Raw genomic sequence first — 56,927 nt, 5'->3', positions numbered from 1 at the left:
CTACCCGCGCGCAATTGCTCTCCCTCATCCCGCGTCCGACCGTGGACGTGTCAGTGGCGTCCGATGCCGCCAGACTGCTGATCGATGAGGTGAGGGCAGACGGCGAAAGCGCCCTTCAACGTCACGCCGCACAGTTCGACGGTGTCGAGAATGTGCAGATCCGGGTCGAACCGGCCGCTGTCGCTGCCGCAGTCGACGCCCTCGACCCCGCCGTTCGCGAGGCCCTCGAGTCGGCCATCGACCGTGTGCGCGCGGCGACGAGCGCGCAGGTCCCCGTCCCGGTGACGACCACCCTCGCGCCGGGCGCCACCGTTCGGCAGCGCTGGCAGCCTGTGGACAGGGTCGGGCTCTATGTACCCGGTGGCAAAGCTGTCTACCCGTCCAGTGTCGTCATGAACGTCGTCGCCGCCCAGGTCGCCGGCGTCGCATCCATCGCCCTCGCCTCCCCGGCGCAACGCGAACACGGGGGAGCGGTGCACCCCACCATCCTTGCCGCCGCCGGGCTCCTCGGGGTTTCCGAGATCTACGCGATGGGTGGTGCAAGCGCTATCGGCGCTCTCGCCTACGGCGTCCCCGAGCTCGGGCTTGAACCGGTCGACGTGGTCACCGGCCCGGGAAACATCTACGTTGCAGCAGCCAAGCGACTCGTCCGCGGAGTGGTCGGCATCGATGCCGAGGCCGGGACGACCGAAATCCTTGTGATCGCGGACGCCCAGGCTGACCCTCGGCTCATCGCCGCCGACCTCATCAGCCAGGCGGAACACGACGAAGCGGCGGCGTCGCTGCTGGTCACCGACTCGGCAGACCTTGCGGATGCCGTGACATCCCACCTCCGCTCGCTGTCTGCAACCACCGAGCACTCCACCCGGGTCAGCGAGGCGCTAGGTGGCCCCCAGTCGGCCATCGTGCTCGTCGACAACCTTGCCGAAGCCGCCCGGTTCAGCAACGCGTACGGTCCCGAGCACCTCGAAATCCAGACTGCTGACAATGAGGCCGTTCTCGCCACCATCACGAGCGCCGGGGCGATCTTCCTCGGGCAGCACTCCCCGGTGAGCCTCGGCGACTACCTCGCGGGCTCCAACCACGTCCTGCCGACGGGCGGACAGTCACGGTTCGCCTCGGGGCTCGGGGCGTACACGTTCCTCCGCCCGCAGCAGGTTGTCGACTACGACCGTACAGCCCTGTCCGAGGTGGCGCAGCGGGTGGTCGCGCTGTCGCGCGCCGAAGCTCTTCCTGCCCACGGTGACGCGATTACGGCGCGGTTCCCCTCCGACTAGCGGCGCCGACTACCGGCAGCGCGGGTGTTTTTGCGGTGCGCGGGCGTAAATGCACCCGCGCCCGCCCGGAACACCCGCGCAGCGGCATCCGGTCGCGTGTGCCGGTCCGTGTGCGCACGTGGTGCTCGGTGGCCCTGTTCAGAGCCGCTTCCGCAGATAAAACCGGAGAATGCCCGGGAGCGCGGGTGTTTTTGCGGTGCGCGGGCGTAAATGCACCCGCGCCCGCCCGGAACACCCGCGCGAGCGCGGCGGGCCCGGGGCAGGCCGGGCAGGCCGAGGCAGTGGCGCCGGCCCTCGACTAGTCTTGACACATGTTCTGCCCGTTCTGCCGCCATCCCGATTCACGCGTCATCGACTCCCGCACCAGCGACGATGGGCTGTCGATCCGACGCCGCCGGCAGTGCCCCGAGTGCGGTCGGCGCTTCTCGACGACCGAAACCGCGAGCCTCAACGTGATCAAACGAAGCGGTGTCGTCGAACCGTTCAGCCGGGAAAAGGTCGTCTCCGGGGTCCGCAAGGCCTGCCAGGGCCGGCCGGTGACCGACTCCGACCTTGCGATCCTCGCTCAGAAGGTCGAGGAGTCCATCCGCCAGACCGGCACCAGCCAGATCGACGCCAACGAGATAGGGCTCGCCATCCTCACCCCGCTGCGCGAACTCGACGAGGTCGCCTACCTCCGCTTCGCCAGTGTCTACCAGGGGTTCGATTCGCTCGAGGACTTCGAAGACGCGATCACCATCCTCCGGGATGAACGCGAGACGTCGGATGCCGCAACGGAGGTAACCGAGGAGCCTGCGCAGGCGTGACAGCCGCCTCACGGTAGCCTTGCACAGGCATGTATCGCATTCTCTTCACCTCCGTTCTGTCCAGGCTCGATCCTGAACGCGCCCACCACCTCGCCTTCGACGTGATCCGGGCGCTGCCCGCCGTCGGGCTCGCAGGGATGACCAGGCGCTTCACCCGCCCGACGGTCGACCTCAGCGTCAAGACCCTCGGCCTGCATTTCGACACGCCGTTCGGCGTCGCTGCGGGCTTCGACAAGGACGGTGACGCGGTCATCGGCCTCGGTGCCCTGGGATTCGGCCACGTCGAGGTTGGCACGCTGACGGCCCATTCGCAGCCAGGAAACCCGAAACCGCGGCTGTTCAGACTCATCCCTGACCGTGCTGTGATCAACCGGATGGGCTTCAACAACGGCGGGGCGGCATCCGCTGCCCGTCGCCTTGCCCGGGTGCGGAACGTGCCAGGGCGGCCAGTGCTCGGCGTGAACATCGGCAAGAGCCGTGTGGTTGGCGTTGACGCCGCCGTCAACGACTACCTCACGAGCACGAAGCTGCTCGCGCCCGTCGCCGACTACCTCGTGGTTAACGTCAGCTCACCGAACACCCCTGGGTTGCGGGGCCTGCAGGAACTCGACAAGCTCGAGCCGCTCCTGACCGCGGTGAAGCAGGCAGCGGCCGCGACACCGCTCCTCGTGAAAATCGCGCCGGACCTCACCGACGACGAAGTCCGCCGGATCGCCGAACTGGCGGTCGGAGTCGGTCTCGACGGGATCGTCGCCACCAACACGACCATCGCCAGGACCGGGCTGTCGACGCCGGCCGGCGTAATCGAAGCCGCCGGGGCAGGCGGGTTGTCAGGGGCGCCCCTCGCGGAACGATCCCTCGAAGTGCTCCGTCTCATCCGCGCCACCGTCCCGGAGAGCCTCTGCGTCATCTCCGTTGGCGGAGTCGAGACCGGGGCTGACGTGGCCGAACGCCTCGCCGCCGGCGCTACGCTCGTCCAGGGTTACACGGCGTTCCTCTACCGCGGCCCACTGTGGGCGCGGCAGATCAACCGGGAACTCAGCCGACGGGCATCCGCGTCCTGACGCGCATGCCCGTCGGAAGCGCGATCAGGCGGGGCGCTGCCCGCGCTTGACCTGCGGCTTCGGCAGGCGCAGAACGCGCATCTGGAACGCACGCATGGCCGCGTACCAGCGGACGCCGCGCTCGACGGATGCCTCACCGAACTTCGCGCCGAGCTTCTTTTTCACCTGGATGCCGAGCCAGATCGCATCGAGCACGGCGACGCCGAAGAAAGCCCAGAGCAGCAGCATTGCGTAGACCTGGATCGTCGCCGGGAAGAGCGTGAGGATGATCACGAGGAACATGACCGGGATCAGGAACTCACCGATGTTGAAGCGGGAGTCGACGAAGTCGCGCACGAAGCGCTTCTGCACACCGCGGTCGCGAGCCGGGAGGTAGCGTTCTTCTCCCGCGGCAAGGCCAAGTCGAGCTTTCTCGCGGGCTTCGGCCGTCTTCGCCCGTGCTGCCTTCGCTGCTTCCTTGCGGTCGCCTGGAACGAGTGGGCGCTTGTTGAGCGCTTCACGTTCTTTCCTGGTCGGTGTTGGGCGGCCCTTGCCGGCGGCGACGCGGGCGGCCGTCTCCTGGGCGGTTTCGATCATGGGCTCGGAAGACGAGTCTGGGGTGTGCTTGGTCACGATAAGTCCTTGCGCTGGATATCTCTTAAGATTACCTGCATGACCGATACCGCCGAGCACGTTCCTTCAGTTCCCTCCGCCGTCGACGGAGCCATCAGGGAGGCTGTTGCGACCGGGCTCCCGTCGACGATCGCCGATCTGTCCAGACTGGTGCGGATTCCGAGTGTCTCGTGGGCGGCCTTCGACCCTGCGCACGTGCGGCAGAGCGCGGAAGCAGTCGCCGCGCTGGCCGAGGAAACGGGCGTGTTCGACACCGTCGAGATCCGGCAGGCACCGATCGGGCAGGGCAGCGAGCTCGGCCAGCCGGCCGTGCTCGCGACCCGTCGCGCGAGGAACGGGCGGCCCACCGTGATGCTGTACGCCCACCACGACGTCCAGCCTCCAGGCAAGGATGAGGACTGGGACTCCCAGCCCTTTGAACCGACCGTCCGCGGGGACCGCATCTACGGCCGAGGCGCCGCCGACGACAAAGCAGGGGTGATGGCGCACATCGCCTCGCTCCGTGCGCTCACCGAGACGGTCGGCGACGACCTCGACCTCGGCCTCGCGCTGTTCATCGAGGGGGAGGAGGAGTTCGGGTCCCGCTCGTTCGCCAACTTCCTGGCCGAGAACCGGGATGCCCTCGCCGCGGATGCCATCATCGTCGCGGATTCAAACAACTGGGATGAGAAAACCCCAGCCCTGACCATCGGACTGCGCGGCAATGTCACCTTCCGCCTGACGATCCGCACCCTGGAGCATGCTTCGCACTCGGGGATGTTCGGGGGAGCCATCCCCGATGCCATGCTCGCCGGCATCCGCTTGCTCGCGACCTTCTGGGATGACGCCGGGTCTGTCGCCGTGGACGGATTGACCCGGTACGAGGGGTCGACACCCGAGTACTCGGAAGAGCAGCTCCGTGCTGAAGCCGGCCTTCTTCCCGGCACCCAGCCGGTGGGTACCGGCTCGATCCTCAGCCGCATCTGGTCGCAGCCGTCGATCACGGTCACCGGCATCGACGCGCCGACCGTGGCGAATGCGTCGAACACGCTGTCCCCGGTCATCGCCGTCAAAGTGAGTGTCCGGGTGGCGCCCGGCCAGACGGCCAGGGCGGCCGCTGAGGCAATCGAAGCGCACCTGATGGCGAACACGCCGTTCGGCGCGACGATCGAGATCGACGAACTCGACCTCGGCGACCCGTTCCTGGTCGACACGAGCGGGCACGCGGTCGGCGAGGCGAAGCGTGCGATGGCGGATGCCTGGGGAGTGGAGCCGGTCGAGCTGGGGGTCGGTGGCTCGATTCCGTTCATCGCCGACCTCGTCCGTGAGTTCCCCGAGGCCGAGATCCTCGTCACCGGAGTGGAGGACCCCCACTCACGAGCTCACAGCCCGAACGAATCACTTCACCTCGGTGTTTTCCATCGTGCGATCCTCGCCGAGGCTTTGCTGCTCGGCCGTCTCAACGCACAAACGCGCTGACACGGCGCCCGGGAATTCTCGCAGGCCATCCCCGGTTGGGATGCGTAGAATGAATTTTCGCAACGGCGCAAGTACGACAGACCACGCAAGTACGACATACCAAGGAGAGTCATGAGCGACACGACGCTGACATCCGCCCCGCCCGCCCACGGAGTCGGGCTGAGCGACACGGCAGCAGCCAAGGTGAAGAGCCTGCTCGAGCAGGAAGGCCGTGACGACCTCCGGCTGCGCGTCGCGGTCCAGCCGGGCGGCTGCTCCGGGCTCATCTACCAGCTGTACTTCGACGAGCGCATCCTCGACGGTGACACGACCGTGGACTTCAACGGCGTCGAGGTCGTTGTCGACAAGATGAGTGTCCCGTATCTGGACGGCGCTTCGATCGACTTCGAGGACACCATCCAGAAGCAGGGTTTCACCATCGACAACCCGAACGCAGGCGGCAGTTGCGCTTGCGGAGACAGCTTCCACTAGGCGGATATTCAGCTTTTTGTGCAGGGGACGCGCCGGGAACGGCACGTCCCCTGCAGCGTTTAAGCCCGGCTGAGCCGCCGAATTCCGCCCCACTGCACCGAAATGGTCCAGAGCCGGCTGCGGTATCGGGCTAGACTGATGGCTGAAATAACACTGTCATCGAAAGGTCCCAGGTGCGCTCGAATCGTCGACTCCGATGGGCTGCTATACCGGTTGCCATCACGCTCGCCGTGGTATTGGCCGGCTGTACCCAGGCCGAACTACACGGCTATCTTCCAGGTTTTGTTGAGGGCGAACCGCCCGTCACCAACCACACCGAGCGGGTAGCCGGTCTGTGGGTCACCTCGTGGATCATCCTCCTTCTCGTGGGCCTGCTCACCTGGGGGCTCATCATCTGGGCCATCGTGGTCTACCGCCGCAGGAAGGGCCAGACCGGCCTTCCCGTCCAGATGCGCTACAACATGCCGATCGAGATCTTCTACACGATCGTGCCGCTGATCCTCGTCCTCGGTTTCTTCGCCTTCACGGCGCGGGACCAGGCCGCGATCGAGACGCAGTATGAGGACCCCGACGTCGAGATCTCGATCTTCGCGAAGCAGTGGGCCTGGGACTTCATCTACGAAGAAGCGGTGGACGGCGAGGATGTCTGGTTCGCAGGCGTCCAGGGTGAGCAGGAAGAAGGGGCCGCCGCAGGCACCATCGACCAGGAGAAGCTCCCGACGCTGTACCTGCCCGTCGGCGCCGACGTAAGAATCGCACTCGAATCGCGCGACGTCATCCACTCGTTCTGGGTCATCGACTTCCTCTACAAGAAGGACATGTTCCCCGGAAAGACCAACTACATGTCGTTCTCTCCTGAGCGTGAAGGCACCTACGCCGGCAAGTGCGCCGAGCTCTGCGGCGAGTATCACTCGCTGATGCTCTTCAACGTCGAGGTCGTTTCGCAGGCCGAGTACGACGACTACCTGCAGTCGCTGGCCGACCAGGGCAACATCGGAGAGTTCGGCGACGAATTTTCCCGCAACGCCACGCTTCCGGGTATCGACGCGCCGGAACGTCCCGAGGAGGGAAACTAGCCATGGCTACCACCATCGAGATTCCTGCTGGACAGGCCCGTGTGCTGAACCGGAATACGGTGCAGCGCAAGGGGAACGTCCTCGTCAACTGGATCACCTCCACCGACCACAAGACGATCGGGTACATGTACCTGATCTCCTCGTTCCTGTTCTTCTGCATCGGCGGCGTGATGGCCCTGATCATCCGTGCGCAGCTGTTCGAACCGGGCCTCAACCTGCTCGAAACGAAGGAACAGTACAACCAGCTGTTCACCATGCACGGCACGATCATGCTGCTCATGTTCGCGACGCCGCTGTTCGCCGGGTTCGCCAACGCGCTTATGCCCCTGCAGATCGGTGCCCCGGACGTCGCGTTCCCGCGACTGAACGCCTTCGCATTCTGGCTTTTCCTGTTCGGCAGTCTCCTGGCCGTGGGCGGGTTCCTCACCCCTCAGGGTGCAGCCTCCTTCGGCTGGTTCGCGTATGCACCGCTCTCAAGCACAACGTTCACGCCGGGCATCGGCGGTAACCTCTGGGTGCTCGGCCTGGCGCTGTCCGGGTTCGGAACAATCCTCGGTGGTGTGAACTTCATCACCACGATCATCACCATGCGCGCTCCCGGCATGACCATGTTCCGGATGCCGATCTTCACCTGGAACACGCTCGTCACGTCGCTGCTCGTCCTGATGGCCTTCCCGGTTCTCGCTGCGGCCCTCTTCGCGCTCGGCGCAGACCGAGTCTTCGACGCGCACATCTATGACGCCGAGAACGGCGGAGTGATTCTCTGGCAGCACCTGTTCTGGTTCTTCGGCCACCCCGAGGTCTACATCATCGCCCTGCCGTTCTTCGGCATCGTGAGTGAGGTCTTCCCGGTCTTCAGCCGTAAGCCGATCTTCGGATACAAGACGCTGGTCTACGCGACGATCGCGATCGCCGCCCTCTCCGTCACGGTGTGGGCACACCACATGTACGTGACCGGGTCGGTCCTGCTGCCGTTCTTCGCACTGATGACAATGCTCATCGCGGTTCCGACCGGCGTGAAGATCTTCAACTGGGTCGGCACGATGTGGCGGGGGTCCGTTACCTTCGAGACGCCCATGCTCTGGGCGATCGGCTTCCTCATCACCTTCACGTTCGGTGGACTCACCGGTGTCATCCTGGCGTCGCCGCCGCTCGACTTCCACGTCTCTGACACATACTTCGTCGTGGCGCACTTCCACTACGTCGTGTTCGGTACCGTCGTCTTCGCAATGTTCAGCGGGTTCTACTTCTGGTGGCCCAAGTGGACCGGCAAGATGCTCAACGAGAGGCTCGGCTACTGGCATTTCTGGCTGCTCTTCATCGGCTTCCACACGACGTTCCTCATCCAGCACTGGCTCGGGGTCGTCGGGATGCCGCGTCGTTACGCGACGTACTCGCCCGAGGATGGTTTCACCTGGATGAACCAGCTGTCGACGGTCGGCTCGATGATTCTCGCGCTGTCGATGCTTCCGTTCTTCCTGAACGTGTACATCACGGCCCGCAAGGCGCCGAAGGTGACCGTCAACGACCCGTGGGGTTACGGCGGATCGCTCGAATGGGCGACATCCTGCCCGCCACCTCGTCACAACTTCACGTCGATTCCGCGCATTCGTTCAGAGCGTCCGGCCTTCGATCTGAACCACCCCGAAGCCGGCATCCCCGTTGGCGTCGGCCCGGCGAAGGACGCCCCGGATGCCCCGACGTACGATCTCGCGGAAGGTGAAGTGAAGTAATGAAAGCGAACGTCAACCTTTTCTGGATCCTCGCGGGCTTCTTCGCGATCGCCGATGTGACGTACATCGTCTGGAGCCTCAACGATCCATCCCACGGCACCATTGAATGGGCCGGCGCGACAGCGCTCACACTGTCGGTGCTTTTGGCGCTGTTCCTCGGCTTCTACCTCAACCGGGTGCACCGTCACCAGGGTGGGGAGCTACCGGAGGACATCCTCAGCTCGAACATCGATGACGGCGACCCGGAGCTCGGCCACTTCGCTCCGTGGAGCTGGTGGCCCATCATCCTCGCCGGTGGTGGAGCGCTCATGATGCTCGGCTTGTCGGTCGGCTTCTGGATCTCGTTCATCGCGGTTCCGGTGCTGGTGGTCTCTGTCGTCGGCTGGACTTACGAGTTCTACCGCGGGTACCACGCCCACTGACACCGGCAACACCCGAAACGGCCAGGCACTGATGTGCCTGGCCGTTTCGGGTTTGGCGGGGTTTGCCGCGCTTCCATGCTTCAAATTCAGGAGGTTCGGTCCTTCGGATTCAGGCGGCTCCGGCCTTCAGGCCTTCAGAACCAGCAGATCCGGGCCGACTCGCCTTCCGGAGGGCGCGACACTCCGACGCTCAGGCAGGATCGCCTGAATTCGGGGTGCGACGGAGGGTGAGGACGGTGACGGATGCCGTGACGATACCAGGAGCATCCGGCGCGCGGTCCGTGGTGAGCGCATGATGGGCTGACGGGCCCATCCCCAGCAAGAGTTCGAGCGCTTCGCCGTCGAGCGTCATCTGGAACTCGACCTCGGTGCGTTCGACCTCATCGAACCAGGGCTCAGCTGTGCGCACCAGGTCGTCGGCCTTGCCCTCAGGGATGTCGAGGGCGAGACCGGCAGCGCGCGCTTCGTGGAGGTGGTTGCCGGTGGGCACGACGGCAACCAGGCATCCGTCGATATCGAGCACCCTGGCGAATTCAGGAAGATTTCTGGGGGCGAAGACGCTGAGCAGAATGTCCCGTGACGCATCGGCGAGGGGGAGTGGCTGCCAGACGTCGAGTACCAGTCCAACGGCTCCCGGGACGCTGTTCACAGCGGTTCGGACGGCGGCAGGCGACAGGTCAGCTGCGAGGATGTCTCCGGCGTCGACAGCGCTGCTGACCGCGTCGAGATAGTAGCCGGTGCCGCAGCCGATCTCAGCGATCCGGGCGCCGGCACCTGTAACGGCGTTCGAAGATGCCCCGGCTACCGCGTCAGCGATCGGCTGGTACGCCCCCGTCGCGAAGAACCGGGCGCGCGCGGCAAGCATCTCGGCGCTGTCCCCGACCACCCGGGTTTTCGGGGGCAGGAGGGACACGTAGCCGCGCTTGTTCACATCGAACCGGTGCCCGTTCGCACAACCGAGAACGAGCGTACCGGTAGGGGAGAGCGGAACAGTGCCGAAACCGGCTGAGAAACAGATCGGGCAGCGAAGCCCCCCTGCCAAACGGTGGAGGGTCAACGCTGCCCGATCGTGTTGAAGGAACTCGTCCTAGTGGTGGTTGGAGGATTCGATCTCGGCCCGTGTGATCGGGTCGATGCGGTCTTCGAAGAACCACCGTGAGAGGACCGCCCGTGCGCGCTGGGCCACGGTGATACGTCCGCGCGAGTCCGGGCGGATCATCAGCGGCTGGTAGGACTCGTGGCTGACGAGCTTCCAGCGCTCGAAGTCATCGACAGGTTCGTGCACCTCGATGTACTCGCCACCGGGCAGACGGACGATGCGGCCAGACTCGTAGCCGTGGAGCGCGATCGAGCGATCCTTCTTCTGCAGCGCGAGGCAGGTGCGCTTCGCGATGAAGTAGGCGATGACCGGTCCGAGGAACAGCAGCACCTGCAGGGTGTGGATGACACCCTCCATCGTGAGCTTGAAGTGAGTCGCGATGATGTCCGAGCTCGCAGCAGCCCACAGGACGGCGTAGAACGTGACGCCGGCTGCGCCGATCGCCGTGCGGGTCGCCGCGTTGCGGGGACGGTCGAGGATGTGGTGTTCCCGCTTGTCGCCGGTGATCCACGCCTCGATGAACGGGTAGAACAGCACGAGCATGATGAACACGCCGACCAGGGTGAGTGGAATCAGGATCCCGAACGAGAAGGTGTGGTCGAAGAGAACAACATCCAGGTGCGGGGGAGCCAGTCGCAGGACGCCGTCGGCGAAGCCGATGTACCAGTCAGGCTGGGTACCTGCGGAGACCGGGGACGGGTCGTACGGGCCGTAGTTCCAGACCGGGTTGATCGTGAACAGCGACGCGATGAGCATGACAACACCGAAGACGATGAAGAAGAACCCACCGGCCTTCGCTGCGTACACCGGGAGGATCGGGAATCCGACGACGTTCTGCTCGGTGCGTCCTGGGCCGGGGTACTGGGTGTGCTTGTGCACGACGACGAACAGCAGGTGCAGGGCGATGAGCACGAGGATGATCGCCGGAAGCAAAAGGATATGGAGGGAGTACAGGCGACCGACGATCGCTGTGCCGGGGAACTCGCCGCCGAAGAGGAGGAACGAGGTCCACGTGCCGATGAGCGGAATGCCCTTCACCATGCCGTCGATGATCCGCAGGCCGTTACCGGAGAGCAGGTCATCAGGTAGTGAGTAACCGGTGAAGCCTTCAGCCATGGCGAGGATGAAGAGGACGAAGCCGATCACCCAGTTGAGCTCACGCGGCTTGCGGAAGGCACCGGTGAAGAAGATGCGCAGCATGTGCAGGCCGATCGAGGCCACGAACAGCAGTGCTGCCCAGTGGTGGACCTGGCGCATGAGAAGGCCGCCACGGATGTCGAAGGAGATGTCGAGGGTGGATGCCATTGCCGCCGACATCTCGACGCCCTTAAGCGGCACGTACGAGCCGTCGTAGTGCACCTCGGCCATCGACGCATCGAAGAAGAACGTCAGGAACGTTCCCGAGAGAAGGATGATGACGAAGCTGTACAGCGCCACTTCACCGAGCAGGAACGACCAGTGGTCGGGGAAGATCTTGCGACCGAGTTCCTTGACGGCGGTCGAGATGCTCGTCCGCTCGTCAATGTAGTTCGACGCGGCTGCCGTGAAACCGCCGGACTTCTTCGCCGGTACGGCTGGTCTTGGTTCGGCCGGGGCCGTGACGGTGTTCAATGACGCTCCCAGAAACTCGGGCCAACAGGTTCGCGGAAGTCGCTCTGGGCGATGAGGTAGCCCTCGTCATCGATCGCGATCGGAAGCTGCGGAAGGGGACGTGCCGCGGGTCCGAAGATCACGGCGCAGTGGTTGGTGACATCGAACTGCGACTGGTGGCACGGGCAGAGCAGATGGTGGGTCTGCTGCTCGTACAACGCCACGGGGCATCCGACGTGGGTGCACACCTTCGAGTATGCGACGATTCCGTCGTACGACCAGTCCTTCTTGTCCTCGTCTTCGACGAGGTCTTCAGGCTTGAGCCGCATCAGCAGGACGATGGCCTTTGCCTTCTCCTCGAGGTAGCCCTCGGAGTGTCCGACGCTGGCCAGCTTTTCGGGGATGACGTGGAAGACCGACCCAATCGTGACATCGGATGCCTTGATCGGCAGTCCGGAGGGGTCGCGGGCAAGCTTGTCGCCGGCTTCCCACATCGTGTGCTTGAGCAGGTCGACCGGGTTCTCGTTCTCGGGGGCGAGCCCGCGGAACAGGACGATGGCCGGGAGCGGGAACGCGATGAGCGCACCGATCAGGCTGTTGCGGATCAGGGAACGACGACCGAAGCCGGACTCCCGGTTGGCCTCATCGAAGATCTCAACGGCGCGTGCCCTGGTGTCTTCCGAGCCGCGCACCGGGTGACGCATGTCGATGCCCTCTTGGTCGTGCATGAGGGCCTTACCCCAGTGCACGGCTCCGATGCCGATCGCCAGCAATGCCAGGGCGAGACCGAGACCGATCATGAGGTTGTTCATCCGGACGGAGCCGATGTCCTCCGGAATGATCGGGAACGCCATGTATGCCGCAATGGCCAACACGCTGCCGACGATGGAGAGGTAGAAGAGCGTGTAAACCGTACGCTCAGCGTTCTTCTCCTTCTTCGGGTCAAGGTCGGTGACCCGGGCGCGGTGAGGGGGGAATCCTGGGTTCTGGACCGCATCCCTGGCCACAACCGCCGTGCCGACGGCGTGTTCGGTGCCGTGGCCGGTGCTCGACGAGTCGGCAGCGGCGATGTCCGTGCCGCTGTTACCGTCCTGTGCCATGTTGCTCCTTCATAATTCTGCGCATTCTTCTAAAGCCTCGTGCCTAGTTCGACCGTGCTGTGATCCACACGGTAATCGCGACGATGGTGCCGAGACCGAAAATCCAGAGGAAGAGTCCCTCAGCGACCGGCCCGAGCGAACCGAGCTGGTTTCCGCCTGGTGAGGGGTTTTCTTCCATAAATTTGAGTGCCGAGATGACATCTCGCTTGTCTTCGGGGGTGAGGTTCGCGTCGTTGAAGACGGGCATGTTCTGCGGTCCGGTGACCATTGCCTCGTAGATGTGCGCGGGCTCGACGCCCGACAGGCTTGGTGCCCACTTGCCCTCGGTGAGGGCGCCTCCGGCACCGGCGACGTTGTGGCACATGGCGCAGTTGATGCGGAACAGTTCGGCACCGTTGGCGACGTCGCCCTCGCCGTCGAGGAGAGACTCGTCGGGGATAGCGGGGCCGGGGGCGATGGATGCAACGTACTGTGCCATCGACAGGATCTGCTCGTCGGTGAACTGGACGGGCTTGTCCGGGGCCTGCGGGCCGTGGGCCTGCATCGGCATCCGTCCCGTTCCGACCTGGAAGTCGACGGCAGCCGCGCCGACGCCGATCAGGCTCGGAGCGTTCTCCGTGCCCTCAAGCGCGAGGCCGTGGCAGGAGGCGCAGTTCGCCGCGAAGAGCTTCTCGCCCTCCTCAACACTCGCCGCGCTGACCACAGCGGGAACTTCGGCGCTTGCGGTGCTCGTCGAGAAGGCGGCGTAAGCGCCACCGGTGAAGAGAAGGCCGACGGCGAGAAGCGAAATCGTGGCGAGCGGGCCGCGGCGGCGTGCTTTCCGGCTCTTGGAGGCGGAGGGGGATGTTGTCCTGGGCATTGCTGTGCTTTCTCCGGTTGCTATTGAAGTACGTAGATGACGAAGAAGAGGCCGATCCAGACGACATCAACGAAGTGCCAGTAGTAGGAGACGACGATGGCGCTCGTCGCTTCCTTGTGACCGAACGACTTGACGGCGTACGCACGACCGATCACGAGGAGGAATGCGATGAGCCCTCCGGTGACGTGGAGGCCGTGGAAACCGGTAGTGAAGTAGAACGCGGAACCGTATGCGTTGGACGACAGCGACACGCCTTCGCTCACGAGGATGGCGTACTCGTAGATCTGGCCGGCTACGAAGATGGCGCCGAGAGCGTAGGTGAGGAAGAACCACTCGACCATTCCCCACTGGGAAGGCTTCCAGCCGACGGACCGGGGCTGCATCCGCTCAGCGGCGAAGACGCCGAACTGGCAGGTGAACGATGAGCTCACCAGGATGATCGTGTTGACCGTCGAGAACGGAACGTTCAGCAGGGCGGTCTCGCTGGCCCAGAGGTCCGGTGCTACCGACCGGAGGGTGAAATAGATCGCGAAAAGTCCCGCGAAGAACATGACCTCACTGCCGAGCCACACGATGGTGCCTACAGCGACAGTGTTTGGCCTGTTGATCTTCGGGGCTCTCGCCGCATAGTTCAATGAAGTGCTCGTCACTTCTCCATTATGGCCGATATCCCAGCCGGATTTTCGCATTCCCAGCCCCGGCGGCAAGTCTCGTAGGTTAGGCAACGCTCACAACGGGCAGGGAATCCGCCGTGAATGCGCCGTCAGTCGCTCGGTCGATACCATTTGAGCTATGTCTGATTCTCCAAGCTGGCCCTACGTCCTCACGACCCTCCTCGGGGGAGACGATCTCAGCGTTGCCGAAGCGACGTGGGCGATGGAGCAGGTCATCAGCGGTGAAGCGTCGTCGGCGCAGATCGCCGGCTTTCTCGTGGCGCTGCGGGCGAAGGGGGAGTCGGTCAACGAAATCGTCGGTTTCCGGGATGCGATCCTCGAGAAATCGGTGTCGCTACCGGTTGACTCCATGGCTCTGGACATCGTCGGAACAGGCGGCGACCGGTTCGGAACCGTGAACATCTCCACCATGGCCTGCCTTGTGGTCGCCGCAAGCGAGGTTCCCGTCATCAAACACGGGAACAAGGCGGTGAGCTCGACCTCCGGCGCCAGCGATGTGCTGTCTGAACTCGGAATCGACCTGACCCTGTCGCCGGAGGCGGTGGCATCCGCCCTCACCGAGACCGGCATCACTTTCGCTTTCGCATCCGCGTTCCACCCCGGTTTCCGGCACGCGGCCCCCGTGCGCGCCGAACTCGGGATTCCGACCGTCTTCAACTACCTCGGGCCGCTCTGCAACCCCGCGCGGCCCGAGGCGTCCGCCGTCGGCGTCGCCCAACTGGACCGGGTGCCCCTGTTCGTCGGTGTATTCCAGACGCGCGGCGCCACGGCGCTCGTGTTCCGCGGCGATGACGGACTCGACGAGCTCACAACCACCGGGCACTCGCACATCTGGGAGATCAGCCGCGGCCTCGTCACCGAGCACGACCTGGACCCGCGCGACCTCGGGATTCCGCGGTCGAAGATGAGCGATCTCGTCGGAGGGGGCCCTCGACACAATGCCGACGTCGTGCGCCGCGTCCTGGCGGGGGAGCAGGGCCCAGTGCGGGACATCGTCCTGCTGAACGCCGCAGCAGGGCTTGTGGCGTACCGCCTCGCCGAGGACCCGTCGCAGATGCAGGTCAGCATCCTGGACCGGTTCCAGGCGCAGCTCGGAATCGCGCGCGAGGCGGTCGATTCCGGCCGGGCGGCCGCGAAGCTGGAGGAATGGGTCCGCGCAACCCAAGGGCGGGCGTCGGCGTCCTGAACCCCTTACGCCTCGGCGGCACGGCAGCTAGGTTGTGGAGTGGCTGCCTCAGTCAGGGGCAGGTTCCGGTTCGCGAATAGCAGGAGAGTTCCAATGAAGAAGCTCATCAACGACCCCAAGAATGTCGTCCCCGAATCGGTCGAGGGTTTCGCCTCGGCGCACGCAGACATCGTACGGGCATCCACCGACCCGATCTTCATCGTCCGGTCGGATGCCCCGTCAGGCAAAGTGGGCATCGTTTCAGGGGGCGGCAGCGGACACGAACCGCTCCACGGGGGATTCGTCGGTTTCGGGATGCTCGACGCCGCCGTTCCTGGCGCTGTCTTCACATCGCCGACCCCGGATCCGATTGTCGCCGCTACAGCGGCGGTCGACGGGGGGCGTGGTGTGCTGCACATCGTCAAGAACTACACGGGGGATGTGCTCAACTTCGAAACGGCGGCCGACCTTGCCGCGGTTGACGGTATTGAGGTTCGCAGCGTGGTCGTCAATGACGACGTCGCCGTGCAGGACTCGCTCTACACTGCCGGGCGCAGGGGAGTGGCAGGCACGGTACTGGTCGAGAAAATCGCCGGCGCGTCCGCCCAACGAGGCGACTCGCTCGACGACGTCGCCGCTGTGGCCGAGAAGGTGATCGCGCAGGTGCGCTCCATGGGGGTGGCGCTGACGCCGTGTGTGGTTCCGCACGCCGGAGAGCCGAGCTTCGCCCTCGAGGACGATGAGATGGAGATCGGCATCGGAATCCACGGTGAGCCTGGCCGGGAGAAGATCAAGCTGCAGCCGGCCGACGCCATCGTCGACCGCCTCCTCGGCCCGATTATCGACGACATCCCGTTTGCGTCAGGAGACAAGGTCCTGCTGCTCGTCAACGGCATGGGCGGGACACCGCAAATCGAGCTCTACATCATCTACCGCCGGGCGGCACAGGTGCTCGCCGAGCGAGGGATCGAGGTCACTCGGTCTCTCGTGGGCAACTTCACAACATCCCTCGAGATGCAAGGCATGTCGCTTTCGGTGCTCAAGCTCGATGATGAGCTGACCGAGTTGTGGGACGCACCGGTGCAAACGGCCGCCCTCCGCTGGGGACGCTGAGAACGTGACGGAACGACGAAAGGACATTCGATGAGCCTGAATACCGACTGGGTTCTCAACTGGGTCAGGGCGAGCGCGGCCGTCATCGCGGAGAACCGGGTGGAGTTGATCAGGCTCGACCGGGAGATCGGTGACGGCGACCATGGCGAGAACATGGATCGGGGCTTCTCCGCGGTGCTTCCCAAACTCGACGACCTCGCCGACGATGCCCTTCCGGCCGATGTGCTCAAGCTCGTCGCAACGACCCTCATCTCGACAGTCGGCGGGGCATCCGGGCCGCTGTACGGGACCGCGTACCTCAAGGCTGCCGGGGCCGTGGCGGATCTCGGAGAGCTCGATGGAGCCGCTGTCACCGGGCTCCTGCGTGCCGCCCGCGACGGGATCGTGCTCCGCGGCAAGGCCGAGACCGGCGACAAAACGATGATCGACGCCTGGAGCCCGGCGGTCGACGCTGCTGACGCGGCCCTGGCAGGCGGATCGAGTCCAGCCCAGATCCTTCAGGCCGCGGCCGACGCTGCGGCTGCAGGAGCGGAGGCAACCGAGCCGCTTGTCGCCAGGAAGGGACGGGCTAGCTATCTGGGCGAACGGGCGATCGGTCATCGGGATCCAGGAGCCCAGTCCACGTCCCTCCTGCTGCGCGCCGCCGCGGATGTCGCCGGTACGGCGGCCACAGCATGAGCATTGGACTTGTCTTCGTATCGCACAGCGCACGGATCGCCGAAGGCCTCGTCGATCTTGCGCGGCAAATGGCGCCTGATGTGTCGCTCGAGGCCGCAGGCGGCACCGATGACGGCGGAATCGGCACGAGTTTCGATCGGATAACCGCGGCGATCGCCGCGGCGGACACCGGTGACGGGGCCGTTCTGCTCTGCGACCTCGGTTCAGCCATCCTCACCGCTGAGACCGCGCTGGAGTTCCTCGACGCTGAGCAGAGGTCACGCATCCTTCTCGTCGACGCACCGCTGGTCGAGGGAGGCGTCGCCGCTGCTGTTGCGGCGCAAACCGGTGAGGACCTGGCCGCCGTGGCTGCTGCGGCCCGAACGGCGTCGGGAGCGGCGGCGGGAGCGGCTCCGACGCCGGTGCCCGGGGAGCCCGATGCCGGTGCGGCCGGATACTCCCGGGTCGTCACCATCATCAACCGCGACGGGCTGCACGCAAGACCGGCCGCCGATTTCGTCAAACTGGCCAGCACATTCCCCGTCCGGGTGACCGTGAACGGCAAAGACGCGAAGAGCCTGCTGGCGATCATGGCGCTCGGCCTCGTTCGAGGCAGGGACGCCGAGATCTCGACGCAGGACCCGAACGGCGTTGAAGCGGTCGACGCCCTCGCCGACCTGGTGGCATCCGGCTTCGGCGAGGAATGAATCTCGAAACGAGTGCATACCAGTTCCGTGCCCTTTCGTCAAATCGGCGCTACCATGGCGTATGGTCCGATCAAAGAAGACGGAGACCACGGACGGTCGACTGGTTCGCTCGGCCGCGTGGATCGACCGAAAGTTGATGCCGGTGTTCGGCCCTCCGCCGATTACCGAAGGCACCGATGACGACGCTGACGGCGTCGGTCCTGCCTGCCCGGTATGCGGGCATCCGATGTCGGAGCACACCATCGATCACTCGACGCGCAACGCCGTTCTCGAGTGCCCGGCGCCCATCGACCACAATCTTGAGCACCCGAATCACTCACCGCTGGACGAATTTGGGATGCCGCTGCGCGGCCCGCGGCGGCCGGCCAAGAACTCTCAATGACGCGCCCGCAGACCCTGTCGCCCGCTGAAACCTCGGATGAGCTGCGGGGGAGTGCGTTCCGTCATGCGTCCGGGGCCCTCTCGGGATCGTTCCGCACACCCGATTTCGCGACGGGCGCCCGGCTCGTCGCTCTGGTCGCTGAGATCGCTGAGGCAATGAACCATCACCCGGACGTCACCCTGGGCTGGGGTTCGGTGACTTTCGCGCTGACGTCCCACGATGCCGGGGGAGTGACGGCGAGGGACCTGGAGCTGGCGCGGCGCATCAGCGCGGCTGCGAAGGAGCTTGGCATCGAGCCGGAGTCCTCCAGCGGCGGATGACCTGACGAAGCCGCGCGAATTGTGACGCGAAGCGGTGCGGGCATCCGTCGCGCCAGATAGCGCCGGTGGTGCGAGATATCCTCCCCCGATGTGGGGGAGAAGTAGGTAAACAAACGACGCTACGTTGAGCACATCGGAAACCCGAGCATTGCTCAGCGAATCTCTCTTCGGGCGCTCCGACTCCACCTGTAACCCCGACATGCAGGAGCATCGATGACGCCTCCCGAGACCCGACGCATGCGTCGCGCCTCATCACAGCCACAACTCCCATTTGACTGCTGTGTCGTCGGTGCAGGACCGGTCGGCCTGGCCTGTGCGCTCGAGGCGGCGGATGCCGGCATGTCGGTTCTTCTGGTCGACGCGGGATCGGCTCGGTCCGTCCGGAAGAACGTTCCCGAGCGGGCCGACGGGCCAGACATCATCGTCGACCCCGACCGGCATGCGCCGATCGAGCACGTGACCCGGAGCGGCATCGGCGGGACGTCGTGGCTGTGGGGCGGCCGCTGTGTTCCATTCGAACCCATCGACTTCGAATACCGCGATTTCGTGCCTGACTCTGGTTGGCCGATCACGATCGACGACATCAGGCCGTTCGAGGCCGCCGCCGTCGATTATCTCGACTGTGGTGAGGCCAATTTCCGGGCGGATGCTGCCGAATGGGCGGGTCTCGGTGATTTCACGATGTCGCAACTGGAGCGGTGGTCCAGGCAGCCCAGGCTTGGGGATCGCCTCGGCCGGCGTGTGCAGGAACATCCCGGCATCACGGTTCTCGGCGACTCGCCGGTCGTCGACATCGATTTCGCCCCCAACGGCGAGGCCTACACGCTCGTCGTGGAGTACCGGGGCCGACGCCGCCGCATCGCGGCGACGAACTACGTCCTCGCGATGGGTGGCCTGGAGACCACGCGGCTGCTGCTGACGCTCCAGCGTTCGCATCCCGCGATGTTCGGTGGCGTCGACGGGCCCCTCGGCCGCTATTACATGGGTCATGCAGCCGGCCACGTCGCCGACCTCGTCCTGGACGAACCCGAACGGGCCAGGGAACTGGACTTCCACCGAGGCGCGGAGGGAACGTACCAGCGGCGACGATTCACCCTGTCCGGGGCTGCCCAGCGCCGGGAGCGGATCCTCAACACCAGCTTCTACCTCGACAATCCGCCGTTCCACGACGTCAAGCACCGCAATGCCACGCTCTCGCTCGTGTACCTCGCGCTGGTGATCCCGTTCGTCGGGCGGCGCGTCCTCGCGGAGCGCATCCGGCTCCGGCACATCGGAGCGCCTCCTCGCCGGATCGGCGCCCACCTGACCAACGTGCTCCGGCGCCCGTGGCGCGCTGCGGCCGACGTGGGCGACATCCTCCGGTATCGCTATTTCTCCGCGGTCCGGAAACCCGGCTTCATCCTGCGGAATGAATCCGGTCGTTACGCGCTCCGGTACCACGCCGAGCAGATCCCGAATGCCGACAGCCGCATCGCCCTCGTCCCCGGCGGGGGATCGCGGCTGACCATCGATTACCGGTACACCGACCACGACATCGATTCCCTGCTGCGCTGCCACCAGTTGCTCGACGCGAGGCTGCGCGCGGCCGGGGTTGGGCGCCTCGAGTACGTCGCACCCACCGAGGAGGGCGTGCGAGAGTCGATCTGGGAGCAGGCCATCGGTGGCGTCCACAGCGTCGGGACGACGAGGATGAGTGTGGACCCCGACGACGGCGTCGTGGACGCGGACTGCAGGGTCCATGGGTCCGCGAACCTGTACATCGCTTCGAGCAGTGTCTTCCGCACGACGGGAGAGGCGAATCCGACGTTCCTCGCGACGTGCCTTGCCGTCCGCCTGGCGAACCACCTCGCCAGGAAGACGGTGGATGTGTCGACGGTGCATGCCGAGGACGTCACGGTCGCCGGCGGTGGTGCGGAGTCGGCTGCGGCCTGACCGGTTCACTCGTTCCGGATGCGGTCACCCGGCGCGCCAGGTGTATTTGTCCGGGGCAGGTGCGGAGGCGGCGTGCTGGGCGTGGGGAGGGGTCGAGGCGCTCCCACATCGCTTTGTTGACATAATGTGCATTATCGGCATCAAACGGGAAGGGGCCGGCTGGCAAGGGCGAATCCGGCGAACCCCTTCTGAATTGCTGCGGAGAGCATCCGCTGTGCGCCTCCTGCAGGACGGATGCCTCGCCGTTCGTGGGGCGCCGTCCGCCGGTCGCCGCTTGTGGCTCGCCGCTCATGACTCGTCGCTCAACTGGCGCAGATGTCGATTCTTCGTCGTAGAAAACGACGTGTGCGTCAGATGGCGCCACACTAGGCGCGCTGTGCGTCGCGTTCGCATGACGCTCATGTCTGGTTTCCGGCCCCAACGCCGACACGTGCGTCAGATGGGCGCAAGTGCCCAGGCGCCGTGCCACTCCCCACTTCGAGACAGTGCCGCTTGATTACTTGACATAATACGAGCGCTGCGTCCGCTACGCACCAACGTACGTCGCGAGATGCTCCCCGGTCACTGTGGTCCTCGCGGCGACCAGATCGACCGGTGTGCCTTCGAAGACGATCCGGCCCCCGTCGTGTCCAGCCCCAGGGCCAAGGTCGATGATCCAGTCGGCGTGGGCCATGACGGCCTGGTGATGCTCGACGACGATGACGGATTTGCCGGAGTCGACGAGGCGGTCTAGCAGGCCGAGCAGGTTCTCGACGTCGGCGAGGTGCAAGCCAATGGTGGGTTCGTCGAGCACGTAGATCCCGCCCTTCTCGGCCATCTGGGTGGCGAGCTTGAGCCGTTGCCGCTCCCCGCCGGACAGCGTCGTGAGCGGTTGACCGAGGCTGAGATAGCCGAGACCGACATCGGCCAGCCGGTCCAGGATGGCGTGCGCGGCAGGGGTGCGCGCCTCCCCCGCCCCGAAGAACTTCTCGGCCTCGGTGACCGACATGGCCAGCACTTCGCTGATGTCCTTGCCCCCGAGCTTGTACTCGAGGACTTCGGCCTGGAACCGCTTGCCCTCACACACCTCGCAAGGAGATTCGACCGTCGCCATCATGCCGAGGTCGGTGTAGATGACGCCGGCGCCGTTGCAGACCGGACACGCGCCCTCCGAGTTGGAGCTGAACAGGGCAGGCTTCACGCCGTTCGCTTTGGCGAACGCCTTGCGGATCGGCTCGAGCATCCCGGTGTATGTCGCCGGGTTGCTGCGGCGTGACCCGCGGATCGCGCCCTGGTCGATGGACACGACACCGGCGCTGGCGGGAATCGACCCGTGCACGAGCGAGCTCTTTCCTGAACCGGCGACACCGGTGACCACAACGAGCACACCGAGCGGGATGTCGACATCGACGTCCTGCAGATTGTGTTTCGACGCCCCTCGGATTTCGAGGGACCCCTTCGGCGTTCGCACCGTCTTCTTGAGGGCGACGCGGTCGTGGAGGTGACGCCCGGTCAGGGTGTCACTCCCCCGCAGCTCGTCGAGGGTGCCCTCGAAGCAGATGGTGCCGCCCGACGTACCTGCGCCAGGTCCCAGGTCGACGATGTGGTCGGCGATGGCGATCATTTCCGGCTTGTGCTCGACGACGAGCACCGTGTTGCCCTTGTCGCGCAGCTGCAGAAGCAGCTCGTTCATCCGCTCGATGTCGTGCGGGTGCAGGCCGATGGTGGGCTCGTCAAAGACGTAGGTCACATCGGTCAGCGACGACCCGAGATGCCGGATCATCTTCGTGCGTTGGGCTTCACCGCCGGAGAGCGTGCCTGCCGGGCGGTCGAGCGACAGGTAGCCGAGCCCGATCTCGACGAACGAGTCGAGTGTGTCCTGCAAGGCGACGAGGAGCGGCGCCACCGATGGCTCGTTGAGCTTGCGTACCCACGCGGCGAGGTCGCTGATCTGCATCGCGCATGCTTCGGCGATGTTGAGACCGGCCACCCGGGACGACCTGGCACCTTCGTTGAGGCGGGTCCCGTTGCAGTCGGGGCAGGTTGTGAAGGTGACTGCACGGTCCACGAAAGCGCGGATGTGCGGCTGCATCGCTTCACGGTCCTTGGAGAGGAACGACTTCTGGACCTTCGGGATCAGGCCCTCGTAGGTCATGTTGATGTCGCCGATCTTCACCTTCACCGGTTCGCGGTAGAGGAAGTCGTTCAGCTCTTTCTTGGTGTAGTCGCGGATCGGCTTGGCCGGGTCGAGGAACCCTGAGCCGGTGAAAATCTTCACCCCCCACCCGTCAGCCGTGTAGCCGGGGATCGTCATCGCGCCGTCGGCGAGGGATTTGGAGTCGTCGTACAGTTGGGAGAGGTCGATGTCGTTGACCGTGCCCATGCCTTCGCACCGCGGGCACATGCCGCCGGTGATCTCGAAGCTGCGCCGTTCTTTCAGCGTCTTTCCGCCGCGTTCGACGGTGACGGCCCCCGCGCCGCTGATCGAGGCGACGTTGAAGGAGAACGCCTGTGGCGACCCGACGTGGGGCTGGCCGAGGCGGCTGAAGATGATGCGGAGCATCGCGTTGACGTCGGTGGCCGTGCCGACCGTCGATCGGGAGTTCGCGCCCATGCGCTCCTGGTCGACGATGATGACGGTCGTCAGCCCTTCGAGGACGTCTACGTCCGGGCGAGCCAGCGAAGGCATGAACCCTTGAAGGAAGGCACTGTAGGTTTCGTTGATCATCCGCTGCGATTCGGCGGCGATCGCACCGAACACCAGGGAGCTCTTCCCCGACCCGGAGACACCGGTGAACACGGTCAGCCGGCGCTTCGGGATCTCAAGGCTGATGTCCTTGAGATTGTTCACCCGCGCGCCCTGCACCCGGATCCGATCGTGGTTGTCGGCCACGTGGGATGCACTCGCCCGCGTCTGGGTGTCCGTTGTGGTGATCGTACTCATCCTGGCTCCGTCCGTCCCAGGGGGCGTTTGCGCGGTGTGCGCGCCCCCGCCGCGGCGTGGCCGGCTTCGTTACCGGTCGCTCCGACGGTGGGCAGTTTACCCTCTGGGTCGGACGGTGGCATCCGCTCAGCGATCGAATGGATGCGCCGCTCGATCCGCGTGCTCCGCGGTTGCTGAGCTCTGTTTGCCAGGCAGTGGTTACTGGCCCGCGAAGTCTGTGGTGTCGCCGACGTAGCGGGTGTTCTCGGCGGGAATCGTCTCAACCGCAGCCGCGGTGACCTCTGCGGCGAACTCGCCCACGTTGTAGAGCTTGCCCGCGGCATCCTTGCGCGCGCTGATCGCGCCCGGGTTCGCCCGTTCCAGCAGCGTGGCGGTGATGGTGCCCTCGATCATGTCGCCGGAGACGACCACAAACTCGATGCCCTTGTCGGCCAGTTCCGGGATGCGGGCACGGAGGGCATCCTCCCCCGCGCGCTTGGACTGGGCGACGGGCTCATACTCGGGCATCGTCGGCGTGGTGCGAATGAAATGCGCCTGGTGGCTCGTCACGAACACGACGCGGGATCCGCTGCTGAGCAGCGGCAGGGCGGCATCGAGCACGTTCAGCTGCGCGTCACGGTTGAGCTGCATGGCGTAATCGGCGGCCATGCCGCTCTCCATTCCGCCTGAAGCGTTGAGGACGAGAACGTCGAGGTGGCCGTACTTCTCGGCGACGGTGTCGAACATCGCCATGACGGATGCCGGGTCGGTCAGGTCGGCGCCGACGGTGATGGCGGTGCCGCCTGCTGCGCGGATCTGGTCGGCGAGCTTGACGGCGCGCGCCTCTTTGTTGCGGAAGTTGATGACGACGTTGGCGCCCGCCTCGGCGAAGTAACGAACGGTGTCGGCGCCGATGCCGCGGGACGATCCGGTGACAAGGACGTTCTTGCCGGTGAGCGAACCTGCGGCGAGGGGGTTGGACATGGGCACTCCTTCAAGACGGGTGGCGTTGCCGGGCAGCGGCAATCCCAGCCTTTGAGACTAGCAAGAACTCGCCGCAGGCAACGGCCCACCTGCTAGATTCAGGAGTAACACTGGCCCCAGTGGCGGCGGCCGGGAGAGGCGTGACATGGACTGGATCGAACAGTATTCATGGGTGGTCTGGCTGGTGCTGATCCTTCTGTTCATCACCATCGAGATGCTGAGCCTCGAGTTCACCTTCCTCATGCTGGCGATCGGCAGCACGGTGGGTCTTGTGGCCGGTCTTCTCGGCGTGCCGTGGTGGGCCCAGTTCCTGATCGGAGCCGCGGCATCCGTCCTGCTCCTGCTCCTCGTCAAGCCCCCGCTCCTCCGTGCGCTCCGCAGGGGCGAAGACCCCGCCAAGAGCAACGTCGACGCCCTGCTGGGTTCCCGCGGCCAGGTCGTGCAGACCGTCTCAGGTCACGGCGGCCAGGTCAAGCTGTCGAACGGTGAACTGTGGACCGCAATCGTGCCCACCGACTCTCCCATTTCGAGTCTGGAACCGGGCACCGCCGTTCGGGTTCTCGCGATCGAAGGAGCGACCGCCGTGGTCGTGCCGAATGAAAGGAAGCTCCAGTGAACCCAGCTGAACTCGTCGGGACGACCGTGGGATGGATTCTCGGGATCGTCGTTCTCATCTTCATCCTGGTGGTGCTGTTCCGGGCCATCCGGATCATCCCCCAGGCCACGGCCGGCGTCGTCGAACGTCTCGGCCGTTACCACAAGACGCTGCAACCCGGACTGAACCTCCTGGTGCCGTTCGTCGACCGGGTCCGTCCGCTGATCGACATGCGTGAACAGGTCGTCTCCTTTCCACCACAGCCGGTGATCACCGAAGACAACCTCGTCGTCTCGATCGACACCGTCGTCTACTTCCAGGTGACGGATGCCCGCGCCGCCACGTACGAGATCGCCAACTACCTCGGCGCCGTCGAGCAACTCACCACCACCACACTCCGTAACGTCGTCGGTGGCCTCAATCTTGAAGAGGCGCTCACCAGCCGCGACAACATCAACGGACAGTTGCGCGTCGTGCTCGATGAGGCCACCGGAAAGTGGGGCATCCGGGTCGGCCGCGTCGAACTCAAGGCCATCGACCCGCCCCTGTCGATTCAGGACTCGATGGAGAAGCAGATGCGTGCCGAGCGGGACCGTCGCGCGCTTATCCTCACCGCAGAGGGAACGAAGCAGTCGGCGATCCTCACGGCTGAGGGTGCCAGGCAGGCGGCTATCCTCAGCGCCGAAGGTGATGCGCGAGCCGCTGTGCTCCGCGCGCAGGGTGAGGCCCAGGCGATCACCACCGTCTTCGACGCGATTCACCGCGGTAACCCCGACCCCAAACTGCTGGCCTACCAGTACCTGCAGACCCTGCCGAAGCTCGCCGACGGGTCCGCGAACAAGCTGTGGATCATTCCGTCCGAGCTGACCGAAGCCCTCAAGGGGCTTGGGAAGGCGTTCGTGCCAGGCAAAGGCGACGGCGGGCAGCCCTCTCAGACGGCCCCCAACGCGGAGATCCCGTCGAGCATCCTCCCGCCGGACGCCCCGCCGGCGTCCCCTCCCCCTGCGTCCCCTCTTCCGCCGGTGTCCGAGTAGGGGATGGCACTCGAGCGCGCGGATTCGCGGTACTTCGAACCGGCGGGTCCGCGCGTTCTCGCGCACCGGGGGCTTGCCCTCGACGTGCCGGAGAACACGATCGCCTCATTCCAGGCTGCGGTGGACGTCGGGGCGATCTACCTGGAAACGGATGCCCACGCGACCGCCGACGGGATCGCGGTTCTCGTCCACGACCCGGAGATCGTGGTGGACGGAGTGTCGCACGCCGTGAGGAACCTTAGCCTCGCTCAGCTTCGCCAGCTCGACCTGGGCGGCGGCCATCGTGTGCCCACCCTCGCCGGGGCGCTCGTCACTTTCCCGACGGCGCGTTTCAATATCGACGTCAAGTCGGAACAGGCGGCAGGACCGGTGGCGCGCACCGTCCTCGCCGAGCGCGCAGGCGACCGGGTCCTGATCACCTCTTTCGATGAAGGCCGGCGGATGCGTGCTGCGGGGTCCATCCCCGGCGTGGCGTCGTCGGCGTCATCCCAGCGCATCACGCGGGCTTTTCTCGGCGCACGCGCCGGATCGGCTGCCCTCGTCCGTGCCGCGCTCGGCGGCATCCGCTGTGTCCAGATCCCTGAACGGCATCGGAACGTTCGCCTGGTCACCCGCCAGACTATTCGGACTTTCCACCGCGCTGGCGTTGAGGTGCACGTGTGGACGGTGAATTCCCCGGACGACATGCACCGGCTCCTGGATATGGGGGTGGACGGCATCATCACTGACCGCACGGACCTGGCCATCCCGTTGCTTGCCGCACGACGCTCATAGCCTGAGCGAACGCTGGGAGAAATCCCACGATGGCAAGGCGTTGCCCAGCTTCGGGGTCTATAACTGGTTGCAGCGAGCGAGAGGAACCAGAACATGGCAGATCGCAGTTTGCGCGGAATGCGCCTCGGCGCCCAGAGCCTACAGAGTGAAGATGGCGTCGTATTTTCAGAGCGGGCACGGTCGGTGTACCTGTGCCCCGTATGCAACCATGAGACCGCGCTGATGTTCGCCGCAGATGCGGAGGCCCCAGAGACCTGGGAGTGCCGCCACTGCAGTGCTGAAGCAGTTCTCATGGTCGGCACCGAACCGGTTGTCATCGACCGGTCAGATCAGAAGCAGGCCCGCACCCACTGGGACATGCTGCTCGAACGCCGGAGCCGGGACGAACTCGAGGAACTCCTCGAGGAACGCCTCAGCTTCCTGCGTGCACGGCGCGGCCAACACTCGGTCGGAGCCTAACTTCCGTCGAGGATTCGGGCGTCAGCTTCACGCTGGCGCCCGTTTCTTGTGCCCACCGCCAAAGCGACGATGAGGGCACCCAGGCCGAAGAAAGCGACGAACGTCTCGATCTGGCCGCCCGCGGCCATCGCCGGCGTCTTCCCGGCGACCAGCGGAACATCGAACACCATGTGGCCCGGTTCGTACGCGGGGATTTCGGCGAGGGTGGCGCCGTTTGGGCCGATCATCTGGCTGGTGCCCACGGTCGAAATGTTCACGAGGCTTCGTGACGACTCGATGGCCCGGAGCCGGGCGATGGCGAGCTGCTGCTGGTTCTCGTCGGTACGGCCGAAGTCCGCGTTGTTCGTCTGGGCGATGATCACCTGGGCTCCGCGGTCGACGGCTTCACGGGTCAGCGCGTCGTCGACGATGTCGAAGCAGATGGAGATCCCGGCGATCACACCGTCCACGTTGAAGACGTTGTCCCTGGTGCCCGGCGTGTACTCACGGCCGATCAGGCCGATCAGATCCGGGGCGAACGGTTCCCACACTTCGCGGTCGGGAACATACTCACCGAACGGGACTGGGTGCCGTTTGTCGTAGTAGTCGGTCGGGCCGGCCCCCGACTCCCACAGCAACGAAGTGTTGTAGAACCGGCCGTCCCGTTCCATGATCGTCCCGGTCAGGATCGGGGCGCCGGTCTGGGCTCCGAGGTAGTCGAGAACGGATGCCGCCTGCGGAACCGTCACCGGATCCAGATCGGTGCCGTTCTCCGGCCAGACGATCATGTCGACCGGTGTACCGACCAGCGGAAGAGTCGCCGATGCCTGGGCAGAGAGGATGTCACCCGGTTCGCGGTCGTCGAAGTATCCCGCTTTCGCGTTACCCTGGACAGCGGCGATCGTCGACGTGCCGCGTTCGACGATCGGCCAGGCCGGCAGTGCGACGAGGAGCGCGACGGCGGCCGCTGGGACCAGCAGGCGAAGCGACGGAACCGACACGTGCGGTTCGCGGAGAAATTGCAGCAGCAGGGCGACGAGCCACACGAGAAGGAAGCTGAGCCCGCTGAACCCCACCCAGGCGACCAGCGGGGCGAACGGGCTCTCCGACTGGCTCAGCGCGATCCGGCCCCAGGCGAACCCGCCGTACGGCCAGGTGCTGACGAGGGCTTCCCTCGCCGTCCACACGCCGGCGACGACAAGCGGCAGCAGTCCGACCCGGCCGAGGGTGGTCGACCAGACCCGTGGAATCCAGCGATACGCGAGGGTGATCAGCAGGGCGCCGAGTGCGAAGAAGATCGATTCGAGCACTGACAGGGCGATCCACGGAACCGGACCGAGGTACAGCGAGACCCACGACACGTGGACGAGGTAGAACGACACCCCCGCGATGAAACCGGTCAGCAGCGCACCCCAGGCGCTCCTGCCGATAAGGACGATGAGGATGAGGCCGATGCCGACGAACGCCAGCGGCCAGATCCCCCGGTCAGGAAATCCGGCGTCGAGGACGGGGCCCGATGCTGCCGCGAGGATGACAGCGGCGAGGAGGGGTACGGGCGGGCGCGTCGGGGCAGTCACTGTTCCAGCCTATGTGGCGCGGGAGGCGCCGGCTCACACGGTGCTGTAGGCGACGATTCCCCTGCGGATCGCCTCGAGCGCCTTGCGGGCGTTGCGGCCGACACCGCCGTCGGCGACGATGGACAGCTGGTCGAGAAGGTCGATGGTCTGCTTGGTCCAGCGGACGAAGTCCCCAGCCGCCATATCCGCTTCGGTGAGCACCACGTTGAGGCTTGAGCCGCGCGCCCACTTGTGCATTGCCACACACAGTCCAGTGGCGAGCGGCTCGCTTCCTGGCAGCCGGTTCTCCTGCTCGGTGTCGTCGAGCCGGGCCCAGAGGTCCTGGGTCCTGTCGAGCGCGACGCGGAACGCCCCGCCTGGCAGGTAGCGGTCGGCCACTGTTCCTTCGTCCCGGCGGGGTTCGAAGACGATACAACTCGCCATGGCGGCGAGGCTCGCCGGGTCGAGGTCGTTCCACACGCCACGACGAAGAGCCTCAGCGACGAGGAGATCCCTTTCACCGTAAATGCGTTTGAGGGTGCGGCCGGCCGCGCTGAGTTCGACCTCTCCGCCCTCCCCCGGAATCAGGTATTCGTACTCCAGCAGGACGTCGGTGACACGGTCGAAGATCTTGGCGACGGCGCCCGTTCGAGTCGAGATCTGCCGGCTCAACTGGTCGGTCTGCCGTTTCAGGGTAAACCAGCGCTCAGCCCACCTCGCGTGCTGTTCCCGTTCTGCGCAACCGTGGCACGGGTGGGCGCGCATGCGTTTGCGCAGCGCAACGAGCTGGCGCTGGCGGCGGTCATTCTGTGACCGTGAGGAGCGCTCAGGCGACGCGCTCTTGCGTTCGAGGTCGGTGAGCTCACGGCGGATGCTCGCGTACTCGGCGAAGTCTCCGAGATGGCAGGTCATCGCTTCACGGTATTTCGCGAGCGAGTTCTCCTGTTCCCGGACCTTGCGGGCCATTCCGACCACGGCGCGGTCTGCCTGGAACTGGGCGAACGACGACTCGAGGATCTCACGTGTCCGTTCACGACCGAATTGGTCGATGAGATTCGCAGCCATGTTGTACGTCGGCTTGAAACTGGAGTTCAGCGGGTAGCTGCGCCGCGAGGCGAGCGACGCGACGGACTGCGGGTGCAGCCCTTCCTGCCACGCGATGACGGCGTGCCCTTCCACGTCGATGCCGCGACGTCCAGCCCGTCCGGTGAGCTGGGTGTACTCCCCCGGTGTGATGGGTACGCGGGCTTCGCCGTTGAATTTCTCGAGTTTCTCGAGCACGACGGTCCTCGCGGGCATGTTGATGCCGAGTGCAAGCGTCTCGGTCGCGAAGACTGCTTTCACGAGCTTCTTGCGGAACAGTTCCTCGACGACTTCCTTGAACGCGGGAAGCATTCCGGCGTGGTGCGCCGCGATTCCCCGTTCGAGGCCCTCAAGCCATTCCCAGTATCCGAGCACGGCGAGGTCCTCGTCCTGCAACGCCGAGCAGCGCTCCTCAACGATCTGGCGGATCTCATCGCGTTCGTGTGCCTCGGTGAGACGGATGCCGGAACGTAGCACCTGGGTGACCGCCTGGTCGCAGCCCACCCGGCTGAAGATGAAGAAGATCGCCGGGAGCAGGTGGTGTTCGTCGAGGAGTTCGACAACCTGGGCTCGATCGACCCGCTGCTGGGTGCGCTGACCGCGTTTGGCGTTGTACCGGCTGACGTCGTTGTACTGTTTCGAGTTCGGAGCCCGTCCGCCGAATTGAGCCATTCGTACGAGTTCGGGGTTCACGGAGTTCGTCTCAGCGAGGCTGGGAGCGGCGAACAGGTCGATCAGTTTGCCCCGCATGAGGACGTGCTGGTCGAGCGGCACAGGCCGTTCCTCCGACACGATGACCTCGGTGTGGCCGCGAACGGCTTGCAGCCAGTCACCGAACTCCTCCGCGTTGGACACCGTCGCGCTCAACGACACCATCCGCACCTCCTGCGGGAGGTGGATGATGACTTCCTCCCACACAGCACCCCGAAACCGGTCGGCGAGGTAGTGGACCTCGTCCATGATCACGTAGGCGAGGTCGGCGAGCAGGTCCGAGTCGGCGTAGAGCATGTTCCGGAGAACTTCGGTGGTCATGACGACGATGCGCGCACGCGCATTGATGTTGGTGTCTCCGGTGAGCAGACCGACGGACTCGGCGCCGTATTCGGCGACGAGTTCGTTGAACTTCTGGTTGCTCAGGGCCTTCATCGGCGCCGTATAGAAAACCTTCGATCGCGTTCGCTGCATGGCGGCGTAGATGGCGAACTCGGCGATGATCGTCTTGCCCGCGCCGGTGGGTGCGGCGACGAGAACGCTGTTGCCTGCCTCGACGCTGGCGCAGGCCTCGAGCTGGAACGGGTCGAGGTCGAACCGCTGCTTCGCCCGGAAGGCGTCGAGAAGGGGGGTCTTTCGCCGGGATGCCGCGTATCGCTCGGCCGGGGACAGGTCGACAGTCACAGGGCCAATTCTGCCTCGAAAGCGAGTTGCCGTTTGGCGGCGCGGCGGTCGTGCAGGGATGCTACGCCGTACGCGGCGAAGTAGAGCACAACCATGGGGACGGCCAAGAGGAACATGGAGACGACATCGGCTGCCGGCGTCGCGATGGCGCAGAACAGCGCGATCACGAGGATCGCCACGCGCCAGGACTTGATGATCGTGTCCGCGCTCAGCACGCCGACGAAGTTCAACAGCACGAGGAAGACGGGAACGACGAAGGCGATCCCGACGGCGAGCACCAGTTTGAGCACGAAGTCGAAATAGATTCCTGCATTGAAGAAGTTGGAGGCATCCGCCGGCGTGAAACCAACCATCAGTTCGACGATGTGGGGCATGACAAACCAGCCGGCGGCGCAGCCGGCGAGAAAGAGCGGGACGGCGCTAAGCAGGAAGCCGAGGGCGTAGCCGATTTCCTTACGGGTGAGCCCCGGCACCAGGAATGCCCAGATCTGGTAGAGCCAGATGGGGCTGGAGACCACGATGCCGATCGTGAACGCGACCTTCATCCGGAGGTCGAATGCCCCGGTGACGTTGTCGAAGTTCAGCAGAGCCTGGCCGCGATCGACCGCGATCTCGGTGATCGGGGTGGCCATCGCCGAGATGGCGAAGTCAGAGATGACGAAACCGGCGACCATGGCGGCGACGATGCCGATGGCACTGATGAAGAGACGCTTGCGCAACTCGACCAGGTGCTCACCGAGCGACATCCGGCCGTCAGCGCTCCTGCCCCGTTTGATGCGGGCGGCCATGAACCCTACGGTTTCGTCTGGGATTCGGGAGTGCCGGTTCCAGGGTTCACGATGGTCGGATCGGCCGAGGCCTGCGTTGCCGTGGGCGGGACGGGCTGGGCGGTGACGTCATCGGTGTCCTTCTCGGACTTGTCGCTCTTGATCTCGCTCTTGAAGATCTTCATCGACTGCCCGACACTCTTCGCCAGCGCAGGGAGTTTGGGAGCACCGAACAAAAGAAGCACGAGGAACACAATGACGAGCAGGTGCCAGCCGCTGAACGCGTTACCGAAGATTCCCATGAAATGTCCTTTGATCCTGTGGGTCGGGCAAGTTTACCGTGGTTTGCTCACAATGAGCCTTGAAGGTCTACCGGTCTGTTCGCTCAGCGTATCGGTCGAGCGCAGCCTGCGCCCAGTCAGCCACGCGCGTCTTCGCGGTGTCGGGGCTGATCACGGTGACGACACCGGACAGTCCGGCGATGAGACGCTTCAGCCCGTGATCGTGGGCGACGTGAAGCGTAACCCGCGATCGGCCGTTCCGGCCGCGCACCGGAGCATCCGTCGTCAGGTAATCGGCGATCATCGCTATTGCGTCGTCCGGGAGTTCGACGACGACTTCGAGGTCGGTCTCCGAACTCTCAAACAGGCTCTCCGACATCGGCACCTCGGCTGCGTGACGACTGATCGGTTCGTCGGTGGTGGTGAGGGTACTCATCCGGTCGAGCCTGAATGTCCGCACCGCCTGGCGGGAGTGATCCCAGCCGCGCAGGTACCAGTCCTGGTCGAGCGACTGGATGCGCAGCGGGTCGACCGTGCGTTTCTCCGACTCGCCGCGTGAGTTGAGATAGTCGAACTCGATGCGATGTCCTGCGGCAACCGAGTCGCGGATCTGGGCGAGTGCTGTGTCAACGGAGCTGGAACCGACGGCGACTTCCGAGGGACGGCCGGTTGACCCGCGCGCGAGTTTGGACATCAGCGAACCGAGGACATCCCGGTCTGCCTGTTCGGGCAGGGAAGACAGGTACTGGAGGCCGGCGATGAGGGCCGCCGCCTCACGCGCCGAGAACCGGGGCGAGTCGTCGATGGCAACGAGGTGGGTGATGACGATTTCGTCATTCTCCTCGAACGAATCCCAGTCGATGTCGAACAGATCCTCGTGCTGGTAGGAACTGGTCTCTCCTGGCACTCCGGAAACAGCGATGAGACGCACAGACTCCCGGATCTGTTCCTCGTCGACGCCGAAGTGCCTGGCGGCGTCGACCACGGTGACGTGGCCGTGATCCATCAGGTATGGCACGAGCGCGAGGAGGAACGCCAGTTTGTCCCTCGCGTGAAGTCCGTCGTTAGCCACGGTTCTCCCCCGTTCCGCCTCGGTGCCTGCGCACGGTCTTGACGTGCCGTGAGATGACGGCGTCCACGAGTCGCTGCGGCGATTCCACGAGGACCTCCGGTCCGAAGGCGGCAAGTTCATCGGCGAGGACGTCGAGATCGGTGTAGTGAAGTTCGAGGGTTCCGTCGTCGACGGCGGATGCCCGTTTCGCGAGCCGCGTGGCGGCATCCGTTCCCGGCTGCACCCGGATGATGGCGCGCTGCGACTCCCACAGGGCATCGAGCGCGTTGAGTGAGCGTTCGGCGTGCCCGCCGGCTTCAGGCGGAGTCCAGGTGCGTTTGGTGGTCTTCACCGGTCCCACGATGCGTGAGAGCAAAAAGGTCCGGCCCTCGTCGACGGGAAGGTCGTGGGCGGAGAGATGCCAGCGGCCGTGATGCTGCACGAGGGCGAGCGGGGCGACCGTCCGCGTCTTCGCGGTCGACTCCCCCGGCTTGAGGTACGAGAACTCGACCACGTGATGGTGTTCGAGGGCCTGCCTGAGCGGCTCAAACGAACTCTCCCTGATCTGGACCCGTGGAGCGTACCCGATCACCGGTTCGTCGGATTCGATTCCCAGCGAGCGAAGTTTGAGGATGGCCCGGCGGGACTCCCCCGACAGCGAACCCTGCCGCCACACCGTTGCGGCGAGGGACAGCATGGCGATCTCCGCCGGCGAGAACGTGAGCTCCTTCGGCAGGTCGTATTCCCCTTTGGGGATGCGGTACCGGGTGAGTTGATTGTTGCCGGGGTCTCCCGGCGCCTCGACGGTCTCGAGAGGGATCCCGAGCTCGCGAATGTCGTCTTTGTCGCGTTCGAACTGGCGCTCGAGCGTGGCGTTGCCGCCTGAGCTTGAGTAACGCTGCCGGTAACCCTGCACCGTTGAGAGGATCTCCGCCTTGGTCAGGCCCTGTTCGGTGGCCAGCAGGGCGAGCACGAGGCTGAAGAGACGTTCCTCGACGGCCACGCGCTGCGCGGCGGCTTCGGTAGGTTCCGGCACGACATCATCCTCCGTGTGTCCGGCCGGGCGGAGCTGCCCGGCCCGTTTGGTCAGGGCAGGGTGCCGAGGATGTCGACGACGAAGACGAGCGTCGAGTTCGCCGGGATGGTCGCGTTGTCCTGATCGCCGTAGCCGAGCTCGGGCGGGATCACGACGAGGACCTGCGAACCGACCTTCTGGCCGGTCAGTGCCGTCGCGAGGCCGGGGATGATCCCGTCCGGGCTGAACGTGGCCGGAGAACCGTTCTGCCAGGACGAGTCGAAGATCGTCCGTTCCTTCCACAGCGCGCCGGTGTAGTGGACGACCATCTGGCTGGTCTCCGAAACTGTGTCACCGTCGCCGGCCTTGAGGACAGCGACAGCGAGGTCCTTTGGCGGGTCGGATTTCGGGATGGTGAGCCCCGGGGTGCCGTCCGCAGCCGTGACGACGGATGGAAGACCGGACTGCAGAACCGGCCGGTCTGCGCCGTTGGCCTTGGCGAGGAAGACGTCGAAGATGTCAGCGACGAGAATGGCGGCCTGGTTCCCCTGCGGGACGGTCATCGCGATCCGGGATCCGGGGGTCACACACTCAAGCGCCTTCGTGATCTCCGGGTTGAGCTGGGCGGTCGAGTAGACCGCAGGCTCACCATAGGTGGCACCTGGGATCGGGTCGCCTGTCGCACCGTCGAACATGGCGAGGCTCATCCGGATGCTCTGGGCGGCGGTCAATACCGGGCCGTCGTCGTCGCCGGGGATGACGACGGTGCGTTCCGTCTCCTGGGCTTTCACCGGGGTCGGGAACTCAACCGTCGGGGCCGAGCCGAACGAGCCGCTGACGTCGATCAGTTTCGACGCGGCGCCGTCCGGTGCCGTCGGCACGCAGGCATCCGCCGCTGACGTCGGAGCGCAGCCGGTGAGGGTGGCCATCAACAGGCCGGCGGACAGGAGCAGTGCTGGTGCCTTGCGCACGGGATCTCTCTTCGATGCTTGAGGGCGGATGCGAAACGGTCGCGGGGCTATTTTAGTAGTTGGACGTCTCGTCGGGTTCGGAGGTGCTCTCGACGTCGTCCGAGGCGTCGCCGAATGACCGCGATCGGCTGAGTTGTGCCGAGTTGTTCACGGTGCGAACGCGCTTGCGGAGGATTTTCGCGCTGACGTTGCGTTCGCCGAGGGCGCCGGGGGTCCACAGCTCAACGTCCTCGTCGCTGAAGTCGGACTTGCTCGGCCGGCGCTTCAACTCGGGGAGGACGGTGCCGTGGGCGAGCCGACGCGCCGTGATGAGGAAGCCGGTGTGGCCGATCATGCGGTGGTCAGGGCGGACGGCGAGTCCCTCGACGTGCCAGCCGCGGACGATCGTCTCGTTCGACTCGGGGTTGGTGAACTGGCCGGTGCTGCGAATGGCTTCGGCAACGCGCGACAACTGAGTCACCGTGGCGACGTAACAGAGCAGCACGCCGCCGGGTTTCATGGCTGTCGCGCATGCGTCGATGTTCTCCCAGGGGGCGAGCATGTCGAGGACGACACGATCGACGGATCCTGGTTCGACGGTGTTCGGGAGGGTCTCGGCGAGATCACCGACCGAAACGCGCCAGTTGTCAGGGTCGTAGCCGAAGAAGGTGGCGACGTTTCCGCGGGCCACATCGGCGAACTCGTCGCGGCGTTCGAAGGACTCCAGCCGGCCGGTGGGGCCGATGGCGCGGAGGAGCCAGAGCGAGAGCGCACCCGATCCGACTCCTGCTTCAACGACTGTCGCGCCGGGGAAGATGTCGGCCTGCCCGACGATCTGGGCGGCATCCTTCGGGTAAATGATGGCGGCACCTCGCGGCATCGACATGACGAAGTCGACGAGCAGCGGTCGCAAGGCCAGGTATTCGATGCCGTCGGTCGTCGTAATGACCGAACCGTCCGGAAGCCCGATGATGCTGTCGTGCCCGACGATCCCGCGGTGGGTGTGGAATTCTTTGCCGTGCTCGAGGGTGATGGTGTTGCGCTTGCCCTTCGGGCCGGTGAGCTGCACCCGGTCACCGACCCGGAACGGTCCCGCGTTCTGCGGGCGTTCGTCGAGAGGGCGCTCGGCGTTGGTGTTAACGGTCATCGTGGGATTCCTTTGCTGCGCGAAGCGGCGAAAAGTGCCGTCACATCGGTGCTGGTTCTACCGGCCAGGGTGGGCCAGGTGGTGTGCGTGGGGGCGTCGGGGATGGTAACCGCGTGTGGCACGGCGATGGAGACAGCACCTGAGGCGACGGCTGACGCCAGCCCCGCCCGTGAGTCCTCGATGGCGACGCAGTCCTCGATGGAAACGCCCAGGAGCGACGCGGCGCGCAGGTACGGCTCCGGGTGGGGTTTTGGCTGATCGACCTCGTCACCGGTGACGAGGACGTCGAATGCGACGAAGTCGAGGTGAGAAAGGACCTGTTCAGCCATCGCGCGCACTGACATGGTCACGAGTGCGGTTTTCACCCCGAGGTCGCGGAGCTCCTTGAGCAGTTCCCTCGCGCCGGGGCGGAAAGGGACCCCGGCTGTGGCGAGCCGGTCGCGAACGCGGCCGGTGAGGTGCGCCACAATGTCGTCCTCGGGCATGTTGACGCCGTGTGACTGGAAGATCCGTGCGGACTCCCACAGACCGGAGCCGACGAGTGTCATGGCGTCTTCATAGGTCCAGGTGTGGCCGAAGGACTCGACGAGGTCCGTCTCTGCGGAGATCCAGTATGGCTCGGTATCGACGAGTGTGCCGTCCATATCCCAGAGGACGGCGGCGGGAAGCTGTGTAGTCACGGGTTTCAATGCTACCCGGGAACGGACTGCGCCTATTCTTGGAGGATGCCCGTGTCACCGTGCGGGAAGAAACCACAGAATGGGGAACTCTTGCTCAAGGGTCGACTTCTCGTTGTCGCGTTCGAAGGCTGGAATGACGCTGGAGAAGCTGCGACCGGCGCCGTTCGGGTCCTGCAGGAACAACTGGACGTCGCACCCATGCTCGAACTGGACCCTGAGCTGTATTACGACTACCAGTTCAATCGCCCGGTGATCGGTATCGATGACGACTCCCGGCGCCGCCTCAGCTGGCCGACGACGACGATGTACGGGCCGTCCACGCCCCTTGTTCCGGCCGAACCCCTCGCCGACGACGCAAACCTGAACGTCTCAGGCGACAACGGTGGCAACATCTACCTGCTCGTCGGTGTCGAGCCGTCGCGCAGCTGGAAAGCGTTCACGGCTGAGATCGTGGACGCCGCCCTCACCGCAGACATCTCCGCCATCGTGTTCCTCGGAGCAATGCTCGCCGACGTGCCGCACACGCGCCCGATCTCCATCTTCACCTCGAGCGAGAACCCCGAAGTGCGGTCGGAACTGCAGGTCGAACGGAGCATGTACGAGGGGCCCGTCGGCATTCTCAGCGTTGTGGCGGAGGCCGCGGAGGACGCGGGCATCCCGACCCTCGCGATCTGGGCATCCGTTCCGCATTACGTCCACAACGCGCCGTCCCCGAAGGCCGTGCTGGCACTCATCGACAAGCTCGAGGAGATCGTCGACGTCGTCATCCCGCGCGGCGAGCTGGTCGAGGAGGCGGCGGAGTGGGAGAACGGTATTGACGCGCTCGCGGGCGAAGACGAGGACATGGCCGCATACATCCGGCAGCTCGAGCAGGCGCGGGACACCGTCGAATCGCCGGAGGCGAGCGGTGAGGCCATCGCGAAGGAGTTCGAACGTTACCTGCGGCGCTCAGCGGACGGCAAGGGCGACGGGCGCAACGAACCGCCGACCCCGCGGTAGCTCCGCGATACACCTCGACCTCAAATTCAGGAACGTCCCTCGAATTCAGGAGTTCGGGTGCGACAGGCCCCTCGGGCGGCGGTCCGTACGGCGTGTCGGGTCACTTCTCCTGAATTTGGAGTTGGTCGAGGTTGTGTATCGAGGGCGTTCCAGGTGTCAGAGGTTCACGCCGAGCAGCGCTGAAACAGCGCGGCGTAGCAGCGCGGGGTCGTCGACGCCGAGCGCGACTGCTGAATCGATCACGGCCAGGGCTTTCGGCGTGTCGAGGTCGATGCGGAGCGACTCGCGCACGGCCGCGAGGACGTCCCTGGCCGATCCTGCGCCGGTCTCGGCATCCCCGGCGAGGCGGGAGCTCCAGGTGCTGAGCCGGTCTTCGGCGGTCTCGAGCGCCTCGTCGGTCCACTCCCAGTCCGAACGGTAGTGGTGTGCGAGCAGCGTCAGGCGGATGGCACGGGCGTCGACGCCCGCCGCCAGCAGTTTCGACACGAGCACGAGGTTGCCGAGCGACTTCGACATCTTCTCGCCCTGGTAGGCGACCATACCGGTGTGGCTGTAGACCTTGGCGAGCGGATGCCCGCTCAACGCGGCAGCGTGCCCCGCGCTCATTTCATGGTGTGGGAACACGAGGTCTGACCCGCCGCCCTGCACAGTGAAGTCGCGCCCGAGTTCCATCAGCGCGATGACGGAGCACTCGATGTGCCAGCCCGGCCGACCAGCGCCGACGGGGCTGTCCCACGACGGCTCACCGTCGCGGGCGGCACGCCAGAGCAGCGGGTCCCGGGCGTCGCGTTTGCCCGCACGGTCGGGGTCTCCCCCACGTTCGGCAAAGAGCTGCAGCATGGTCGCCTGGTCGAGGTTGCTGATCTCGCCGAGCTTCCATGGGCCGGCTTTTGCTGCGAGAGCGCTGTCGAAGTAGATGTCGGATCCGGCGGGGCTCTCCGGCGTGGGAACCTCGTAAGCCACCCCTGCGGCGAGCAGGCGGCGCACCGCCTCGGCTATCTCGTCGAGAACCTCGGTCACCGCCACATAGTCCTCGGGCGGAAGGATGCTGAGCGCTTCCATGTCGCCGCGGAACAGGTCGACCTGGCTGGCAGCGAGTTCCTGCCAGTCCACCCCGGTCGCCGCGGCGCGTTCCAGGAGGGGGTCGTCGATGTCGGTGACGTTCTGCGCGAAGTGCACCTCGAGGCCTGCATCGAGCCACACCCTCTGCAGGGTGTCGTAAGCGAGGTAGGTCGCTGCGTGGCCCATGTGGGTCGCGTCGTACGGGGTGATGCCGCAGACGTAGATCCGTGCGGTGTCGCCGGTGTGCGCTTCCACGAGCCCGCGCGTCGCTGTGTCGTAAAGGCACGGCGCCGACGAGAGACCGGGAAGGCTCGGGATCTCAGGTCTGCTCCATGCCTTCACCGTCCCAGCCTAATCCGGCCGGGACGCCCCATCGGACGCGCCTTCCGCGATCAGCCAGCCGCGGGAGCGAAAAGGGCTCCCTGATCCGCCGGTGTGGCGTATCAGCGAACCCTTTTCGGTGTCTCGCGACCCGGATGCCGCGAACCTACGTTGCCGAAAGGACCCCGGTGCCGAGGAGCGCGAACAGCACGAGGCCGAGCGCGATGCGGTAGACCACGAACGGCATGAAGCTGCGCTTCGAGATGTAGCTCATGAAGAACTTGATCACCACGAGCGCAACGAAGAACGCGACGACGGTGGCTACGAGGGTCTCCAGCGGGCCGTAGATCTCCGGCTTGCAATCCGTGGCGCCGGGCAGGCACGGGTCGGCGATGGACTTGAAGATCTGGAAGAACCCGCTGCCCATCACGGCGGGGATCGCGAGGAGGAACGCGTAGCGCGCAGCCGCTGCGCGCTCGTAGCCGAGGAACAGCCCCGCGGTGATGGTCCCGCCTGAGCGGGAGACGCCGGGGATGAGGGCGAGGGCCTGGGCGAAGCCGAAGATGATGCCGTCGCGGTAGCCGAGGTTCTTGAGCGTGAGATTTTTGCGGCCAACCCAGTCGGCAATTCCGAGGAGGATGCCGAAGCCGATGAGCATCGAAGCGGTGAACCACAGCGACCGGAGGGTGGTCTCGATCTGGTCCTGGAAGAGCAGCCCGAGCACCACGATCGGCAAAGAGCCGAGGATGATCAGCCAGCCCATCCGGGCATCCGGGTCGTTCCGCGGGATCTTGCCGACCAGGGCTTTGCACCAGGCGCCGATGATCCTCACGATGTCACCCCAGAACAGGATGATGACGGCCAGTTCCGTGCCGATCTGGGTGATCGCGGTGAACCGGGCACCTGGGTCTTCGCCGGTGCCGAGGAACTCCCCAACGATGCGCAGGTGTGCACTCGATGACACTGGGAGGAATTCGGTCAGGCCCTGTACGAGGCCGAGGATGATCGCGTTGAGAAAGTCCACGGGTGAGAAAGTCCTGCCGTTGAGGTCTAGTAGCTGCGGAGGAGATCCGTGAGGACCCGCCTGCCAAAGACTAATGCGTCGAGCGGGACACGTTCGTCGACGCCATGGAACATCGCCGGGAAGTCGAGCCCCTCAGGCAGCCGCAGCGGAGCGAACCCGTAGCCGGTGATGCCGAGCTTCGAGAGCGCCTTGTTGTCCGTCCCTGCCGGCAGCAGGTATGGCAGCACCTCTGCTCCCGGGTCGTGGTCCGCGAGGGTTCCACGGATGGCGTCGATGAGCGGGCCAGAGAACTCGTTCTCGAGGCCGACGTCGCGGTGCATCACCTCGATGTCGATGTCGGGGCCGACGAGTTCCTGCACGGCGGCCATGACGGCATCCTCTTCTCCGGGCAGTGTGCGAATGTCGACGAGGGCCTCAGCGGTGTCCGGCACGACGTTGTGCTTGTACCCGGCGGTCAGCACGGTCGGGTTGGTCGTCGTGCGCAGTGACGCCTGGATGAACCCGGATGCCGTCCCGGTGGCGAGGGCGAGTTCATCAGGGCCGAGCGCCTGCGGTTCGACGCCGAGGATGCGCGCAACCTCGGCGAGCAGGTCCGTTGTGGTCGCGGTGAGCCGGATCGGCCACTCCTGCCTGCCGACAGCGGCGACGGCCTCCGCGAGTCGGGTGATGGCGTTCTCGGGCACGACGCGGGAACCGTGCGCGGCGGGGCCACGGGCGACGAGCTTCACCCAGAGGAGCGTTTTCTCGCCGGTCTGCACCAGGTAGGCCCGTTTGCCGTCGATCGAGATCGAATATCCGCCGACTTCGCTGATCGCCTCGGTCGCCCCGGCGAACAGGTCAGGGCGGGTTTCGACGAGGTAGTGCGAGCCGTAGACGCCACCGTTCTCTTCGTCGGCGAAGAACGCGAGGATGAGGTCGCGTGCCGGCCGCTCCCCCGCGCGCAGCAGGTCAGCGACGGCAGTGAGGATCATGGCATCCATGTTCTTCATGTCGACGGCGCCGCGACCCCACAGCATCCCGTCCTTGATCTCACCGGCGAACGGGTCGACACTCCAGTTGGCGGCGTCGGCGGGAACGACGTCGAGGTGGCCATGAACGACGAGAGCGCCTTTGCTGCTGTCCCGGCCGGCAACGCGCGCGATGACGCTCGTGCGTCCGGGTTCCGAGTCGAAGAGCTCCGGTTCGAGGCCCAGGTCGCGCAGGTACGCGGCGACGTATTCGGCTGCTGCCGTCTCTCCCTTTGAGCGCCCTTCGCCGTAATTGGTGGTGTCGATGCGGATGAGATCGCGAGCGACGCTCACGGTCTCGTCGAGTTCGTCGGGGGTTTCGGACGGGCTGGCGGCGGCGGAAAGCATGACCCCCACGCTACCGTTCCCGTCGATTTGCGGACGTGCAAACGGCATCGGAAAACCGTGCTAAAGTTTTACCTCGGCGCCGGTAATACCACGGCGGCGAACACATGCGCGGGTGGCGGAAATGGCAGACGCGCTAGCTTGAGGTGCTAGTGCCCTTACGGGCGTGGGGGTTCAAGTCCCCCTTCGCGCACACTGTGTTGAGACAGAAGAAGAGCCGGACCAGAAATGGTCCGGCTCTTCTTGGTTAACGCGTGGTTCGGAAGGTATGAGGCCGGTCTCTGATAGTTTTCGACTGTCCCGTATGCGGCAACTGTGAGGCGAAGGAGCCGCGATCAATACCGAATGGCACTTCCCCGTCATGGTCGCGGCATCGTTGGTGCTCTTCGTGGGCATGCTGCGCCTGGTGCTCGGCCGCGGTCAGTTTCAGCGGCGTCCAGGCGCGGTGGTGGTCGTCTCCGTGATTGTCGTCGTGTTCGGGATGCTGTTCGGCAAGTACGGTGCGACCGCCTTCGGTTTGCCCTGGTGGATCTACTACCCGTTGCCGGCGCTCCTGACAATCGTGCTGCCGCCCGTCGTGTTTCGGCTCAACTGGAAGCGCACGCTCGCCTATGTGCTGCTGAGCGCGCTCTCGGCTCCGCTGATCCACGTGCTGTTCTCGTTCTTCCTCGGCTGGGATGAATACATGCCGTTCATCGCGGTCCCGAGCCTGGCGTCACTGTTCGTCGGTTGAGCCGCCACGCGCGCTGTGAGCGCCCGCTACGCTGACCGATGTGACCCACGCCTCCCGAACAGCGACGACCATCGTCGGGTTCGGACGTGTCGGCGTCGGGACGCTCGTGGTTGCGGTTCTCGCCTACGCATACGCCGCGCGATTCACCGTCGGCGACGGCAACCCATTCGACTACTTCGGATACTTCACCAACTTGACGAGCGTACTCACCTGCGTCGTGCTGATCGCTACCGGTGTGGTCATGATCGCGGGCCGACGCGTCCCGGCGTGGTTCACTCTGTGCAGAGGGGTCGCGACGGCGTGCCTGCTCATCGTCGCCGTGGTCTACAACGTCCTCGTTCCGGGAACAGGGTCCGCGCCGCTCTGGGTGAGCATCCTTCTCCACGGCGTGTTTCCGATCGCCGTCTTCCTCGACTGGCTGCTCATCGGCGACCGCCCAGCGCTTCCGTGGCGCGGACTCTGGATCGTTCTCCCGTACCCGATTCTCTGGCTGACGGTCGTTCTGATCCGCGGGGTCACCGACGGCTGGGTTCCCTACGGATTCCTGCTTCCTGAACGCGGTGCCGCCTCTCTGGTTGTCCACATCGGGGGGCTGCTTGGGACGCTTCTTGCGGCTGGCGCGCTCGTCTGGGCCGCCAGCAGGTGGCGGGGACTCTCACGTGCAGGCGGGGAACACTCGCCGATACCCGGGTAGATCGTCCCTTGCAGACGGGTAGCCCTTGCGACGATGCCTTGGCATACTGGCGGGAACGACGTGTTCGAGGACACTCCGATGATGCAACCTTTACAGCTCGCTCGCAGCCAGTGGCTGGACGTGATCACCGATGCTCTCGGGGGCTTCGGTGGGGCCTTCCCCTGGGATCCGGTGTGTCGCCAACTCGGGACCCAGCTCGACGCGCCCGTCACCGGGAAGTTCCAGTGGGACGCGCACGGTCACGGAAGTGTAATGGCGTACCCGTTCCCGGACTGGTTCGATCTTCGTGACGTGGCGGGACGCGCGGCGACCGTTCATCCGCTGGCGCGTTACTACTCGGCACACAGCACGACGGAACCACTGAGCACGGCTCAGGTTTCCTTCTCGGGCGCTGACGAGCGGACCTACGAGGCAGAGCTGCGCGCCTGCCAGATCGAGAACCATGTGTGGATTCCCGTCGAGCGGGGTTCCGCAGGCGTGCTGGTGGTCGGGGTGTGCCGTCCGGTTGAGCCGTTCGACGAGCGGTCATCGGAACTCGCGGGCCTCGCGCAGGGTGTCATCGTCGCGCTGCACCACCACTGGCAGGTGCTTGACGACTGGGTGGCAGGACATCCTGTCGCGACCGGTGCATACGCAGCGGCGGATGAAGCGCGACTCACCCCGCGGCAGGTCGTCGTCTTGAGCCTGGTCGCTCAAGGCTTGACCTCGCAGGCGATCAGCTGGCGGTTGCACATTTCACCACGCACCGTCGAAAGACACCTTCAGAACATCTACACCCGGCTCGGGGTATCCGACCGGATTTCGGCCGTCCGGCTCGCCACCCTCGCGGGTGTTGTTGCAGCATCCTCTGGGGACGGTCCGGGCGGATAACAACCACCCCGCATGCGTAGAACTACGCATGGTGGCTCCCAACGGCCGGTATTACGCTCCGAGATTGAGGGCCGAGCCACGATTTCGGAGGTAACCATGCAACGTTTCGATACCCTGCGCTGGGTCGGAGCCGTCGGGGTCACACTCGCACCGCTCAGTATCTTCATTATTCCTGCGTTCATCTACAGCGGGAGCGGGGAAACGCCGGAGGAACAGTTCAGGGGAATGGCCGAAGGCAGCACCGATGGTTACCCAGGACTCGTGTTGCAGATCTGCGGCGCCGTCTTCCTGATGGCGGCGGCGCTCGGAATCGGCGGATTCACGATTGCACGAGGTCGTGGGCGGACTCTTGGTGCCATCGGCCTGATCACGGGGATGCTGACGGGAGTCTCACTGCTCGTGGCGCTGGGATTCGAAACGGCTGTGTACGGCGTCCTGGTCGCCTCCGCTCTGGATGAGGATTCTGCGGTCGCACTGGCTGGTGAACTCTTCGCCTCGTCGGCGTATCTCCTGCCACTGGCCGTCGGCCTCGGCGGCCTCGTCGTGACGCTCGTGATGCTTGCCTTCGCGCTGTGGCGGAGCAGGGTGGTGCCCATTGTTGTTCCGCTGCTGTTCGCGCTGCCTCTTCTGGGTAATTTCGTACCCCTGCCCGTTAGCGTGTCCGCCCTGGTTGCGAGCGCTCTTCTCCTTGCGCCATGCGTCTGGATGTCCGTGCAGCTGATTCGGGGTATGCCGAGGGATGCCGCAACGACCACGACCACGACGACGACGACGACCGAAACGGTGTCGACTTCGGAGAACAGGGACGCGGTCGATTCCTGACAGGCTCGCCGGGACGACTGGCAGCGGTATCAGCGGCGGCCGTTCATCTTCTTCCGAAGCCATTCGATCCGGGACTGCAGCTGGGTGACACTCGCCTGCTGCACGGCCGGGCCCCCGCACATCCGCCGCAGTTCGGCATGGACGAGGCCGTGCGGTTGCCCGACCGTCTTGGCGTAGAGGCCGACGAGGCTGTTGAGCAGGCTCCGCTGCTCCTTGAGCGTCCGGTACAGCGGTGGCGGAACATCCGTTGACGGCTCGGCCGGGACCTGCTGCGCCTTCGTCGACGACCGCTTCGCCTGCCGGGCCTGGCGCTGGGTCAGCAGCTCGTGCACCTGCTCAGGCTCCAGCAGCCCGGGCAGCCCGATGAAGTCCAGTTCCTCGTCGGTGCCGGGTTCAGCCCACTGCCCGAAATCGTCGCCGTCGTAGACGACCCGGTCGAAGGTTGCCGACGAGGACATCGCCTCATACTTGAAGTCCTCGCCGAGCGCGTCGGAGCCCTTGCCCTCACGATTGGCCTCAGCCACCATCGCGTCTTCAGGGTTCCACATGTCCCCTTCACCCTCGCCGTCGCTCTTCCGATCGAGGGCGTGGTCGCGCTCCAGTTCGAGCTGGGTGGCGAGGTTCATCAGGTTGGGGACGTCGGGGAGAAACACGGATGCCGTCTCACCGCGGCGGCGCGCACGCACGAACCGGCCGATGGCCTGGGCGAAGAACAACGGAGTCGACGCGCTCGTCGCGTATACCCCGACCGCCAGCCGGGGAACGTCGACGCCCTCGGACACCATACGCACCGCGACCATCCAGCGGCTGGTACCGCCGGAGAACTCGTCGATCCGGTCGCTGGACTCTTTCTCATCCGAGAGCACGACTGTCGGGCTTTCGCCTGAGATGTCCTTGAGGATTGCGGCGTAGGCGCGAGCGGCGGTCTGGTCGGTGGCGATGACAAGGCCACCGGCATCCGGGATGCTGTTGCGCACCTCGCTGAGACGGCGATCGGCAGCCTGCAGCACCTGAGGGATCCACTCCCCCGCCGGGTCCAGCGCAGTCCGCCAGGCCTGCGAGGTGATGTCCTTGGTGTTGCCTTCGCCGAGCCTCGCTTCCATCTCGTCGCCGGCGTTGGTCCGCCAGCGCATGTGCCCGGCGTAGACCATGAACATCACCGGGCGCACAACGCCGTCGGCGAGGGCCCGGCCGTAACCGTAGTTGTAGTCCGTGAGCGACGTGCGGATGCCGTGTTTGTCTGGCAGATAGCTGACGAACGGGATCGGCGCGGTGTCTGAGCGGAACGGCGTCCCGGTGAGCGACAGCCGCCGGGTCGCCGGATCGAACGCCTCACGGATGGCGTCACCCCAGCTCAAGGCGTCGCCGCCGTGGTGCACCTCATCGAGGATCACCAGGGTCTTCGACGACGCGGTGATGTCACGGTGCAGGGCGGCCCGGACGGCGACCTGGGCGTAGGTGACGACGACCCCGTGGTAGTGCCTGCCGTAGCGCCCTGCTGCATTGGTGAAGGTCGGATCCAGACGGATGCCCGCGCGGTGCGCGGCATCCGCCCACTGGCGTTTCAGGTGCTCGGTCGGTGCGACAACGGTGATCCGGTCGACGGTTCGCCTGGCGAGCAGTTCCGCAGCGAGCCGGAGGGCGAAAGTGGTCTTGCCTGCACCTGGTGTCGCAGCGGCGAGGAAGTCCTTGGGCTCGTTGGCGAAGTAACTTTCGATCGCCTCCTGCTGCCAGGCGCGGAGCTTGGAGACCGTGCCCCACGCGGCCCGCTCGGGGAACGCCGGGGAGAGGTGTTCAGCGGCAGAGGTTCCGATTCGGAGTCCTGTTGCGGCATCCATGCTCGCCGGCTCCCCCGAAAAAATCTCTGTACTCACTTGACGGTAATCTACCCGCTCCCGCCGGTTCGGGCGAACCGATGGGGTGCCCTGGCGTGGCGTCGCGGGGTAGGCTCACCCGGATGGGAGGGACGACATGAGCGACACTGAACGTAAGAACAAGCAGTACCTGGACAACCTCCCGGCCGACGCTGCAAAGGTTGCATCGCGACCCCACCCGTGGTCTCGTTACGTCGCTCTCGGAGACTCGTTCACCGAGGGAATCGGAGACCCGGAGCCTCGCTCGCCAGGGGGTCACCGGGGCTGGGCCGACCGCGTCGCCGAGGTCCTCGGGCAGGGAGTCGACGACTTCGCCTACGCGAACCTCGCCGTCCGCGGCAAGCTCATCGCGCAGATCGTCGACCAACAGGTAGAACCAGCCCTTGAGCTCCGGCCCGACCTGATCTCCATTTCGGCGGGCGGCAACGATGTCATCCGCCCCGGCACCGACCCTGACGTGACCGCAGCGCGCATGGACGAGGCTGTCGCCCGGCTGCAGCGGGACAACGCCACGATCGTCATCTTCACCGCTGTCGACGTGGGGTTCTCGCCCGTCTTCCGCGGCATCCGGGGCAAGGTTGCCATCTACAACGAGAACATCCGCGCGGTGGCGGCGAAGCACGACTGCATCGTCGCCGACCTGTGGTCACTCACCGACGTGCAGGACAGCCGGATGTGGTCCCCGGACCGCCTGCACCTCAACCCGCTCGGCCACCATACCGTCGCGAGAATGGTCCTTGACGCGCTCGCCGTCCCGAACGACCTCGAACCGCTGAAGCCCGAACCGGTGCCCCTGTCCACCTGGCGGCAGGCGCGGACGTCGGACCTGGTCTGGGCCCGCGAATACCTCGTGCCGTGGGTGCTCCGCCGGATCCGTCACCAGTCCTCCGGTGACTTCATCACGGCGAAACGCCCGAGCGCAGAACGGTACACCCGCGCCGGCGAATGACCGTGCCCGTCCGGTCGGGCACACGCGCCCGGCACAGCATACTCAGCCGACCGGCACGAACCGCGTCGACTCCCGCCCGTGGGTACGGGCGATGCGGTAGTAGTCCTGCGGGGTGAAACCGGTGAAGGTCTTGAACGTGCGGATGACGTGGGACTGGTCGTAGTACCCGGTCGCGGCGGCCAGTTCCGCCCACGGCACATCATCACCGAGGGGCAGTTCGTCGATCAGACGATGGAACCGTACGACGGTCGCATAGAACTTCGGGGTGACGCCGGTGGCCCGACGGAATCGGCCGATGAGGCTCTTGTGCGAAAGGTTGCACTCCTCGGCGACTGAAGCGACAGATCGAGACGGATCCGCGCTGATCACCGCCACGGCGCGCCGAACGACGAGGTCGGGTGCATCGTCGCGCAGCGACAGCACGAGTGCAGCGTGGAGCGCGTCGAGCAGGTCGTCGCCCGAACCGGGGCCTGCTGCCGGATCGAGATCTGCTGCGGCCAGAGTGGTTTGACGAAACCCGGCTACGTCGGGAAGGACGGACTCGACGTTCACGACGCGGCCGGTGATCTCCGCGGGGTCCAGACCGAGCCGGCCGACGGCATCCGGTTCGAGAACGGCGCCGAGGTTGAACAAAGCGCTCGGGTTCTCACTCAGCGTGAAATGACGCTGCAGACCGCTGCAGAATACTGCCGTCAGGGGTTCAGCGGTGACACCTGACAGCGGATCGGTCGCGCGATACGGGCCCGACAGATTGACGATCAGGTGTACGAACGGCATGGGAAAGATGCGCTCAAGGCTCTGCTGCGCCTGCCCCCGCACGAGCCAGAGTGAGCGCACAACACCGGCGAGCACGCCGCTCGGTTCACGTTGCAGATATTCCATCGAGTTCCTCCGTGCGGGTAAAGATTATCCAATCCGACCGGACGCGGAGACTCCTACGATGTGAGCGATGAAAGGACGAATCATGCCTCAAGCATTTCGTGACGAACAGACGATCCTTGCTCCACCCCACGATGTCTGGGCGACACTCACCGACTGGTCGGCCGCATCGGACTGGATGCCAGGGGTCAGCGACATGCGCGCCGCCGGCGACATCGCCGTTGGGGCCGAGCTCACCTTCACCGCCCGCGGTAAGACGCGCTCGTCCACTGTCACGGCACTGGAACCCGGCCGACTGATCACCATGTCGAGCACGATGCCCGGGGTGCTCGCTGACTACACCTATTCCCTGGAGCCGGCGGGAAACGCGACGACTGTTTCGCTCGTCGCTGATGTGCAGACGAGCGGTTCGATGAAGCTACTCGGCAGGGTGATCCGGTCAGCGATCGCCAAGGAAGACGCTGTGCAGCTGACCCGGCTGAAGGCGCTCGTCGAATCGCGCTGAACTCTGCCGTCTGACGCACACCAGCTCAGCCGAAGGCGTTGCTGAGCTTCCAGCCGAGGTCTGCCCCGGCGAGTTCGTCCTCGAGCACCAGCGGAACCACGATGCTTTCGCCGTCGTGTTCAAAGGTGACGGAGCCCACTTCGTCGCCTTCGTCGGCGAACTCCACGGCGGATGCCGTCGGGGTCACCGTCACCGGTGCGTCCTGCCAGACCACGACGCTTGCCGAATCGGCGGCGACGATGTCGGCGGTCGCCCCCCACGGGGTCGAGTAACTGCCGTAACTGTCCCCGGCCTCGACGAGCTGGACCTCGTGGAACCCGGCGGTCGCACTCGCGATCAGGCTGGTGACGGCCTGGTTCAACTGACGGTGGTTCGGAGCACCGAGGAGAACGCCGACGAACGTGATCGTCTCGTCACCGACCGTCGCTTCGGCGGCGAAGAGCAGGCAGGCGCCCGCTTCCCGGGTGGTGCCCGTCTTCAGCCCGATGACACCGTTTCTGCCGAGCAGCTTGTTGGTGTTCTCGACCTTGCCGATCACCGGAAGCTCGGCGGACTGCTCCTGGACGATCTCAGAGAGGGCAGGGTGTGCCAGGGCGAGTTTGCCGATGGCGACAAGGTCAGCGGGGGTGGAGCGGCTGCTGCTGTCGAGCCCGCTGGAGTCGGCGACGTGGGTGCCGGCGAGGTCGTGCGCGGTGAGCCAGTCACTCGCCGCCCGGAGATACGCGGGCATCGAGCCGAACGCCCAGTGCGCCAGGGTGACGCTGTAGTTATTGGCCGACGGCAGCATCATCGCCTGGAGCAGCTGGCGTTCGGTGAAGACGGAGCCTGGCGCCACCTTGGCAGCCGATCCCCCTTCCGCGATGGTTTCGTCGTAGATGCGGGCGTCCGCGTCTGTGAGGGTCAGCGTGGGGCCGTCATCGCCTGCAGCCAGGGGCATTTCGTCGAGGACGACGAGGGCAGTCACGGTCTTTGTGATGCTCGCCATCGGTGTGGACTGCTGGACGCCGGAGTCGTCGAGGATGCCGTCGATGCCGACCGCGCCGATCGCGCCGGTTCCGAAGCCGGGCCACGCGAGGGACGTCGCCGGCTGGCTGATCGGAACCGTCGTCGCAAGTTCCGCAGCGTTCGCCGGGATGGGGCGGAGAACCGCGAGTGAGGTGTACCCGGCACCGAGCAGCACGACCGCGAGGAGGCCGAAGACCGTCACCCGCCTGCGTCGGTACACCCGTTCGGGAGCGGAAAGGCGGGAGTTCGGCACCGGCCAATCCTAACGGTGGCACCTTGTCATTGCCCGACAAGACAGGGTCAGTCGACGGGCATCGGGGGTTTCCGCAGGGCCCAGAGCGCGACGGCGCTCGCCGAAGCGACGTTGAGCGAATCGACTCCGTGGAGCATGGGGATGATCACCGTCGAGTCGGCGGCATCGCGGGCCTGCGAGCTGAGACCGTCACCCTCGGTGCCGAGGGTGAGCGCGACCCGCTCGGGCGGATGAGCCGCGAACCGGTCGAGGGTCACGGCCCGGTCGTCGAGGGCGAGGGCTGCGACGTGGAACCCCGCGGCGTCGAGGATGCGACGGGCTTCCGGCCACTCGGGCATCCGGGTCCACGGGACCTGGAGCACCGTTCCCATACTGACACGCACGCTCCGGCGGTAGAGAGGGTCGGCGCAGCGGGGCGTGATGAGTACGGCATCCGCGCCCAGCCCGGCCACCGAACGGAAGATCGCCCCGACGTTGGTGTGGTCGACGATGTCCTCGAGGATGACAACGCGCGAGGCGTCCGCGAGCAGGTCTTCCATCCGGGGCAGCGCCGGGCGGTGCATCGCGGCGAGGGCGCCGCGGTGCATGTGGTACCCGGTCAGGCGCTCGAGGACGTCCGATGAGCCGACGTAGACCGGGACGTCCGGGAATCGCTCGAGCAGCGGTGCGACGTCGGGCAGCCACTGTTCCTGCAGCAGGACCGAGCGCGGCTGGTGCCCTGCCGCGATAGCCCGCGCGATGACCTTGTGTGATTCGGCGATGTACAGTCCGCCCTCGGGTTCCTGCACCCTCCGCAGCGCCACATCCGTGAGGCGCGCATAGTCGGAGAGACCATGGACATCGAGATTCGAGATGGGGACAATCTGCACGGTTGGTTCCTTCGGGTGGTGGCGTGTTCTCTGAACAAGGCCCGTAGCGCCTGGCCGAAACAAATCCGACATCTGGATTGTTTATCCTCGAGGCAGGCGCGGATATTCGAAAGGCCTCATGACAATGATCACCGGATTGACGCCGGAAGTGGACGAACGCGGACTCGATGCAGCCTACGCCGTCCTGTCAGGCGGTACGTTCGCCGTCCTCACCGGGGCCGGCGTGAGCACCGACTCGGGTATCCCTGACTACCGCGGAGAGGGAGCGCCGAGACGCACCCCGATGACCGTGTCGCAGTTCCTCCTCGATGACGCGTCGCGCAAACGGTACTGGGCGGGCAGCCACCTCGGTTGGGCGTTGTTAGACGCCGCGAAACCGAACGCCGGGCACCGGATGCTGGCGACGCTCGAGCAGGCGGGGCTCGTCTCAGGGGTGGTCACCCAGAACGTCGATGGACTTCACATTCGCGCGGGTTCCCGTCGTGTCGTCGACCTCCACGGCTCGATGGACCGGGTGCACTGCCTGAACTGCGGCCAGACCTTCGCCCGCGCCAGCATCGCCGCGCGCATCGACTCCGAAAACCCGTGGCTCTCTAAACCGGATGCCGTGACCCTCAACCCCGATGGGGACGCCGAGATCAGCCACGTCGATGATTTCATCGCGCCTGCCTGTTCGGTGTGCGGTGGGGCGCTGAAACCCGACGTCGTGTTCTTCGGTGAGTTCGTTCCGACCGACAAGTTCTCGGAGGCCAGGGACCTCGTCGGCCAGGCCGACGCGCTGGTGATCGCCGGTTCCTCCCTCGTCGTGAACTCCGGCATCCGTCTGCTCGAACACGCGAGGCGCAGCAAACGTCCCATCGTGATCATCAACCGTGGTGAGACGAAGGGCGACTCCCGCGCGGCGGTGAAACTGGATGCCGGCGCGTCTGAGACGTTGGCGGCGCTCGCCGAGCGGCTTCTCGACTGACGGGCGCCCGCCGTACGCCTGCGGTCCTTTTCTCGCGCCTTTTTCCTTATCCCAGGCTGCAGCATACTCGGGCGATTTCTAGCGAAACCGTCGGTGGCGGCATCCGCTCAGGATGACGCGGCGGCGTCCCGGCGCTCCCGCACGGCGGCATACACCTCGTCGACGAGTGCGTCCAGTTGTGCCGCAGACTCACGCCAGGCATCCGGTGACACGCTTGTGGCATCTCCGGTGTGCAGGGTGACCACCTGCTGGCCACTTCGGCTGTCGGCAAGCAGAACGCGCTGTTGGGCTCCCGACACGCCGAGCACCACATCGGCGGACCGCATCATCCAGCTCCGTGTGAACCGGAACCGCCACGGCCAGGTCTGAATCCGGTCCAGCAGTCCCGCATGCTCCGCGACGTGCGGAGTCCCCGCGGCGGCAAGGAGACCGAAGCGGTGACCGACGCCCATCAGGCCGGGCGCGGGAGTGAAGACGACATCGGCGCCGATGCTGGCGAGCTTCCGGCCGGTGAGCACCTCCAGAGGGCTGTACGGCGACGGCAGCAGCTCCCAGGGCAGCGCAGGCAGGAGATCGAGCGCCGTCTTCGGACCGACGAGCATGACGAACGGTCGACGTTCGGCGAGGGCGTGGACGAGCCCTCGGGTCGTCCGGCTGAGCTGGTCGTCCGGGTCATCCGTGACCCACCGGCAGTCGACCACAAGCTTCATTCGGGGTCCTCCGCGAGGAAGCGGCGGATCAGCTCCGCCGCCTGCTCGGGGACTTCGTAGTGAATGAGGTGGCCGACGCCGGGAAGGATCTCGAGGGTGGCATCGGGGAACCGGCGGACCAGGAGGTGTTGGGCGGCGATCGGCGTGATGTCGTCCTGGTCCGCGGCGATCAGCAGGGTGCGGTCGACGATGTCGGCCGCGAACTCGCTCACGTCGTTCCCCACGGATGCCTTGAACGCTTCCAGCACGACGGCCCGGGTCCCGAACGCACTGAAATAGAGGTCATGCTGGTCGTGAATCCAGCGGCGGAGCTCCCTGTCCTTGGTCTTCGCCATCGTCACGCTCATCACCCGCACGATTGCCCGATTGCGCAGTAATGCGAAGCCGAGCGGTTCCGGCAGCCGGGCGCCCATCAGGTAATAGAAGACGGCAAGCCGGGTGAGGATGCCGCGCGGCCCGGCGAGTGCCGGCGCAGCGATCGGGTTGACGAGGATCACCCGGCGGGCGCGTAAGCCCGTGCGGGCGAGCGCCCCCGAGACCACGATCGATCCGAAGGAGTGGCCGAGAATCACCGGCGGGTTCGGCAGATCGACCGCCGAGACGAACTCGTTCAGCCAGGCGGCGTAGCCGTCGATGTCGTGGGTGCCGGCCAGCGGCTCCGACTCCCCGAATCCGGGGAGGTCAGGGCTAAGGATGTGGAAACCTTCGAGGTGAGCGACGACAGGTTCGAGACCGTGGTGGTCTCCCCGGAAGCCGTGAACCATCACGATCGTCGGCTTCTCCCCCGACGACCCGTACTCCCAGTAGCTCGTCAGGCTCGATCCAGTGCGGACGGATCGTCGAGAGACAGGGATGCGATCGAGTCGCGCGGAATATGGGGAGCGATCAGTCATAAGGAATCCCAGTTTAGGCTTTTCGCTTCCGGCGACGGAACGATGCTCCCCATAGACTGCAACCACGACCGCGAGGACTCACACCTCGCGCCCTCAAGACACGGAATCGGTACCCAGTGACATTCACCGCGCCCATCCAGCTTCCCGGCCTCGCCCGCGACCCCCTGTGGTATCGCCGGGCCATCTTCTATGAGGTGATGGTGCGGTCGTATGTCGACAGCAACGGGGACGGTGCCGGCGACCTGCAGGGGCTCACCAGCCGGCTGGACTACCTGCAGTGGCTCGGCGTCGACGCACTCTGGCTGCCGCCGTTCTTCACCTCGCCGTTGCGCGACGGTGGCTACGACGTCTCCGACTACCGGTCGATCCTTCCTGAGTTCGGCACCGTCGAGGAGTTCAAGGACCTGGTGACGAAGGCGCATGAGCGGAACATGCGGATCATCATCGACATGCCGCTCAACCACACCTCCGACCAGCACGAGTGGTTCCGCGAATCACGCGAAGACCCGGACGGCCCCTACGGTGATTTCTACGTCTGGAGCGACACAGACGAGAAGTACCCCGACATCCGGATCATCTTCACAGACACCGAAGACTCCAACTGGGCGTTCGACCCGGTCAGACGCCAGTTTTTCTTCCACCGCTTCTTCTCGCACCAGCCCGACCTCAACTACGAGAACCCGGCCGTCCACGACGCCATGTTCGACATCGTGCGGTTCTGGCTCGACATGGGTGTCGACGGATTCCGGCTGGATGCCATCCCCTATCTCTACGAATCCGACGGTGGCAACGGTGAAGGCGAGCCGGAGACGCACGCGTTCATCAAGAAGCTCAGGGCCATGGTCGACCTGGAATACCCGGGCCGGGTGATGATCGCCGAGGCGAACCAGTGGCCGCGTGAAGTCGCCGCGTTCTTCGGCACGGACGAGGAACCGGAATGCCACATGGCGTTCGACTTCCCGGTGATGCCGAGGATCTTCTACTCGCTGCGGTCACAACAGGCGGAGGAACTCGTGCGCGTGCTCTCCGAAACCACCGAGGTTCCTGAGTGGGCCGGCTGGGCGGTGTTCCTGCGCAACCACGACGAGCTGACCCTCGAAATGGTGAGCGAGGACTACCGCCAGGCAATGTACGGCTGGTACGCCTACGACCCGCGTATGCGAGCGAACATCGGCATCCGTCGTCGCCTCGCTCCCCTGCTCGACAACTCGCGAGCCGAGCTCGAACTCGCCCACGCGCTGCTGTTCTCCCTCCCCGGGAGCCCGTTCATCTATTACGGCGATGAGATCGGCATGGGCGACAACATCTGGCTTGCCGACCGTGACTCGTCCAGAACGCCGATGCAGTGGACGCCGGACCGCAACGCCGGCTTCTCGTCCGCCGACCCCGGCAAGCTGTACCTTCCGGTCGTCCAGTCCCTCGTCTTCAACTACACCCTGGTGAACGTCGAGTCGCAGTTGGCGCAGTCCCGCTCGCTGCTGCACTGGGTGCGCAACGTCATTCACGTGCGCAAGGGCCACCCGGCATTCGGTCTCGGTTCCGTCGAGGTCGTGACGAACGACCACGAATCCGTGCTCAGCTTCGTCCGTAGCTACTCGGGAACCGGTGGCCTATCCGGCGGTCACATCGGAGACGAGAAAGAAGAAATCCTCTGCGTCTTCAGCTTCTCGCACCACCCGATCGCAACGACCATCATCGCGCCAGAGCTCGCCGGATGCCGCCTCTTCGACCTGTTCGGCGGTGGTGAGTTCCCGCCGTTCGACGAGAACGGTGAGGTGACCCTCACGATCGCCACCCAGAGCTTCTACTGGCTCCACGTGGCGCGGCCGACGGACTCGCCCTTCTCCCAGCGGCGTCGCTCGTGATCGACGATGTGTCGGTGGTCGGCCCTAGCGTTGCCCCCGTGCAGATAACAGCAGTAACACCGTGGTCAGAGTCCCTCGCCGTTTTCGATCTGGAGACAACCGGCATTGACGTGATCACCAGCCGCATCGTGAGCGCGAACGTCGGCCTGCTGGACGGCCGGGGCGAAGTTCTGCGTCGGCGCGACTGGCTCGCGGACCCCGGGGTGCCGATCCCTGAGCAGGCGACCGCCGTCCACGGCATCAGCACCGAACGGGTGAGGGCAGAGGGCCGCCCGGCGCCCGTCGTCGTCGCCGAGATCGTCGCCGAGCTTCGCGGCTACTTCGACGCAGGCATCCCCGTCGTCATCTATAACGCCCCGTACGACCTGTCGCTGCTGTTCCACGAGTCCGTGCGGCACCACGTGGCGCCTCTCGTCGACCCGACACCGGTGATCGACCCGCTGGTCATTGACAAAGCCATGGACCGCTATCGCAAGGGAAAACGGACGCTCGAGGCGGCGGCGCTCCACTACGGCGTCGAACTCACCGACGCGCACGACGCGGGCGCTGACGCGATCGCCGCCGGTCGGGTGGCGCTTGCCATCGCCCGTACGCACGGGAACTCACTCGACGTCGACGCCCTCGAACTGCACCGCCTGCAAGAAGGCTGGTGCCAGGACCAGGCCGACAGTTTCCAGGACTACATGCGCCGCACCCGGGATGCCACCTTCGTGGCATCCACCGGCTGGCCTGTGCGCTGAGGGCTTCTTCCCCGGTGCGCTAGCTGTACTGCACAGGGACGTTGGTTGAATCGGTGTGACGACTCGCTGTAGTTGCTGCGAATGAGGTGAGGACCTCCGGTTGCAGAGTGGGAGTTGCTTAGACAAACACTCTCGACAGCCAGGAGGTCCTCGATGTCCCACGCTAATGCTGCTCTAACTCCACGCCAACGACTTCGAGTGGCGCGGCTGATCATCGATCAGGGCTGGCCAGTCTCACAGGCCGCGAAAGCGTTCAACTGCTCCTGGCCGACAGCGAACCGGTGGGCCGAACGATACGCCGCGATGGGCGAGGCCGGGATGCAGGACCGGTCCTCGCGCCCGCACCGGATCTCGAACCGGACGTCGCCGGAT

General features: G+C 65.5%; 56 protein-coding genes and 1 tRNA gene (1 of these 57 running past the window's edge). 31 read left to right on the top strand and 26 right to left on the bottom strand.

The window, feature by feature from the left end; translation table 11 throughout:
• The 3 genes from hisD to BM197_RS06110 all read left to right on the top strand — a co-directional run.
• Positions 1–1,277 carry the 3' portion of a histidinol dehydrogenase gene (gene hisD / locus BM197_RS06120; RefSeq protein WP_090709814.1) on the top strand. The gene continues 34 nt to the left of window position 1, outside the view, so 1,277 of the gene's 1,311 nt are visible here — the last part of the coding sequence; the start codon falls outside the window, past its left edge; its stop codon occupies positions 1,275–1,277.
• Between the two features lie 311 nt (positions 1,278–1,588).
• A complete protein-coding gene (gene nrdR / locus BM197_RS06115) occupies positions 1,589–2,083 on the top strand; it encodes a transcriptional regulator NrdR (RefSeq protein WP_090709812.1) in 495 nt (164 codons plus the stop codon).
• 29 nt (positions 2,084–2,112) lie between these two features.
• Positions 2,113–3,147 carry a quinone-dependent dihydroorotate dehydrogenase gene (locus BM197_RS06110; RefSeq protein WP_090709810.1) on the top strand — a complete coding sequence of 345 codons (1,035 nt, stop codon included), beginning with the start codon at positions 2,113–2,115 and terminating at the stop codon, positions 3,145–3,147.
• Between the two features lie 24 nt (positions 3,148–3,171).
• On the opposite strand, the gene BM197_RS06105 is transcribed toward BM197_RS06110, so the two are convergent.
• A complete protein-coding gene (locus BM197_RS06105; RefSeq protein ID WP_245762416.1) occupies positions 3,172–3,759 on the bottom strand; it encodes a DUF3043 domain-containing protein in 588 nt (195 codons plus the stop codon).
• A gap of 39 nt (positions 3,760–3,798) precedes the next feature.
• Between BM197_RS06105 and BM197_RS06100 the strand changes: the two genes are divergently transcribed.
• The 5 genes from BM197_RS06100 to BM197_RS06080 all read left to right on the top strand — a co-directional run bounded on the left by BM197_RS06100 (position 3,799) and on the right by BM197_RS06080 (position 8,919).
• Positions 3,799–5,217 carry a dipeptidase gene (locus tag BM197_RS06100; protein WP_090709806.1) on the top strand — a complete coding sequence of 473 codons (1,419 nt, stop codon included), beginning with the start codon at positions 3,799–3,801 and terminating at the stop codon, positions 5,215–5,217.
• Positions 5,218–5,328: 111 nt separating this feature from the next.
• Positions 5,329–5,688 carry an iron-sulfur cluster insertion protein ErpA gene (gene erpA / locus BM197_RS06095; protein WP_090709805.1) on the top strand — a complete coding sequence of 120 codons (360 nt, stop codon included), beginning with the start codon at positions 5,329–5,331 and terminating at the stop codon, positions 5,686–5,688.
• A 173-nt stretch (positions 5,689–5,861) separates the two neighbouring features.
• The gene (ctaC, locus tag BM197_RS06090; RefSeq protein ID WP_090709803.1) at positions 5,862–6,764 is read left to right on the top strand and encodes an aa3-type cytochrome oxidase subunit II; all 903 of its coding nucleotides are present in this window, start codon (positions 5,862–5,864) and stop codon (positions 6,762–6,764) included.
• Positions 6,765–6,766: 2 nt separating this feature from the next.
• Positions 6,767–8,497 (top strand): aa3-type cytochrome oxidase subunit I, encoded by a 1,731-nt coding sequence (gene ctaD, locus BM197_RS06085; RefSeq protein WP_090709801.1) that lies wholly within the window; start codon positions 6,767–6,769, stop codon positions 8,495–8,497.
• Positions 8,497–8,919 (top strand): cytochrome c oxidase subunit 4, encoded by a 423-nt coding sequence (locus tag BM197_RS06080; protein WP_090709799.1) that lies wholly within the window; start codon positions 8,497–8,499, stop codon positions 8,917–8,919. Before ctaD ends, BM197_RS06080 begins: the two co-directional genes overlap by 1 nt.
• 190 nt (positions 8,920–9,109) lie before the next feature.
• On the opposite strand, the gene BM197_RS06075 is transcribed toward BM197_RS06080, so the two are convergent.
• From BM197_RS06075 to ctaE, 5 genes are read right to left on the bottom strand one after another with little or no spacing between them, the layout of a single operon-like run.
• A complete protein-coding gene (locus BM197_RS06075; protein WP_342714558.1) occupies positions 9,110–9,961 on the bottom strand; it encodes a putative RNA methyltransferase in 852 nt (283 codons plus the stop codon).
• A 45-nt stretch (positions 9,962–10,006) separates the two neighbouring features.
• Positions 10,007–11,629: a cytochrome bc1 complex cytochrome b subunit gene (gene qcrB / locus BM197_RS06070; RefSeq protein WP_090709795.1), complete on the bottom strand. Its 1,623-nt coding sequence runs from the start codon at positions 11,627–11,629 to the stop codon at positions 10,007–10,009.
• Positions 11,626–12,708 carry a cytochrome bc1 complex Rieske iron-sulfur subunit gene (gene qcrA / locus BM197_RS06065; RefSeq protein WP_090709793.1) on the bottom strand — a complete coding sequence of 361 codons (1,083 nt, stop codon included), beginning with the start codon at positions 12,706–12,708 and terminating at the stop codon, positions 11,626–11,628. Before qcrA ends, qcrB begins: the two co-directional genes overlap by 4 nt.
• 43 nt (positions 12,709–12,751) lie before the next feature.
• A complete protein-coding gene (gene qcrC, locus BM197_RS06060) occupies positions 12,752–13,567 on the bottom strand; it encodes a cytochrome bc1 complex diheme cytochrome c subunit (protein ID WP_090709791.1) in 816 nt (271 codons plus the stop codon).
• Between the two features lie 20 nt (positions 13,568–13,587).
• On the bottom strand, positions 13,588–14,256 hold the full coding sequence (gene ctaE, locus BM197_RS06055; RefSeq protein ID WP_090709790.1) for an aa3-type cytochrome oxidase subunit III: 669 nt from the start codon (positions 14,254–14,256) through the stop codon (positions 13,588–13,590).
• A 103-nt stretch (positions 14,257–14,359) separates the two neighbouring features.
• Between ctaE and trpD the strand changes: the two genes are divergently transcribed.
• From trpD to BM197_RS06020, 7 genes are all read left to right on the top strand, one after another.
• Entirely contained in the window at positions 14,360–15,427 is a 1,068-nt protein-coding gene (trpD, locus tag BM197_RS06050) for an anthranilate phosphoribosyltransferase (protein ID WP_090709788.1), read from the top strand.
• 93 nt (positions 15,428–15,520) lie between these two features.
• Complete coding sequence (gene dhaK / locus BM197_RS06045) at positions 15,521–16,519, top strand: dihydroxyacetone kinase subunit DhaK (protein ID WP_090709787.1); 999 nt, start codon at positions 15,521–15,523, stop codon at positions 16,517–16,519.
• A gap of 30 nt (positions 16,520–16,549) precedes the next feature.
• Positions 16,550–17,197, top strand: coding sequence for a dihydroxyacetone kinase subunit DhaL (gene dhaL / locus BM197_RS06040; RefSeq protein ID WP_090709785.1), 648 nt, complete (start codon positions 16,550–16,552; stop codon positions 17,195–17,197).
• The gene (gene dhaM / locus BM197_RS06035; RefSeq protein ID WP_090709783.1) at positions 17,194–17,883 is read left to right on the top strand and encodes a dihydroxyacetone kinase phosphoryl donor subunit DhaM; all 690 of its coding nucleotides are present in this window, start codon (positions 17,194–17,196) and stop codon (positions 17,881–17,883) included. Before dhaL ends, dhaM begins: the two co-directional genes overlap by 4 nt.
• Positions 17,884–18,019: 136 nt before the next feature.
• Positions 18,020–18,265 carry a hypothetical protein gene (locus BM197_RS06030; protein WP_143095014.1) on the top strand — a complete coding sequence of 82 codons (246 nt, stop codon included), beginning with the start codon at positions 18,020–18,022 and terminating at the stop codon, positions 18,263–18,265.
• Positions 18,262–18,585, top strand: coding sequence for a 4a-hydroxytetrahydrobiopterin dehydratase (locus tag BM197_RS06025; RefSeq protein WP_090709779.1), 324 nt, complete (start codon positions 18,262–18,264; stop codon positions 18,583–18,585). Before BM197_RS06030 ends, BM197_RS06025 begins: the two co-directional genes overlap by 4 nt.
• Before the next feature lie 213 nt (positions 18,586–18,798).
• Positions 18,799–20,517 (top strand): GMC oxidoreductase, encoded by a 1,719-nt coding sequence (locus BM197_RS06020; protein WP_245762415.1) that lies wholly within the window; start codon positions 18,799–18,801, stop codon positions 20,515–20,517.
• A 526-nt stretch (positions 20,518–21,043) separates the two neighbouring features.
• Here the strand turns inward: BM197_RS06020 and BM197_RS06015 are convergent.
• Together BM197_RS06015 and BM197_RS06010 are read right to left on the bottom strand one after the other, a co-directional pair.
• Complete coding sequence (locus tag BM197_RS06015) at positions 21,044–23,440, bottom strand: ATP-binding cassette domain-containing protein (RefSeq protein ID WP_090709777.1); 2,397 nt, start codon at positions 23,438–23,440, stop codon at positions 21,044–21,046.
• A gap of 198 nt (positions 23,441–23,638) precedes the next feature.
• Positions 23,639–24,403: an SDR family oxidoreductase gene (locus BM197_RS06010; protein ID WP_090709775.1), complete on the bottom strand. Its 765-nt coding sequence runs from the start codon at positions 24,401–24,403 to the stop codon at positions 23,639–23,641.
• 145 nt (positions 24,404–24,548) lie between these two features.
• On the opposite strand from BM197_RS06010, the gene BM197_RS06005 reads away from it, so the two are divergent.
• The 4 genes from BM197_RS06005 to BM197_RS05990 all read left to right on the top strand — a co-directional run bounded on the left by BM197_RS06005 (position 24,549) and on the right by BM197_RS05990 (position 27,265).
• Positions 24,549–25,019, top strand: coding sequence for an NfeD family protein (locus tag BM197_RS06005; RefSeq protein WP_090709773.1), 471 nt, complete (start codon positions 24,549–24,551; stop codon positions 25,017–25,019).
• Positions 25,016–26,032: an SPFH domain-containing protein gene (locus tag BM197_RS06000; protein ID WP_090709771.1), complete on the top strand. Its 1,017-nt coding sequence runs from the start codon at positions 25,016–25,018 to the stop codon at positions 26,030–26,032. The genes BM197_RS06005 and BM197_RS06000 overlap by 4 nt, the downstream gene beginning before the upstream one ends.
• Before the next feature lie 3 nt (positions 26,033–26,035).
• Positions 26,036–26,806 carry a glycerophosphodiester phosphodiesterase family protein gene (locus BM197_RS05995; protein WP_090709769.1) on the top strand — a complete coding sequence of 257 codons (771 nt, stop codon included), beginning with the start codon at positions 26,036–26,038 and terminating at the stop codon, positions 26,804–26,806.
• A gap of 93 nt (positions 26,807–26,899) precedes the next feature.
• The gene (locus tag BM197_RS05990; protein WP_090709767.1) at positions 26,900–27,265 is read left to right on the top strand and encodes an RNA polymerase-binding protein RbpA; all 366 of its coding nucleotides are present in this window, start codon (positions 26,900–26,902) and stop codon (positions 27,263–27,265) included.
• Here the strand turns inward: BM197_RS05990 and lnt are convergent.
• The 9 genes from lnt to BM197_RS05945 all read right to left on the bottom strand — a co-directional run bounded on the left by lnt (position 27,262) and on the right by BM197_RS05945 (position 37,169).
• Positions 27,262–28,821 (bottom strand): apolipoprotein N-acyltransferase, encoded by a 1,560-nt coding sequence (lnt, locus tag BM197_RS05985; protein ID WP_090709765.1) that lies wholly within the window; start codon positions 28,819–28,821, stop codon positions 27,262–27,264. The two genes, BM197_RS05990 and lnt, sit on opposite strands and share 4 nt — an antisense overlap.
• Positions 28,822–28,854: 33 nt before the next feature.
• A complete protein-coding gene (locus tag BM197_RS05980; RefSeq protein ID WP_090709763.1) occupies positions 28,855–31,278 on the bottom strand; it encodes a DEAD/DEAH box helicase in 2,424 nt (807 codons plus the stop codon).
• Positions 31,275–32,024, bottom strand: coding sequence for a twin-arginine translocase subunit TatC (gene tatC, locus BM197_RS05975; protein WP_090710200.1), 750 nt, complete (start codon positions 32,022–32,024; stop codon positions 31,275–31,277). Before tatC ends, BM197_RS05980 begins: the two co-directional genes overlap by 4 nt.
• Positions 32,025–32,071: 47 nt before the next feature.
• Positions 32,072–32,347 carry a twin-arginine translocase TatA/TatE family subunit gene (gene tatA, locus BM197_RS05970; RefSeq protein ID WP_090709761.1) on the bottom strand — a complete coding sequence of 92 codons (276 nt, stop codon included), beginning with the start codon at positions 32,345–32,347 and terminating at the stop codon, positions 32,072–32,074.
• Between the two features lie 67 nt (positions 32,348–32,414).
• Positions 32,415–33,398 carry a helix-turn-helix transcriptional regulator gene (locus tag BM197_RS05965; protein ID WP_177216739.1) on the bottom strand — a complete coding sequence of 328 codons (984 nt, stop codon included), beginning with the start codon at positions 33,396–33,398 and terminating at the stop codon, positions 32,415–32,417.
• Entirely contained in the window at positions 33,391–34,413 is a 1,023-nt protein-coding gene (locus BM197_RS05960; RefSeq protein ID WP_090709758.1) for a helix-turn-helix transcriptional regulator, read from the bottom strand. Before BM197_RS05960 ends, BM197_RS05965 begins: the two co-directional genes overlap by 8 nt.
• A gap of 50 nt (positions 34,414–34,463) precedes the next feature.
• Entirely contained in the window at positions 34,464–35,363 is a 900-nt protein-coding gene (locus BM197_RS05955) for an FKBP-type peptidyl-prolyl cis-trans isomerase (protein ID WP_090709756.1), read from the bottom strand.
• Positions 35,364–35,415: 52 nt separating this feature from the next.
• Complete coding sequence (locus BM197_RS05950; RefSeq protein ID WP_090709755.1) at positions 35,416–36,489, bottom strand: tRNA (adenine-N1)-methyltransferase; 1,074 nt, start codon at positions 36,487–36,489, stop codon at positions 35,416–35,418.
• A complete protein-coding gene (locus tag BM197_RS05945; protein ID WP_245762414.1) occupies positions 36,486–37,169 on the bottom strand; it encodes an HAD family hydrolase in 684 nt (227 codons plus the stop codon). Before BM197_RS05945 ends, BM197_RS05950 begins: the two co-directional genes overlap by 4 nt.
• 45 nt (positions 37,170–37,214) lie before the next feature.
• On the opposite strand from BM197_RS05945, the gene BM197_RS05940 reads away from it, so the two are divergent.
• Positions 37,215–38,168, top strand: coding sequence for a proteasome assembly chaperone family protein (locus BM197_RS05940; protein WP_090709753.1), 954 nt, complete (start codon positions 37,215–37,217; stop codon positions 38,166–38,168).
• 156 nt (positions 38,169–38,324) lie between these two features.
• On the opposite strand, the gene mshC is transcribed toward BM197_RS05940, so the two are convergent.
• From mshC to BM197_RS05925, 3 genes are all read right to left on the bottom strand, one after another.
• Positions 38,325–39,572: a cysteine--1-D-myo-inosityl 2-amino-2-deoxy-alpha-D-glucopyranoside ligase gene (gene mshC, locus BM197_RS05935; RefSeq protein ID WP_090709752.1), complete on the bottom strand. Its 1,248-nt coding sequence runs from the start codon at positions 39,570–39,572 to the stop codon at positions 38,325–38,327.
• A gap of 145 nt (positions 39,573–39,717) precedes the next feature.
• Entirely contained in the window at positions 39,718–40,575 is an 858-nt protein-coding gene (locus BM197_RS05930) for an undecaprenyl-diphosphate phosphatase (RefSeq protein WP_090709750.1), read from the bottom strand.
• Between the two features lie 26 nt (positions 40,576–40,601).
• Entirely contained in the window at positions 40,602–41,930 is a 1,329-nt protein-coding gene (locus BM197_RS05925) for a M20/M25/M40 family metallo-hydrolase (protein ID WP_090709748.1), read from the bottom strand.
• Positions 41,931–42,036: 106 nt separating this feature from the next.
• Between BM197_RS05925 and BM197_RS05920 the strand changes: the two genes are divergently transcribed.
• The 5 genes from BM197_RS05920 (at position 42,037) to BM197_RS05900 (ending at position 45,046) form a co-directional block, all read left to right on the top strand.
• Positions 42,037–42,120 (top strand) — tRNA-Leu (locus tag BM197_RS05920).
• A gap of 168 nt (positions 42,121–42,288) precedes the next feature.
• Entirely contained in the window at positions 42,289–42,660 is a 372-nt protein-coding gene (locus BM197_RS05915) for a hypothetical protein (protein WP_090709747.1), read from the top strand.
• Between the two features lie 40 nt (positions 42,661–42,700).
• A complete protein-coding gene (locus BM197_RS05910; RefSeq protein WP_245762413.1) occupies positions 42,701–43,354 on the top strand; it encodes a Pr6Pr family membrane protein in 654 nt (217 codons plus the stop codon).
• 78 nt (positions 43,355–43,432) lie between these two features.
• Positions 43,433–44,224, top strand: a complete 792-nt coding sequence (locus BM197_RS05905) for a helix-turn-helix transcriptional regulator (RefSeq protein ID WP_177216742.1) — start codon at positions 43,433–43,435, stop codon at positions 44,222–44,224.
• Positions 44,225–44,320: 96 nt separating this feature from the next.
• Positions 44,321–45,046, top strand: coding sequence for a hypothetical protein (locus tag BM197_RS05900; protein WP_090709742.1), 726 nt, complete (start codon positions 44,321–44,323; stop codon positions 45,044–45,046).
• Between the two features lie 29 nt (positions 45,047–45,075).
• Here BM197_RS05900 and BM197_RS05895 read toward each other — a convergent pair whose 3' ends face one another.
• Positions 45,076–46,884 (bottom strand): DEAD/DEAH box helicase, encoded by a 1,809-nt coding sequence (locus BM197_RS05895; RefSeq protein ID WP_090709740.1) that lies wholly within the window; start codon positions 46,882–46,884, stop codon positions 45,076–45,078.
• 133 nt (positions 46,885–47,017) lie between these two features.
• Between BM197_RS05895 and BM197_RS05890 the strand changes: the two genes are divergently transcribed.
• Positions 47,018–47,869, top strand: a complete 852-nt coding sequence (locus BM197_RS05890; protein WP_090709739.1) for an SGNH/GDSL hydrolase family protein — start codon at positions 47,018–47,020, stop codon at positions 47,867–47,869.
• 42 nt (positions 47,870–47,911) lie between these two features.
• On the opposite strand, the gene BM197_RS05885 is transcribed toward BM197_RS05890, so the two are convergent.
• A complete protein-coding gene (locus tag BM197_RS05885; RefSeq protein WP_090709737.1) occupies positions 47,912–48,751 on the bottom strand; it encodes a helix-turn-helix domain-containing protein in 840 nt (279 codons plus the stop codon).
• An 82-nt stretch (positions 48,752–48,833) separates the two neighbouring features.
• On the opposite strand from BM197_RS05885, the gene BM197_RS05880 reads away from it, so the two are divergent.
• Positions 48,834–49,253 (top strand): SRPBCC family protein, encoded by a 420-nt coding sequence (locus BM197_RS05880; protein WP_177216741.1) that lies wholly within the window; start codon positions 48,834–48,836, stop codon positions 49,251–49,253.
• Between the two features lie 25 nt (positions 49,254–49,278).
• On the opposite strand, the gene BM197_RS05875 is transcribed toward BM197_RS05880, so the two are convergent.
• Both BM197_RS05875 and BM197_RS05870 read right to left on the bottom strand, forming a co-directional pair.
• The gene (locus tag BM197_RS05875; RefSeq protein ID WP_090709734.1) at positions 49,279–50,511 is read right to left on the bottom strand and encodes a D-alanyl-D-alanine carboxypeptidase family protein; all 1,233 of its coding nucleotides are present in this window, start codon (positions 50,509–50,511) and stop codon (positions 49,279–49,281) included.
• A 47-nt stretch (positions 50,512–50,558) separates the two neighbouring features.
• The gene (locus BM197_RS05870) at positions 50,559–51,380 is read right to left on the bottom strand and encodes a TrmH family RNA methyltransferase (RefSeq protein ID WP_245762412.1); all 822 of its coding nucleotides are present in this window, start codon (positions 51,378–51,380) and stop codon (positions 50,559–50,561) included.
• A 118-nt stretch (positions 51,381–51,498) separates the two neighbouring features.
• Here BM197_RS05870 and BM197_RS05865 point away from each other — a divergent pair, with 118 nt between their 5' ends.
• The gene (locus BM197_RS05865; protein ID WP_425435691.1) at positions 51,499–52,347 is read left to right on the top strand and encodes a Sir2 family NAD-dependent protein deacetylase; all 849 of its coding nucleotides are present in this window, start codon (positions 51,499–51,501) and stop codon (positions 52,345–52,347) included.
• Positions 52,348–52,454: 107 nt separating this feature from the next.
• Here BM197_RS05865 and BM197_RS05860 read toward each other — a convergent pair whose 3' ends face one another.
• Both BM197_RS05860 and BM197_RS05855 read right to left on the bottom strand, forming a co-directional pair.
• The gene (locus BM197_RS05860; protein ID WP_090709730.1) at positions 52,455–53,057 is read right to left on the bottom strand and encodes a hypothetical protein; all 603 of its coding nucleotides are present in this window, start codon (positions 53,055–53,057) and stop codon (positions 52,455–52,457) included.
• Positions 53,054–53,950, bottom strand: coding sequence for an alpha/beta fold hydrolase (locus tag BM197_RS05855; RefSeq protein ID WP_090709728.1), 897 nt, complete (start codon positions 53,948–53,950; stop codon positions 53,054–53,056). The genes BM197_RS05860 and BM197_RS05855 overlap by 4 nt, the downstream gene beginning before the upstream one ends.
• A 116-nt stretch (positions 53,951–54,066) precedes the next feature.
• On the opposite strand from BM197_RS05855, the gene treS reads away from it, so the two are divergent.
• The 3 genes from treS to BM197_RS05840 all read left to right on the top strand — a co-directional run.
• Positions 54,067–55,815: a maltose alpha-D-glucosyltransferase gene (treS, locus tag BM197_RS05850; protein WP_090709727.1), complete on the top strand. Its 1,749-nt coding sequence runs from the start codon at positions 54,067–54,069 to the stop codon at positions 55,813–55,815.
• Positions 55,816–55,853: 38 nt separating this feature from the next.
• Positions 55,854–56,555: an exonuclease domain-containing protein gene (locus BM197_RS05845; RefSeq protein ID WP_425435690.1), complete on the top strand. Its 702-nt coding sequence runs from the start codon at positions 55,854–55,856 to the stop codon at positions 56,553–56,555.
• A gap of 153 nt (positions 56,556–56,708) precedes the next feature.
• Positions 56,709–56,927, top strand: a 219-nt coding sequence (locus BM197_RS05840) for a helix-turn-helix domain-containing protein (RefSeq protein WP_143095013.1), incomplete at its 3' end; no start/stop codon positions are given.

The sequence above is a fragment of the Mycetocola miduiensis genome (assembly GCF_900115155.1).
GTDB lineage: Bacteria > Actinomycetota > Actinomycetes > Actinomycetales > Microbacteriaceae > Mycetocola_A > Mycetocola_A miduiensis.
This window is presented reverse-complemented; position numbering and strand designations above follow the sequence as displayed.

Coding starts and splice junctions, on each gene's coding strand:
- nrdR (WP_090709812.1), top strand. CDS start 1,589: ATGTTCTGCCCGTTCTGCCGCCATCCCGATTCACGCGTCATCGACTCC.
- BM197_RS06110 (WP_090709810.1), top strand. CDS start 2,113: ATGTATCGCATTCTCTTCACCTCCGTTCTGTCCAGGCTCGATCCTGAA.
- BM197_RS06100 (WP_090709806.1), top strand. CDS start 3,799: ATGACCGATACCGCCGAGCACGTTCCTTCAGTTCCCTCCGCCGTCGAC.
- erpA (WP_090709805.1), top strand. CDS start 5,329: ATGAGCGACACGACGCTGACATCCGCCCCGCCCGCCCACGGAGTCGGG.
- ctaD (WP_090709801.1), top strand. CDS start 6,767: ATGGCTACCACCATCGAGATTCCTGCTGGACAGGCCCGTGTGCTGAAC.
- BM197_RS06080 (WP_090709799.1), top strand. CDS start 8,497: ATGAAAGCGAACGTCAACCTTTTCTGGATCCTCGCGGGCTTCTTCGCG.
- qcrA (WP_090709793.1), bottom strand. CDS start 12,708: ATGGCACAGGACGGTAACAGCGGCACGGACATCGCCGCTGCCGACTCG.
- qcrC (WP_090709791.1), bottom strand. CDS start 13,567: ATGCCCAGGACAACATCCCCCTCCGCCTCCAAGAGCCGGAAAGCACGC.
- ctaE (WP_090709790.1), bottom strand. CDS start 14,256: ATGCGAAAATCCGGCTGGGATATCGGCCATAATGGAGAAGTGACGAGC.
- trpD (WP_090709788.1), top strand. CDS start 14,360: ATGTCTGATTCTCCAAGCTGGCCCTACGTCCTCACGACCCTCCTCGGG.
- dhaK (WP_090709787.1), top strand. CDS start 15,521: ATGAAGAAGCTCATCAACGACCCCAAGAATGTCGTCCCCGAATCGGTC.
- dhaL (WP_090709785.1), top strand. CDS start 16,550: ATGAGCCTGAATACCGACTGGGTTCTCAACTGGGTCAGGGCGAGCGCG.
- dhaM (WP_090709783.1), top strand. CDS start 17,194: ATGAGCATTGGACTTGTCTTCGTATCGCACAGCGCACGGATCGCCGAA.
- BM197_RS06030 (WP_143095014.1), top strand. CDS start 18,020: ATGCCGGTGTTCGGCCCTCCGCCGATTACCGAAGGCACCGATGACGAC.
- BM197_RS06025 (WP_090709779.1), top strand. CDS start 18,262: ATGACGCGCCCGCAGACCCTGTCGCCCGCTGAAACCTCGGATGAGCTG.
- BM197_RS06020 (WP_245762415.1), top strand. CDS start 18,799: ATGACGCCTCCCGAGACCCGACGCATGCGTCGCGCCTCATCACAGCCA.
- BM197_RS06015 (WP_090709777.1), bottom strand. CDS start 23,440: ATGAGTACGATCACCACAACGGACACCCAGACGCGGGCGAGTGCATCC.
- BM197_RS06010 (WP_090709775.1), bottom strand. CDS start 24,403: ATGTCCAACCCCCTCGCCGCAGGTTCGCTCACCGGCAAGAACGTCCTT.
- BM197_RS06005 (WP_090709773.1), top strand. CDS start 24,549: ATGGACTGGATCGAACAGTATTCATGGGTGGTCTGGCTGGTGCTGATC.
- BM197_RS05995 (WP_090709769.1), top strand. CDS start 26,036: ATGGCACTCGAGCGCGCGGATTCGCGGTACTTCGAACCGGCGGGTCCG.
- BM197_RS05990 (WP_090709767.1), top strand. CDS start 26,900: ATGGCAGATCGCAGTTTGCGCGGAATGCGCCTCGGCGCCCAGAGCCTA.
- tatC (WP_090710200.1), bottom strand. CDS start 32,024: ATGTCGCTCGGTGAGCACCTGGTCGAGTTGCGCAAGCGTCTCTTCATC.
- tatA (WP_090709761.1), bottom strand. CDS start 32,347: ATGGGAATCTTCGGTAACGCGTTCAGCGGCTGGCACCTGCTCGTCATT.
- BM197_RS05950 (WP_090709755.1), bottom strand. CDS start 36,489: ATGACCGTTAACACCAACGCCGAGCGCCCTCTCGACGAACGCCCGCAG.
- BM197_RS05940 (WP_090709753.1), top strand. CDS start 37,215: ATGCCCGTGTCACCGTGCGGGAAGAAACCACAGAATGGGGAACTCTTG.
- BM197_RS05925 (WP_090709748.1), bottom strand. CDS start 41,930: ATGCTTTCCGCCGCCGCCAGCCCGTCCGAAACCCCCGACGAACTCGAC.
- BM197_RS05915 (WP_090709747.1), top strand. CDS start 42,289: ATGGTCGCGGCATCGTTGGTGCTCTTCGTGGGCATGCTGCGCCTGGTG.
- BM197_RS05905 (WP_177216742.1), top strand. CDS start 43,433: ATGATGCAACCTTTACAGCTCGCTCGCAGCCAGTGGCTGGACGTGATC.
- BM197_RS05900 (WP_090709742.1), top strand. CDS start 44,321: ATGCAACGTTTCGATACCCTGCGCTGGGTCGGAGCCGTCGGGGTCACA.
- BM197_RS05895 (WP_090709740.1), bottom strand. CDS start 46,884: ATGGATGCCGCAACAGGACTCCGAATCGGAACCTCTGCCGCTGAACAC.
- BM197_RS05890 (WP_090709739.1), top strand. CDS start 47,018: ATGAGCGACACTGAACGTAAGAACAAGCAGTACCTGGACAACCTCCCG.
- BM197_RS05885 (WP_090709737.1), bottom strand. CDS start 48,751: ATGGAATATCTGCAACGTGAACCGAGCGGCGTGCTCGCCGGTGTTGTG.
- BM197_RS05880 (WP_177216741.1), top strand. CDS start 48,834: ATGCCTCAAGCATTTCGTGACGAACAGACGATCCTTGCTCCACCCCAC.
- BM197_RS05865 (WP_425435691.1), top strand. CDS start 51,499: ATGACAATGATCACCGGATTGACGCCGGAAGTGGACGAACGCGGACTC.
- BM197_RS05860 (WP_090709730.1), bottom strand. CDS start 53,057: ATGAAGCTTGTGGTCGACTGCCGGTGGGTCACGGATGACCCGGACGAC.
- BM197_RS05855 (WP_090709728.1), bottom strand. CDS start 53,950: ATGACTGATCGCTCCCCATATTCCGCGCGACTCGATCGCATCCCTGTC.